This is a genomic window from Chryseobacterium sp. AG844 (genome assembly GCF_003182335.1).
Taxonomy (GTDB): Bacteria; Bacteroidota; Bacteroidia; order Flavobacteriales; family Weeksellaceae; genus Chryseobacterium; species Chryseobacterium cupriresistens.
In genome coordinates this window covers 1-57671 of record NZ_QGTV01000017.1, presented here as the reverse complement: position 1 = coordinate 57671, position 57671 = coordinate 1, and the positions used below count along the sequence as shown (strand labels likewise).

At 35.5% G+C, this 57671-nt stretch carries 50 protein-coding genes and 5 tRNA genes (1 of these 55 running past the window's edge); 38 read left to right on the top strand and 17 right to left on the bottom strand.

The features are described from left to right. The 26 genes from DEU40_RS16015 to DEU40_RS15885 all read left to right on the top strand — a co-directional run. Positions 1-244 carry the final stretch of a decaprenyl-phosphate phosphoribosyltransferase gene (locus tag DEU40_RS16015; RefSeq protein ID WP_110010774.1) on the top strand. It extends 644 nt beyond the left edge of the window, so only the last 244 of its 888 coding nucleotides appear in the window; its start codon lies off the left edge, out of view; it ends in the stop codon at positions 242-244. Further along, positions 241-1560, top strand: coding sequence for an FAD-binding oxidoreductase (locus tag DEU40_RS16010; RefSeq protein ID WP_110010773.1), 1320 nt, complete (start codon positions 241-243; stop codon positions 1558-1560). The genes DEU40_RS16015 and DEU40_RS16010 overlap by 4 nt, the downstream gene beginning before the upstream one ends. Next, positions 1560-2285, top strand: coding sequence for an SDR family NAD(P)-dependent oxidoreductase (locus DEU40_RS16005; protein WP_110010772.1), 726 nt, complete (start codon positions 1560-1562; stop codon positions 2283-2285). The genes DEU40_RS16010 and DEU40_RS16005 overlap by 1 nt, the downstream gene beginning before the upstream one ends. 3 nt (positions 2286-2288) lie before the next feature. Continuing rightward, a complete protein-coding gene (locus DEU40_RS16000; protein ID WP_110010771.1) occupies positions 2289-2876 on the top strand; it encodes an HAD family hydrolase in 588 nt (195 codons plus the stop codon). 24 nt (positions 2877-2900) lie between these two features. Beyond that, positions 2901-3368, top strand: coding sequence for a hypothetical protein (locus DEU40_RS15995; RefSeq protein ID WP_110010770.1), 468 nt, complete (start codon positions 2901-2903; stop codon positions 3366-3368). A gap of 2 nt (positions 3369-3370) precedes the next feature. Beyond that, complete coding sequence (locus DEU40_RS15990) at positions 3371-4546, top strand: cysteine desulfurase family protein (protein ID WP_110010769.1); 1176 nt, start codon at positions 3371-3373, stop codon at positions 4544-4546. 81 nt (positions 4547-4627) lie between these two features. After that, on the top strand, positions 4628-4945 hold the full coding sequence (trxA, locus tag DEU40_RS15985; RefSeq protein ID WP_027374941.1) for a thioredoxin: 318 nt from the start codon (positions 4628-4630) through the stop codon (positions 4943-4945). 126 nt (positions 4946-5071) lie between these two features. Next, a tRNA-Asp gene (locus DEU40_RS15980) sits at positions 5072-5145 on the top strand. 32 nt (positions 5146-5177) lie between these two features. Next, positions 5178-5251: transfer RNA gene (locus DEU40_RS15975), tRNA-Asp, on the top strand. 32 nt (positions 5252-5283) lie between these two features. Further along, a tRNA-Asp gene (locus tag DEU40_RS15970) sits at positions 5284-5357 on the top strand. 32 nt (positions 5358-5389) lie between these two features. Next, positions 5390-5463, top strand: a tRNA-Asp gene (locus tag DEU40_RS15965). A 948-nt stretch (positions 5464-6411) separates the two neighbouring features. Beyond that, positions 6412-7122, top strand: a complete 711-nt coding sequence (locus DEU40_RS15955) for a polysaccharide biosynthesis/export family protein (RefSeq protein ID WP_228406537.1) — start codon at positions 6412-6414, stop codon at positions 7120-7122. A gap of 2 nt (positions 7123-7124) precedes the next feature. Beyond that, a complete protein-coding gene (locus tag DEU40_RS15950; RefSeq protein WP_110010766.1) occupies positions 7125-9467 on the top strand; it encodes a GumC family protein in 2343 nt (780 codons plus the stop codon). A 54-nt stretch (positions 9468-9521) separates the two neighbouring features. Next, complete coding sequence (locus DEU40_RS15945; protein ID WP_110010765.1) at positions 9522-10817, top strand: nucleotide sugar dehydrogenase; 1296 nt, start codon at positions 9522-9524, stop codon at positions 10815-10817. Between the two features lie 11 nt (positions 10818-10828). Beyond that, positions 10829-11995, top strand: coding sequence for a nucleotide sugar dehydrogenase (locus DEU40_RS15940; RefSeq protein WP_110010764.1), 1167 nt, complete (start codon positions 10829-10831; stop codon positions 11993-11995). A 27-nt stretch (positions 11996-12022) separates the two neighbouring features. Further along, complete coding sequence (wecB, locus tag DEU40_RS15935) at positions 12023-13147, top strand: non-hydrolyzing UDP-N-acetylglucosamine 2-epimerase (RefSeq protein WP_110010763.1); 1125 nt, start codon at positions 12023-12025, stop codon at positions 13145-13147. 9 nt (positions 13148-13156) lie between these two features. Further along, on the top strand, positions 13157-14626 hold the full coding sequence (locus DEU40_RS15930; RefSeq protein ID WP_110010762.1) for an oligosaccharide flippase family protein: 1470 nt from the start codon (positions 13157-13159) through the stop codon (positions 14624-14626). Continuing rightward, entirely contained in the window at positions 14623-15177 is a 555-nt protein-coding gene (locus DEU40_RS22810) for an acyltransferase (protein WP_110010761.1), read from the top strand. The genes DEU40_RS15930 and DEU40_RS22810 overlap by 4 nt, the downstream gene beginning before the upstream one ends. Continuing rightward, entirely contained in the window at positions 15167-16303 is a 1137-nt protein-coding gene (locus DEU40_RS15920) for a polysaccharide pyruvyl transferase family protein (protein WP_110010760.1), read from the top strand. The genes DEU40_RS22810 and DEU40_RS15920 overlap by 11 nt, the downstream gene beginning before the upstream one ends. A 6-nt stretch (positions 16304-16309) precedes the next feature. After that, on the top strand, positions 16310-17449 hold the full coding sequence (locus DEU40_RS15915; RefSeq protein WP_110010759.1) for a glycosyltransferase family 4 protein: 1140 nt from the start codon (positions 16310-16312) through the stop codon (positions 17447-17449). Next, complete coding sequence (locus DEU40_RS15910) at positions 17439-18662, top strand: O-antigen ligase family protein (protein ID WP_110010758.1); 1224 nt, start codon at positions 17439-17441, stop codon at positions 18660-18662. Before DEU40_RS15915 ends, DEU40_RS15910 begins: the two co-directional genes overlap by 11 nt. Then, positions 18616-19425 carry a hypothetical protein gene (locus DEU40_RS15905; protein WP_110010757.1) on the top strand — a complete coding sequence of 270 codons (810 nt, stop codon included), beginning with the start codon at positions 18616-18618 and terminating at the stop codon, positions 19423-19425. Before DEU40_RS15910 ends, DEU40_RS15905 begins: the two co-directional genes overlap by 47 nt. Further along, complete coding sequence (locus tag DEU40_RS15900; protein ID WP_110010756.1) at positions 19422-20555, top strand: glycosyltransferase; 1134 nt, start codon at positions 19422-19424, stop codon at positions 20553-20555. Before DEU40_RS15905 ends, DEU40_RS15900 begins: the two co-directional genes overlap by 4 nt. Further along, positions 20555-21748: a glycosyltransferase family 4 protein gene (locus tag DEU40_RS15895; RefSeq protein WP_110010755.1), complete on the top strand. Its 1194-nt coding sequence runs from the start codon at positions 20555-20557 to the stop codon at positions 21746-21748. The genes DEU40_RS15900 and DEU40_RS15895 overlap by 1 nt, the downstream gene beginning before the upstream one ends. Positions 21749-22038: 290 nt before the next feature. Beyond that, positions 22039-22112: transfer RNA gene (locus tag DEU40_RS15890), tRNA-Asp, on the top strand. Positions 22113-22576: 464 nt separating this feature from the next. Next, positions 22577-23605 carry a L,D-transpeptidase gene (locus tag DEU40_RS15885; RefSeq protein ID WP_110010827.1) on the top strand — a complete coding sequence of 343 codons (1029 nt, stop codon included), beginning with the start codon at positions 22577-22579 and terminating at the stop codon, positions 23603-23605. Here the strand turns inward: DEU40_RS15885 and DEU40_RS15880 are convergent. The 3 genes from DEU40_RS15880 to DEU40_RS15870 form a co-directional block, all read right to left on the bottom strand. Continuing rightward, the gene (locus tag DEU40_RS15880; protein WP_110010754.1) at positions 23598-24125 is read right to left on the bottom strand and encodes a hypothetical protein; all 528 of its coding nucleotides are present in this window, start codon (positions 24123-24125) and stop codon (positions 23598-23600) included. The genes DEU40_RS15885 and DEU40_RS15880 overlap by 8 nt on opposite strands. Before the next feature lie 3 nt (positions 24126-24128). Next, positions 24129-25448 carry a PDZ domain-containing protein gene (locus tag DEU40_RS15875; RefSeq protein WP_110010753.1) on the bottom strand — a complete coding sequence of 440 codons (1320 nt, stop codon included), beginning with the start codon at positions 25446-25448 and terminating at the stop codon, positions 24129-24131. A gap of 120 nt (positions 25449-25568) precedes the next feature. Further along, a complete protein-coding gene (locus DEU40_RS15870) occupies positions 25569-26207 on the bottom strand; it encodes an alpha/beta hydrolase (RefSeq protein WP_110010752.1) in 639 nt (212 codons plus the stop codon). A gap of 243 nt (positions 26208-26450) precedes the next feature. On the opposite strand from DEU40_RS15870, the gene DEU40_RS15865 reads away from it, so the two are divergent. Next, on the top strand, positions 26451-26882 hold the full coding sequence (locus DEU40_RS15865; protein ID WP_228406536.1) for a hypothetical protein: 432 nt from the start codon (positions 26451-26453) through the stop codon (positions 26880-26882). Between the two features lie 48 nt (positions 26883-26930). Here the strand turns inward: DEU40_RS15865 and DEU40_RS15860 are convergent, their stop codons facing one another. Both DEU40_RS15860 and DEU40_RS15855 read right to left on the bottom strand, forming a co-directional pair. Continuing rightward, the gene (locus DEU40_RS15860; RefSeq protein WP_110010750.1) at positions 26931-27569 is read right to left on the bottom strand and encodes a response regulator transcription factor; all 639 of its coding nucleotides are present in this window, start codon (positions 27567-27569) and stop codon (positions 26931-26933) included. Then, positions 27559-29532, bottom strand: a complete 1974-nt coding sequence (locus DEU40_RS15855; protein ID WP_110010749.1) for a sensor histidine kinase — start codon at positions 29530-29532, stop codon at positions 27559-27561. Before DEU40_RS15855 ends, DEU40_RS15860 begins: the two co-directional genes overlap by 11 nt. Before the next feature lie 214 nt (positions 29533-29746). Between DEU40_RS15855 and DEU40_RS15850 the strand changes: the two genes are divergently transcribed. Beyond that, positions 29747-30151: a hypothetical protein gene (locus DEU40_RS15850; protein ID WP_228406535.1), complete on the top strand. Its 405-nt coding sequence runs from the start codon at positions 29747-29749 to the stop codon at positions 30149-30151. Between the two features lie 72 nt (positions 30152-30223). On the opposite strand, the gene tyrS is transcribed toward DEU40_RS15850, so the two are convergent. Continuing rightward, positions 30224-31519, bottom strand: a complete 1296-nt coding sequence (gene tyrS, locus DEU40_RS15845; RefSeq protein ID WP_110010747.1) for a tyrosine--tRNA ligase — start codon at positions 31517-31519, stop codon at positions 30224-30226. A gap of 127 nt (positions 31520-31646) precedes the next feature. Between tyrS and DEU40_RS15840 the strand changes: the two genes are divergently transcribed. Beyond that, a complete protein-coding gene (locus DEU40_RS15840; RefSeq protein ID WP_110010746.1) occupies positions 31647-32207 on the top strand; it encodes an RNA polymerase sigma factor in 561 nt (186 codons plus the stop codon). Between the two features lie 160 nt (positions 32208-32367). Here DEU40_RS15840 and DEU40_RS15835 read toward each other — a convergent pair whose 3' ends face one another. Continuing rightward, positions 32368-33000, bottom strand: a complete 633-nt coding sequence (locus DEU40_RS15835; protein WP_110010745.1) for a hypothetical protein — start codon at positions 32998-33000, stop codon at positions 32368-32370. Positions 33001-33116: 116 nt separating this feature from the next. Here DEU40_RS15835 and lipA point away from each other — a divergent pair, with 116 nt between their 5' ends. Continuing rightward, a complete protein-coding gene (gene lipA, locus DEU40_RS15830; RefSeq protein WP_110010744.1) occupies positions 33117-33983 on the top strand; it encodes a lipoyl synthase in 867 nt (288 codons plus the stop codon). Positions 33984-34198: 215 nt separating this feature from the next. On the opposite strand, the gene DEU40_RS15825 is transcribed toward lipA, so the two are convergent. After that, positions 34199-35092: an AraC family transcriptional regulator gene (locus DEU40_RS15825; protein WP_110010743.1), complete on the bottom strand. Its 894-nt coding sequence runs from the start codon at positions 35090-35092 to the stop codon at positions 34199-34201. 183 nt (positions 35093-35275) lie between these two features. On the opposite strand from DEU40_RS15825, the gene DEU40_RS15820 reads away from it, so the two are divergent. Continuing rightward, positions 35276-36475: an MFS transporter gene (locus DEU40_RS15820; protein ID WP_110010826.1), complete on the top strand. Its 1200-nt coding sequence runs from the start codon at positions 35276-35278 to the stop codon at positions 36473-36475. Positions 36476-36546: 71 nt separating this feature from the next. Here the strand turns inward: DEU40_RS15820 and DEU40_RS15815 are convergent, their stop codons facing one another. Beyond that, positions 36547-36927, bottom strand: coding sequence for an STAS/SEC14 domain-containing protein (locus DEU40_RS15815; RefSeq protein ID WP_110010742.1), 381 nt, complete (start codon positions 36925-36927; stop codon positions 36547-36549). Positions 36928-37041: 114 nt separating this feature from the next. Here DEU40_RS15815 and DEU40_RS15810 point away from each other — a divergent pair, with 114 nt between their 5' ends. Next, positions 37042-38247 (top strand): NAD(P)/FAD-dependent oxidoreductase, encoded by a 1206-nt coding sequence (locus DEU40_RS15810; RefSeq protein ID WP_110010741.1) that lies wholly within the window; start codon positions 37042-37044, stop codon positions 38245-38247. A gap of 141 nt (positions 38248-38388) precedes the next feature. Here DEU40_RS15810 and DEU40_RS15805 read toward each other — a convergent pair whose 3' ends face one another. Both DEU40_RS15805 and DEU40_RS15800 read right to left on the bottom strand, forming a co-directional pair. Further along, positions 38389-39579, bottom strand: a complete 1191-nt coding sequence (locus DEU40_RS15805; protein ID WP_110010740.1) for a VWA domain-containing protein — start codon at positions 39577-39579, stop codon at positions 38389-38391. A gap of 342 nt (positions 39580-39921) precedes the next feature. After that, a complete protein-coding gene (locus DEU40_RS15800) occupies positions 39922-40596 on the bottom strand; it encodes an SIMPL domain-containing protein (protein ID WP_110010739.1) in 675 nt (224 codons plus the stop codon). Between the two features lie 138 nt (positions 40597-40734). Here DEU40_RS15800 and DEU40_RS15795 point away from each other — a divergent pair, with 138 nt between their 5' ends. After that, positions 40735-42528 carry a histidine kinase gene (locus DEU40_RS15795; protein WP_110010738.1) on the top strand — a complete coding sequence of 598 codons (1794 nt, stop codon included), beginning with the start codon at positions 40735-40737 and terminating at the stop codon, positions 42526-42528. A 70-nt stretch (positions 42529-42598) separates the two neighbouring features. Here the strand turns inward: DEU40_RS15795 and DEU40_RS15790 are convergent, their stop codons facing one another. From DEU40_RS15790 to DEU40_RS15770, 5 genes are all read right to left on the bottom strand, one after another. Next, on the bottom strand, positions 42599-43423 hold the full coding sequence (locus DEU40_RS15790; protein WP_110010737.1) for a GLPGLI family protein: 825 nt from the start codon (positions 43421-43423) through the stop codon (positions 42599-42601). A 10-nt stretch (positions 43424-43433) separates the two neighbouring features. Further along, positions 43434-43787, bottom strand: a complete 354-nt coding sequence (locus DEU40_RS15785) for a WG repeat-containing protein (RefSeq protein WP_110010736.1) — start codon at positions 43785-43787, stop codon at positions 43434-43436. Positions 43788-43797: 10 nt separating this feature from the next. After that, a complete protein-coding gene (locus DEU40_RS15780; RefSeq protein ID WP_110010735.1) occupies positions 43798-45984 on the bottom strand; it encodes a peptidase domain-containing ABC transporter in 2187 nt (728 codons plus the stop codon). Next, on the bottom strand, positions 45974-47281 hold the full coding sequence (locus DEU40_RS15775; protein WP_110010734.1) for a radical SAM/SPASM domain-containing protein: 1308 nt from the start codon (positions 47279-47281) through the stop codon (positions 45974-45976). Before DEU40_RS15775 ends, DEU40_RS15780 begins: the two co-directional genes overlap by 11 nt. Before the next feature lie 249 nt (positions 47282-47530). Continuing rightward, positions 47531-47785, bottom strand: a complete 255-nt coding sequence (locus DEU40_RS15770) for a hypothetical protein (RefSeq protein ID WP_110010733.1) — start codon at positions 47783-47785, stop codon at positions 47531-47533. A gap of 669 nt (positions 47786-48454) precedes the next feature. Between DEU40_RS15770 and DEU40_RS15760 the strand changes: the two genes are divergently transcribed. Next, positions 48455-49189, top strand: coding sequence for a LytR/AlgR family response regulator transcription factor (locus DEU40_RS15760; RefSeq protein ID WP_110010731.1), 735 nt, complete (start codon positions 48455-48457; stop codon positions 49187-49189). A gap of 72 nt (positions 49190-49261) precedes the next feature. Next, positions 49262-49804, top strand: coding sequence for a lipocalin family protein (locus DEU40_RS15755; protein ID WP_110010730.1), 543 nt, complete (start codon positions 49262-49264; stop codon positions 49802-49804). Between the two features lie 79 nt (positions 49805-49883). Here the strand turns inward: DEU40_RS15755 and DEU40_RS15750 are convergent, their stop codons facing one another. Beyond that, positions 49884-50357, bottom strand: a complete 474-nt coding sequence (locus DEU40_RS15750) for a hypothetical protein (protein ID WP_110010729.1) — start codon at positions 50355-50357, stop codon at positions 49884-49886. A 114-nt stretch (positions 50358-50471) separates the two neighbouring features. Here DEU40_RS15750 and DEU40_RS15745 point away from each other — a divergent pair, with 114 nt between their 5' ends. From DEU40_RS15745 to DEU40_RS15735, 3 genes are all read left to right on the top strand, one after another. Beyond that, positions 50472-51722 (top strand): CinA family nicotinamide mononucleotide deamidase-related protein, encoded by a 1251-nt coding sequence (locus tag DEU40_RS15745; protein ID WP_110010728.1) that lies wholly within the window; start codon positions 50472-50474, stop codon positions 51720-51722. An 87-nt stretch (positions 51723-51809) separates the two neighbouring features. Further along, positions 51810-55208: a polysaccharide deacetylase family protein gene (locus DEU40_RS15740; protein WP_110010727.1), complete on the top strand. Its 3399-nt coding sequence runs from the start codon at positions 51810-51812 to the stop codon at positions 55206-55208. 179 nt (positions 55209-55387) lie between these two features. Continuing rightward, positions 55388-57445, top strand: coding sequence for a M13 family metallopeptidase (locus tag DEU40_RS15735; RefSeq protein ID WP_110010726.1), 2058 nt, complete (start codon positions 55388-55390; stop codon positions 57443-57445). Positions 57446-57671: the final 226 nt, after the last annotated feature.

Below are 57671 nucleotides of genomic sequence, written 5' to 3'. Positions count from 1 at the left end.
TACACTGGCTATTGTCTGCTACCTGATGTTTACGCTCTCTCCGGAAGTTCAGGAAAGATTTCATGAAAGAGTTTTTTATACAGTGATTTTCGTTGTATTTGCATTGTTAAGATATCTTCAGCAGACCCTTGTTTACAACAGAACGGAATCTCCAACAAAAATCGTGTACAGAGACCGTTATATACAGGCTACTTTATTGCTTTGGGTCGTTGCATTTTTAATTCAAATTTATTTTAAGAAATGAAGCCGAATTTCATACAGAAAGTTACCAACTGGGGAAATTTCCCAATAGTAGAGAAGGAAATGAGATCTGAGGACAGTTTCAGAAAAATAAAAGAATTTGTACTCAATCACAACGAAGTCATAGCGAGAGGAAATGGGAGATGTTATGGAGATGCTTCATTGGGAGAAGCTATATTTTCAACAAAAAAATTAAATAAGTTCATCAATTTTGACCGTCTGAACGGGATCATAGAATGTGAATCCGGAGTGCTGCTTTCAGATGTACTGGAAATAGCGGTTCCGCAGGGATATTTTCTATACGTTACTCCCGGGACAAAATTTGTATCGGTAGGAGGTGCTATAGCATCCGATGTTCATGGAAAAAATCATCATGCAGAAGGATGTTTTTCAGAATATGTGCTTGAATTCAAGCTCATGAATGAGAAAGGGGAGATCATTACCTGTTCCAGGGAGGAAAATACAGAAAAGTTCTGGGCTACCATTGGTGGAATGGGACTTACCGGTATTATTCTCACAGCAAAATTTAAACTTAAAAATATAGAGTCCGCATACATTCGTCAGGAAAGTATCAAAGCAGACAATCTGGATGAGATCTTTAAGCTGTTCGATGAAAGTGAAAACTGGACCTACACGGTGGCCTGGATTGATTGTCTTCAGAAAGGAAAAAATATCGGAAGAAGTATTCTCATGAGAGGAGAACATGCTTTTCAGCATGAACTTCCCCAGAGTTTTTCCAAAACACCATTGAGATTGAAGAAGAAATTTTCTCCTACAGTTCCTTTTTATTTTCCGGGATTTGTACTGAATGCCCTTACCGTAAAAATTTTCAATTGGTTATACTATAAAAAGCAGTCTAAAAAAGAAGTGAAAAACTTTATCGATTATGAAACGTTTTTCTATCCTTTGGATGCGATCACAGATTGGAATAAGATCTATGGGAAGTCCGGTTTTATACAGTATCAGATGGTCATTCCTAAAGAAACTGGAAAAGAAGGAATGAAAAGAATCCTTGAAACGATCGCCAAAAGCGGAAACGGATCATTCTTAGCAGTTTTAAAACTTTTTGGAAAAAATAATCCTCAGGCTTACAACTCATTCCCTGTGGAAGGGTATACATTGGCGCTGGATTTTAAAGTCAATTCAAAACTGAAAAAACTGGTAGATCAGTTGGATGCTATTGTTCAGGAGTTTGGAGGAAGAATTTATCTTACCAAAGACAGCATGAGCAGATCATCGCTTACCAACTACCTGAAAAATATTCAAAATCCTAAATTTGTGTCTTTACAGCACAAAAGAATCATAAATAACAATTCGTAATGATAGTTCTGGGAAGTACATCTGAAGTAGCACAGGCTTTTGTGGAAAAAGCACTTCAGGAAGGAGAAAAGTTTGAAAAAATCTATCTTTTTACCTCAAATAAAGAAACTACAGAGCGTTTTGCAAGACATCTTGATGTAAAGTTTCTGCAGCAGGCGGAAGTCATTGAATTGGATCTGACAAAAGAAATTGATTACAATAGATTTGATAATATCAATTCAAATGTATTATTTTGTGCCGTAGGATATTTGGGTGAAGGAACAGAAGAAGGATTATATGATAATAGAAATACAGAGCGTATCATTGATATCAATTATTCAAAACTGGTGCCTGTCATGAATTATTTTGCTCAAAAATTTGAAAGCAGAAGATCCGGAACGATTATCGGTCTTTCATCAGTGGCAGGAGACCGGGGAAGACAGAGTAACTTTATCTATGGAAGTGCAAAAGCAGCTTTTACGGCTTATCTGAGTGGTTTGAGAAATTATCTTTTTGATAAAAAAGTGCACGTTCTTACGATAAAACCAGGGTTTATGGCAACCAAAATGACAGAAGGCCTGCCTTTAAATCCGAAACTGACAGCAACGCCAAAACAGGCAGCTTCCTGTATTTATAAAGCCTTCAAAAAACAGAGAAATGTGGCATATGTTTTGCCGGTTTGGAGTATTATTATGATGATTATCAGTAATATTCCTGAGTTTATATTCAAGAAATTAAAGCTTTAAAAAATGAAAAAATTGTATTGTTTTGATTTTGACGGAACCCTGACATATAAGGATACCATGTTTATGTATCTTAAATTTTACGATTCAACAAAATACCGTATACAATTTTTGAGACACGTACCTCTTTTTATCCTGTTGAAGCTAAAACTGGCTGAAACGGAAAAAGTGAAAAAAAGCTTTATCGGTTCTATTTTAAGAGGACAGACCCAGGAGAAAATTGAACAGAAGTCTAAACAGTTTTTTGAACAGCACTACCCTAAAATAGTAAGGGAGAATGCATTGGATTTTATAAAAAATATCGATAGGAATAGTACACAGAGTTTATTGGTAACCGCTTCATTGGATATCTGGGTAAAACCATTCGCTGAAGAACTGAAAATGGAGCTTGTTTCTACGCGAGCAGAGTTTAAAAACGGTATTTTCACCGGAAACTTTGTAGGAAAAAATTGTAACGGAAAGGAAAAATTGATAAGAATCAAAGAGGAAATTAACGATTCCAAGTACGATAAAATTATTGCATTTGGTGATACTTCCGGAGATCGGCCAATGTTGAAATGGGCAAATGAGGGACATTACCAATTTTTTCACTAATTTTGGGAGATAAAATTGTAAAAAATGAAAAGCCTGATCATTGCATGTGCAGTACTCTTTATGGGCTGTGCCAGCACTTCATCTCAGAAGTCTTCTGTTATGCAGCAAAGTACGGAGCTCCTCGTTTCTGAAAATCAGGGAGGAACCGATGCTCCCGGCTTTAAGATCATTAAAGACGAAAAGGATTTTCGTAATATTATCAGCGGAAGTTTTGGTATTTCAGAACTGGGAAAAGAATCTTATATTAAATATCCACAATTTCCGAAAAATAAAAAAGTTGTTGTATACAATTTGGGAACCTTCAGATCTGGAAGTCACAAAATTGAAGAAATTAAAAATATATCTGTGAAAAATAAGATTCTGTATGTAGAAGTTCCTGCCGGAGAGCCTTCCGGTGGAATGGAAATTCAGGTAATTTCAAACCCGTGGTTTATTTTTACTGTTCCCGCAGATTATCAGTTTAACTCCGTAGAATTAAAATATTCAAAATAACAATGGATAAAGTATATTTAGATAATGCCGCAACCACTCCGCTTGCAGAAGAAGTTATAGATGCAATGGTGGGCACAATGAAGATGAATTTCGGAAACCCCTCTTCAACGCACAGCTTTGGCCAGGAAGCAAAAATCCTTATTGAAAATGTAAGACGACAGGTTGCAGACTATCTTCATGTAACTCCTGCTGAAATCATTTTCACTTCCTGTGGTACCGAATCAAATAATATGATCATCAAATCCTCGGTAGAACACCTTGGGGTAGAAAGAATCATCAGTTCTCCTCTGGAACATAAATGCGTTTCTGAAAGTATTCTGGATATGAAAAACAGAAAAGGAGTAGAGGTAAACTACATCCGTCCGAATGAAAAAGGAGATATTGATCTTGCTAAATTAGAAGAACTTTTAAAAGCTTCAGATAAAAAAACACTGGTAAGCTTAATGCATGCCAACAACGAAATCGGAAATGTCATTAACCTTAAACAGGTTGCCCAGCTTTGCAAACAGTATCAGGCACTTTTCCACTCAGATACCGTGCAGACAATGGCTCATATGAACCTTGACTTCTCTGATATCCCTGTGGACTTTGCATCGTGTAGTGCCCACAAGTTTCATGGTCCGAAAGGAGCTGGATTTGCATTTATCAGAAAAGCAACAGGTTTAAAAGGAATTATTACCGGAGGACCTCAGGAAAGAAGTCTTAGAGCCGGAACTGAAAATGTTTGTGGTATCGTAGGATTAGGAAAAGCTTTAGAACTTTCCCTGAATCATATGGAAGAATATACCCAACATATGCAGAATATCAAGGATTATGCAATTGAAAGACTTTCTGCTGAAATTGAAGGAATTAAATTCAACGGAAGAAGTGCAGAAAAGGAAAATAGCCTTTATACAGTTTTAAGCGCATTACTGCCTTATAAAAATCCATTGATAGGACTTCAGCTGGATATGAAAGGAATTGCAATTTCTCAGGGAAGTGCATGCTCATCAGGAGCATCAAAGCCTTCAATGGTGATGATGATGGTGCTTTCTGAGGATGAAATGGATCACTGCACCCCATTACGTATCTCTTTCAGCCATATGACGACTAAAGCGGAGATTGACACACTGGTGAACGCATTAAAGGAAATCTCAAGCGATTACACTATAGAAAAAACTAATGTTGAGCATAGATAGTCTTGTGCTTTAAATATCGTAATTTTGAATATCCAAAAGGATTAAAAGAAAATAATATTAATTAAAATAAAAGAAACAAAAATGGCTTTAGAAATTACAGACAGCTCATTTCAGGATACGGTTTTAAAATCAGATAAACCGGTATTAGTAGACTTCTGGGCAGTATGGTGCGGACCTTGCAGAACTTTAGGACCAATCATCGAAGAAGTTGCATCAGATTTTGAAGGTAAAGCAGTAGTAGGGAAAGTAGATGTAGACAACAACCAGGAGATTTCTATGCAGTACGGTATCAGAAATATTCCTACAGTTCTTATTTTTAAGAATGGAGAAGTAGTAGACAAATTAGTAGGTGTAGCTCCAAAAGAGGTAATCGCTGAAAAATTAAGCGCTCACTTATAAAAAAAATAAGTTTGATAATGAACGCCTTCCAGTATTGGGAGGCATTTTTTTTAAAATAATTTGCAGGTAACAAAAAAAGTTGTAATTTTGCAACCACGAAAAAGAAACGACGTTCTTTAAAATAATGATCCGGTAGTTCAGCTGGTTAGAATGCCGCCCTGTCACGGCGGAGGTCGCGGGTTCGAGTCCCGTCCGGATCGCAGAAGTTTTCTCAATTTACTTTAAAAAAATTGATCCGGTAGTTCAGCTGGTTAGAATGCCGCCCTGTCACGGCGGAGGTCGCGGGTTCGAGTCCCGTCCGGATCGCGGAAGTTTTCTCAATTTCTTTTTAAAAAATTGATCCGGTAGTTCAGCTGGTTAGAATGCCGCCCTGTCACGGCGGAGGTCGCGGGTTCGAGTCCCGTCCGGATCGCGGAAGTTTTCTCAATTTCTTTTTAAAAAATTGATCCGGTAGTTCAGCTGGTTAGAATGCCGCCCTGTCACGGCGGAGGTCGCGGGTTCGAGTCCCGTCCGGATCGCAAAAAAGTCTTCTATTTCTAGAAGACTTTTTTATTTTCCATTTGTAAGCGGAATGATATAAGGAGAGTCGGTTTATATAAGTAGATCGCCTGAATAAGATGTAAGTTTTCTGCAATATTCGATATAAATTTTATGTTTTAAACAAAAATTAATATTAAAAATATTAATAATAATTGTTACCTTCGTTCAATAAAAACCACTAGCTGATGAATTAATGAGAATGAAATTTAGATTTATTGTATATGGGAAATATTTTTAAGATCAGAGGCTTAATGTATATGTCTGAATGGTTGGTTTTTCCTGTTTATATTTTAGCTGTTTTTTTTCTTGCTTTGGTTTTATATTTTCACCCGATTAGTCCGAACTTACCAATTACTTTTAATGGATATCAGGATAAAAAAATATTTTCGCTGATAGAGATTACTATTCTGTTTTTATTTTTCCTTGTTTTTCTAATATTCAAAATGGCCGCCACATTTCTTAATAATGAATGTGTCAGAAAAATTCCTCATGACATAAACATGATGATGTCAGGATTGAATTGAGGAAATTGAGTTGATGAATTGTAAAAAGAAAATGTCGTCAAAAATTTACAAACAATATAGAATATCTGAAAATGAAGCATATAATTAAAATTAAAGAATTAAATAAATAAAAAAGTTCATATTGAAATAATAATTTCATCATTTTGTTTTTAAACGGAATGAAAATTGCTAGAGAAAGAAGTGATTTTTAACATGAGAATTTAAAGCACGCTTTAAAATATTTAAATAGTATAGTCGTTTTATTACAATATGTATTTAAATATAGTTGAAATTAGTTCGATAAACCTAAATAATAACACAAGTAGATAAGAATAATAACATATGAATAAAACTATTATTGCATATATAGTACTGTTATCGGTTACTTTATTATCATGCAGACCGAAGCAGAATATGGTATATATGTCAAAGCATAATATGGAAGAAGAGGTTGCAAAAGCTAAGTTTCAGGGCTTACATATTCAGGAAGGAGATGCTCTCATGATTCTTGTATCTGCACTTGACGAAATAGCAGTGAAGCCTTTTAACCTTAATACTGCAAATAAGGTAGGGGGTGACGCTAGCAGGGGAATTAACCAATATGTAGAACCAAGTCAATACCTTGTCAATGAAGAAGGCTATATCTCTTTTCCGGTTTTAGGAAATGTGTATGTTAAAGGAATGACACAGGTACAGCTAAAACAGGAGCTTGAATCACGTCTTAAGAGATATCTGACAGATCCATTGGTGACCATTACCCTTAAAAATTTCAATGTAAGTGTTTTAGGAGAGGTGAAGGAACCGGGGCAGAAAGAAAGTGTTTCTCAAAAAATCAATATTTTTCAGGCACTTGGGCTTGCAGGTGATATGACGGATTTCGGAGACCGTACCAATGTTAAGCTTATCCGTGCCGATGATAGCGGGACAGATCAGATTGTTAATATCGATCTTACAAGATCTGATATTGTCAGTTCACCCTATTATTATATGAAGCAGAATGACATATTATATGTACAGCCGGACAAAAACAAACAGGTTCAGGCTAACTCGAATCCGAACAGAGCCCTTACATTCCAGATTATTGGTGCTTTACTGACAGCTGGTACACTTATTATTGCTTTAACTCGTAAATAAATATGCAGCAGATAGAATTTCAGGAAAGTGAAGAATCTTTGAATTTAAGAAAGATCATTGGGAAATATTTAGTCAAATGGCCTTGGTTTATAGCATCTGTCCTATTATTTGTTATTGTGGCCTTTATATATCTGAGATACGCTGTACCTCAGTATCAATCAACTACTACATTAAAATTTGATAAAAAACAGTCTGATTTAACAGGTGCATTAATTGATCTCGATAACTTAGGACTTGGTTTAGGAAATGCAGATGAACTAAAGAGCGAAGTAGCTGTAGTAAACTCAAGACCCATCCTGATGAAGGTTGTTGAAAATCTAAATCTTAATATACAATATTATAATTCGGGTGAGATAAGGGATTCCGAATTGTTTACCAAGGTACCCATTGTTGCAGAAATTATTTCTTATAAAAATGTCAAGAAATTTGTTTCTTCCGAATATGAAGTAAAAGAAGTAAATGGAAATGAATTTGTTCTGGAGGATAAGGAAAACAAAAAAGTAAAGGGAACTTTTGGTAAAAACCTGATACTAGATTTTGGAACTGTAGTTCTTCAAAAAGTTCCGGGCCTTACCTTTAAAAATAAGTATAAAATTGTTTTCTGGAATCCAATAGAGAAGGTAAAATCTTTAGAAAAGAAAATCCAGGTTGATCTTCCGGACCAGAAAGCGATGCTTATGGACATCAGCATCGTGGGAACTGTTCCCGAAAAATCAGAAGCTATTCTTAATGAAGTAACCAAACAGTATAATCTGGATGGACTAAGAGATAAAAACTTACAGGCTCAGAATACACAGGAGTTTATCGATAAACGATTAGAAGTTATTTCACGGGATCTTTCCGGAGTTGAGAATCAGAAAGAAGACTTCCAGAACCGTAACCAAATCGTCGACTTAGAGGCTCAGGCTCAATTGGCGCTTCAAAATACAAACGAGAACACAAAGCAGCTTCTTCAGCAGCAAACACAGCTGGATCTTCTTAATTCCCTTCAAAATGAAGCTTCAAAAGGAGATAATCAGCTTATGCCTTCAAATTTAGGATTAAATCCTTCTTTGGAACAGGCAATTTCACAATATAATACGCTGGTTATTACCAGAAATAAAACTTTGAAGCAGGCAACCAATGAAAACCCTGCAGTGATAGAAATGAATAAAGAAATTTCTTCACTAAAAGAAATCGTAAGAGATAACATCCGTCAGCAGAAAGCAACAATCCAGGCATCTATTGCGCAGATAAACAGTCAGATTTCCACCAGTACTGGAATGATTGAAAAAGTTCCGGGACAGTCGAAAATCTACAGAGGTATCGAGCGTCAACAGAACCTTAAAGAACAGCTTTTCCTTTTCCTTTTACAAAAAAGGGAAGAAAATGCAATCAATCTATCTGTTAATGTTCCGAAAGCTAAAATTGTAAACCCTGCTTATACTGATGATGCTCCTGTTTCACCTAAGAAAAATATCATTCTTTTAGCTGCAGTTCTATTAGGATTGATGTTGCCGTTTGGAGTGTTCTATCTTTTCTTTATGTGGGATGATAAAATCTACAACCGTTCTGATATTTCAGAAAATTCAGCACTTGGGGTACTGGCAGATATTCCTTCTCTTAAAGATAATCAGAATCACCTTGTACAGAAAAACGATTTCTCAGAGTTGGCTGAAGCATTTAGAATATTGGTTTCCAATCTTAAATTTCTACTCCCTAAGAAAGATTCTGCGAAAGTCATACTGGTAACTTCTTCTGTGAAAGGAGAAGGAAAAACACTGGTTTCTGTGAATCTTGCTCTGACATTGGGAAGCAAAAACGGAAGATCATTACTCATTGGTTCGGATGTCAGAAATCCGCAGATCCAGAGATATGATGATGAACGTGTTAAGAATGCCGGTCTTACAGAATATTTATATGATGAAACGACAGATGTAGAAGATATTATCCATACTTCAGATACCAATCCTGAATGTGATGTGATTTATGCGGGGTCTATCCCTCCAAATCCTCAGGAACTTCTTTCCAACGGTCGTTATCAGAAGCTTATCAGTGAAATGTCGTCCCGTTACGAATATATTGTGATCGATTCTGCTCCGCTGATGCTTGTTTCAGATACATTGAGTATTTCTGATACAGCCGACGCTTCATTATACGTGGTAAGATCGGGAGTATCAAGAAAAATATTAATAGATTTTGCCAATAAACTGGTTAAAGAATCAAAAATATCAAACGTTTCTTTCGTAATCAATGATGTTTCTAAAAATGTTGGTGGTTATGGCTACGGATACAACTATGGCTACGGTTACGGATATACAGCTGATAAGAAGAAAAACTGGTGGCAGAAGCTTTTTAATAAATAAATCAAATTATCTTCAAAATAAACATTAAAATAAAGTAAGAACATCACATTTAATATGAATATACATAATAAAATTGGGGTAATCGGATTGGGATATGTAGGATTACCACTGGCCCGTTTATTTGCAACAAAATATGCCGTAGTAGGTTTTGATATCAACCAGGCCAGAATTGCAGAACTGAATAGCGGAAAAGATTCCACTTTGGAAGTAGAAGATGAGGTACTGCAGCCGGTTTTAGTGAAAGATAATCCGTTTTCAAACTCATCAAAAGGATTGCTTTGCTCATCTGATCTGGAAGATATTAAAGAGGCTAACATCTATATCGTAACTGTTCCTACACCGGTAGACAGACATAATCGTCCGGACCTGACACCTTTATATAAAGCATCTGAAACAGTAGGAAAAGTATTGAAAAAAGGGGATATTGTTATTTATGAATCTACTGTTTATCCCGGTGTTACAGAAGAAGAATGTATCCCTGTGCTGGAAAAAGTTTCGGGATTAAAGTTTAACGAGGACTTCTTTGCAGGATATTCTCCTGAAAGAATCAACCCGGGAGATAAAGAACGTACCGTAGAGAAAATTTTAAAGGTAACTTCAGGTTCTACACCGGAAATTGGTAAAAAAGTTGACGAATTATATAAATCTGTAATTGCAGCAGGTACCCATTTGGCACCTACCATCAAAGTAGCTGAAGCATCAAAAGTTATTGAAAATTCACAACGTGATATCAATATTGCTTTTGTGAATGAGCTTGCCAAAATATTTAATCTCCTGGATATTGATACACATGCAGTTCTGGAGGCAGCAGGAACGAAATGGAATTTCCTGAAATTCAAGCCCGGATTGGTAGGAGGACACTGTATCGGGGTAGATCCTTTCTATCTTGCCCAAAAAGCGCAGGACGTGGGATATTATTCTGAGCTTATCCTTACAGCAAGAAGACTGAATGATTCCATGGGGCAGTTTGTAGCTTCCGAGGTGGTAAAAACAATGATTAAGAAAAGAATCAACATTACGGATGCCAAAGTACTGAATCTTGGAATCACTTTTAAAGAAAACTGTCCGGATGTAAGAAATACGAAAGCTGCAGATGTTATCAATGCTCTGGAAGACTATTCTGTAGAAGTCACAACGTATGATCCGTGGGCAAATCCAGAAGAAGTAATGCATGAATATGGTATACAATCTACCAATTCTCTTGAAGATGTGAAGGGGCAGTTTGATGCAATTGTTCTTACAGTTTCTCATGATGAATTCCTGAATATTGATCTTTCCCGCTATCTGAAGGAAGGAGGAGTTTTATATGATGTTAAAGGAATTTTAGAGAAATACGATAATCGTTTATAAAAAAATAGAGAATGAAAATAGCAGTCGTAGGAACAGGGTATGTAGGTTTGTCTAATGCCGTCTTATTGGCCCAACATAATGAAGTTGTAGCTTTAGATATTGTTCAGGAGAGAGTAGAATTGCTTAATTCTAAAAAATCTCCTATTGAAGATGGAGAAATCAGTACGTTTCTAAGTACTAAACCCCTTAATTTCAAAGCCACTTTAGATAAGAAGGAAGCTTACGATAAGGCTGAATATATTATTGTCGCCACTCCAACAGATTATGACCCCACTACCAATTATTTCGACACAAGCAGTGTTGAGAATGTAATTAAGGAAATTACAGAGTATAATTCTGAGGCTGTAATTATTATTAAATCTACAGTTCCGGTGGGATATACTGTAGAGTTAAAAAGCAGAATGCATTTAGATAATGTAATGTTTTCTCCGGAATTTTTGAGAGAAGGCAAAGCTTTATATGATAATTTATATCCTTCGAGAATTATTGTCGGGGAGCAGAGCGAGCGGGCAAGGATTTTTGCAGAATTACTGAAAGAAGGTGCGGTAAAAAAGGATATTCCGGTTTTGTTTACTAATCCTACCGAAGCAGAAGCCATTAAATTGTTTTCAAATACCTATCTGGCATTGAGGGTAGCTTATTTTAACGAATTAGACAGCTACGCACAGATTCATGAACTGGATACCCGCCAGATTGTAGAAGGTGTTGGACTGGACCCAAGAATTGGTTCACATTATAATAATCCGTCTTTTGGATACGGAGGATACTGCCTGCCTAAAGATACCAAACAGCTTTTGGCAAATTATAACGCTGTTCCTAATAATATTATCCAGGCAATTGTAGATGCCAACAGGACCCGTAAGGACTTTATAGCAGATTCTGTACTTGCCAGAAAACCAAAAAAGGTAGGTGTTTACCGTCTGATCATGAAAGCAGGCTCCGACAATTTCAGAGCATCTGCCATACAGGGAGTAATGAAAAGGATTAAAGCTAAGGGAGTAGAAGTGGAAGTGTTTGAGCCGGCCCTTAATGAAGAGTCTTTTTTCGGTTCCAGAGTAGTAAAAGATTTAGAACTTTTCAAGAAAGAATGCGATGTCATTATTTCTAACCGCAATGCACCGGAGCTTGCTGATGTACAGGAAAAAGTGTACACAAGGGATCTATTTGGTAATGATTAAAAGTATAACTGCATTATAATTAATTTAATGATTAAGACAAAACATCTAATTATATTTGGAACTCGTCCAGAAGCTATAAAGATGGCTCCCTTAGTAAAGGAATTTTTAAAAAGTGACGATTTTGAAGCAAAGGTCTGTGTGACTGCTCAGCATAGAGAAATGTTGGATCAAGTACTTGATTTTTTTGAAATAAAGCCTGATTATGATTTGAACTTAATGAAGCCTAATCAAAATCTATACACTCTTACAGCTGATATTATTACAGGACTTCGTCCTATTCTAGAGGAATTTAAACCTGATTTTGTTTATGTTCATGGAGACACAACAACTACAATGGCAGCAAGTATCGCATCTTTTTATGCAGGAGCTAAAGTTTGCCATGTAGAAGCAGGATTAAGAACGCATAATAAAAGATCACCATTTCCAGAGGAAATAAATCGTCAGGTTGCAGGACGTATATCAGATTACCATTTTGCACCAACCGAACAATCGAAACAAAATTTGTTAAATGAGAATATAAAAAACGAAAATATTCTTGTAACCGGTAATACTGTTATCGATGCATTATTGGATAGTACTGAAAGAGTCAGCACACTATCCGATAATAATGAAATTGATTATTTGAAAAGTATTGTTGATTCCTCAAAGAGACTTATATTGGTAACTGGTCATCGACGCGAAAATCACGGAGAAGGATTTATAAATATTTGTGAAGCACTTAAAGAAATTGCCATTAACAATCCAGATGTACAGGTGATATATCCTGTTCATTTAAATCCAAATGTAAAAGAACCTGTTTATAAAATTTTATCAGGAATTGATAATATTCATCTAATATCTCCTCTAGCTTATCCTGCATTTGTTTGGCTTATGAATAAATCTTATATGATCATTACGGACTCAGGAGGGGTTCAAGAAGAAGCTCCAAGTTTGGGTAAGCCCGTTTTGGTAATGAGGGATACAACGGAGCGACCCGAAGCAGTAGATGCCGGAACAGTCATTTTGGTAGGAACAAATAAAAATAAAATTGTTTCAGAAACACAAAGTTTACTCGATAATGGTGAACGTTATCAATCAATGAGTGAGCTTCATAACCCGTATGGAGATGGGAAGGCGTGTAAAAGAATCGTAGACTTTATATCATCCAAATAATTTTGAAAGGTGAATATAAAATCATTATATAAGAAAGTCTTAGGGACGGGAAACCAACAAAAGATCATTAAAGGAGTATTCTGGTCCTTTTTGGGAACTCTTATATCTAAAGGATTTGTTTTTATAGCTCTTTTTTTAGTTGCAAGAATACTGACAGTAGACGAGTACGGAAAGCTGGGATTATTGCAATCATACATTAATACATTTACTACATTCAGCCTTGCAAGTTTTGGTGTAACTGCTACAAAATATCTTGCTTTATACGCTGAGAGTGATAAGAAAAAGGCCAGTGAGATTTATTCTTTAACAAGATTGTCTGTATTCTTTTTAGCAGTGGCGATACTTGTTCTTTCATTGGTATTTAATAAACAGGTAGGTGAGTATATTGTGGGAAATCAAAATATGTCTAAGGAGGTATTACTTTGTGCTTTTGCTATTTTTTTCTCATCCCTTAACGGATTGCAAACAGGTGCTCTTGCTGGTCTTGAAAACTTTAAAAGCATATCATTTGTCAATATGGTAAATGGGATCCTTTCATTACCGCTGATATTGTTTTCTGCATACAAATTTGGAATTTACGGTGTAGTTGTTTCTCTTGTCATAATTAATTTCTCTATTTGGCTCTGTTCAGCAATATTATTACAAAGAGAATTAAACCTTAAACAAATAAAGTTTACAATAAAAGGCCAGAAGAAGCATTTAGAAACAGTGTATAATTTCACTTTACCATCTTTTATAAGCAGTATGATGCTAAGCCCGGTGGTACTGATTTGTAATTCTATGTTGATAAAAAGTCATATAAATGGATATTATCAATTAGGAATTTATAATGCTACCTTTAATTTTTCTCAGGTTGGCACTCTGTTACTTGGAATAATTGGACAAGTGACTTATCCACTTACAATGAAGAATTTTGGTAAAAATAACAAAAGATTTGACTTCTTTAATATTAACCAATCATATGTGATAGGAGTTGTGCTTTTTCTGCCAATCTTAGTGTTGCCAGATTTGTTTTCCCAACTGTATGGAAGCAAATATCAGAATAGTGATATGCACTTAACACTACTATTTGTTTCTTTATCAACGATTATTATAGCGCAAAGACAGGGGATCGCCAGAAATTTTGCAGCAGGAAATTTTATGTGGTTCAGTGTTTTCTCTAATATGACCTGGGCTGTAACTACAATAATTGTATGCAATTTTTTAATAGATTATGGAGCAATAGGAAGAGCTGTAGGATTTTTAATAGGGTATTTTGTGAATACTGTTATTTTTATTCCTTTCTATTTGAAAAAAAAGCTAATCAGTAAAAAACTGATTCTTAGCAAGGAACATTTTGTTTTGATCATTATTATTTCATTAGGTTGTTTGTCTTTTATCTGTGTTGATAATATTGTTTTAAGAGCCTTAATCGCTGTTCTTTTATTAACAGCAAGTCTCTTTACTTTTTATAAATGGTATAAAGTATATATAAAATGATAGGTAAAATTTTATTTCACATAAAGAATTTTGTAGACGGAAAAATACATAATTATAAAATTCAACAGATACTAAGTAGTAGTAATATAAGTAAAAAATGTAAAATTTCTACGGGCTTTAAATTTACGAATATTAAAAATGTATATATAGAAGACTATGTATACATGGGGCGTGATTCATTTTTATCAAGTTTTGGAAAAATTATAATAAAAAGAGGTACTATCATAGGCCCCAGAGTAGTAATTTATACGGCAAATCATAATTATATTAATGATATTAAGGCAATACCTTATGACAAGGAATTACTTATAAAGGATGTTGTGATTGAACAAAACGTATGGATTGGTGATAGCGTGATTATTGTACCTGGAGTTACTATTGGAGAAGGTTCAGTCATTGCAGCAGGAAGTGTGGTTGTTAAAGATGTTCCGAAGTTTTCGATTATGGGAGGAAATCCTGCAAAAATAATAAAGGAGAGATCTAATATAAGCGATTATTTAAAGAATAAGGAATTAGATAATATTTATTTAAAACAAAAAAATGGAAACTAATATAGTTATAAGAGGTGGTTATGGTTTCGGCAATTTTGGTGATGATGCCTTAATGTATACTATCGTAAAGGAATTGAATGAAGTTTCCACTGATATTGTACTTCTTTGCCAGTCAGCTTCTTATATTAATAATATTTTACCTGGTGTTAAAGTTATGGATTATCATAAACTTAAAGAACCTGTAAATTCAAAATTATTAGTATATGGAGGGGGAACACAATTTTATCAATTTAAAAAAAATACTTTCAGCAAAGGGTTAAAAGATAAAATATTTAATCTCAGCCATATTAAAAACTATATTGACAAAAGAATAGTAAAGAAAAACTTTATTGAAAACAAATTCCAGATCAGCAATTATGCCTCACACATTGCATTGGTTGGTGTAGGTGTAGGACCTTTTGATATAGAAAATTCAACTATAGAGAAAAAAACGGGAGAGTTGTTTGCTAAAGCAGAATTTGTAGGTGTGAGAGATGAATTTGCTTTAAGAAAATCAAGAGAATGGGGTGTTAAAAAACCGATTCTTTCACCGGATATTTGTTATTCTTTTAAAAGTCATTTTTTAGATTCATATACAAATGAGGCTAAGGAAATAAAGAAGATCGGAGTTATTGTAAGAGACTGGAATTATGCAAATGGAGGAGGAGAATACTATGAGAAATTGCAGCATGCTACAGAAAAACTTAAGAAAGACGGATACGAGATAAAGTATATCCTTTTTGATGCCGAATCTGATTCATATTGGTATAGCAAAAAAGATAAATTGGATATGATCATCTGGAATCCTGAAAAGGATAAATTTGACTCTTTTTTGGAAGATATTTCAAAGTGCGATTTATTTATTACAGCTCGTTTTCACGGGGCTATCTTTGCTTCATTATTGAATACACCATTTATAACAATTGAAGTTGAACAGAAATTAAAGTTTATTTCAGAAACCTATTCTGAAAGTTCATACAGCTGGGGAAATCCCTTCGATCTGGAAGATTTGTATTCCAAGATTTCTTTACTCAATGAAAACTATGTACAACGAAAAACATATTTGACACAGAAGATGCTTGAATTTAAAACATTATCTGATCAAATGTTTTTAAAATTAAAAGAATATTATAATCAATTACAATAATATCAGATGAAAATACATATTTTTTATTTAGCGGTAATGGATCGTTTGGGTAAGCAGATTACGGTTGGAGGTATTCAGAATTATTTAATAGGTCTAGGTACAGCTTTAAAAAATGCAGGATACGAGGTAGTAATTTACCAGGGCGCAGACGAAAACTTTGTGTCAGAATATAAAGGAATAACTATTATAGGTAAGAAAAACAATCTGAAAGAATCATTAAAAAAACAAACGAAAGATGTTTTTAACCAGGTTAACGATAAAATTTCAGTTGATGATATAATTGTTTTTGGTACAGATAAGATCGCGTTTAAGTTAAAAGGATATTCAAAAACGATTTCTATTCAACATGGGATTTCATTTGATTATATTTCATATAATGCCTTTCCCGGATTTTTTAAAAAGAACATAGTAGGTATATTCTATAAACTCTTACAATGTTACAAAAATGCAAAAGACTTTCTTATTTGTAAAAACGTTGTATGTGTAGATTATAATTTTACAAACTGGATAAGAACAATTTTACCTCGAAATTATTCAGAAAATACGGTAGTAATACCTAATTATGCTACTATTTCTAAAGAAACCAGCATCAATCAGATTTCTGGTGATAAAATTAAAATTCTTTTTGCAAGAAGGTTCGAGATGATGAGAGGTGTGCATATTTTGATAGATATAGTAAAAAATATTACAGCAAAATATGATAATGTAGAATTTACAATTTGTGGAGAAGGACCGTTAAAAAATGAATTAATAAAAGAAATTGGTTCTTTCGCAAATGTCAACATTACTAAATATGGTATCGGAGAATCCGAGCAGTTCAATGTACAACATCATATTACTTTAGTGCCGACTTATGGAAGTGAAGGGACTTCATTCTCATTATTAGAAGGAATGGCTGCGGGGGCTGTACCTATCGTTTCAAATGTTGGGGGAATGACCAATATTATTCTGGACGATTATAATGGATATATTATGAATCCTGATAGCAAAGCTTTTATTGAAAAAATAAGTTTTTTGATTGAAAACCCTGATACTTTAAAAAGAATTTCAGAAAAAGCAAAAGAAACGGTAGAGTATTCTTTCAATGAACAAAAATGGAGAATAAATTGGATAAATTTTATTAATAAAGTGCATAATGCAAATTAAAAAAAAGTTTTATAATTTTTATGTAATCTTTTGTTTAGCTGGCTTTTTAATATCTAGCTTCCTACCTTCTATTTTGAAAATACAAGGGCAGGGTATTAATATAATCTATCGTGTACTTGTGCTGGCTTTTAGCCTTATCATTATCAGTAGCAATATTTTTTCTAAAAAATTTAATTTTAAAATTTTTAGCTTTTACACCCTATTCTTAATTTTTTGGGGAATCTATTCCCTATTCTTATTGAAAGATATTTATTTTGAGCCTATAAGACTTACTTCCAATAAAACTTACTCAGAATATGTACAGTTTGCATTTGGAGTTGTTTTAATACCTTGTTTCGCTTTTATGGTATTAGACTTTAAGAAATTAAACTTTAAGGGAATACTCAACATAATTTACTATACCATATACGCTTTACTCTTTGTATCATTATTATCAAGAAATAATAGTAATGTTACCGGAAGAGATGTTGGAGATCTTGAAATAGGTGTCCTTGTATATGGACAATATGGAACTATGTTAGCATTATTATCGATTTATAAACTAGCAAATGAGAAAAAGGGAATTTTTTCTATTCTTTATATAGCCGGTATAATTTTAGGGGCGCTGATTATCTTCGTATCAGCAAGTAGAAGTCCCTTTATAGCTTTGATTTTGTCGACAGTTTTTTATTTTGTTATTAAAAAAGGAACGAAAGGAGTTTTTTATTTGAGCATACCTGCTGTTTTTATTTCCGTTTTCTTTTTTCAGATTATGGAATTGTTTGGAAGTCTGTTTAAGAGTAATTTCTTAGACAGATTGGTTTCAACTTTTGAAAAGGATAATGAGCGTGAAAAATTATTTAAGGTCGCTCTAAGAGAATTTATTGACAATCCTATTTTTGGAAAGAACTTTTTAATACAAACAAAACCATACATAGGCTCTTATCCCCATAACCTTTTTGTCGAAGCTTTTATGGCAACAGGTTTTTTTATCGGAATGATACTTGTAGTACTATTTATTAGAACTCTTTTTATAAAAGGAAAGTATGTTATACAAAATGATCATTCAACAGGTTGGATTCCGATGATCTTTTGCCAGTTTTTTATTTTCAGTATGTTTTCAAATAATATTTATTCCAACAATTTGCTATGGTATTTATTGATTTTAACAATTATTACTTTCAGATATGAAAAATATTTTAATGCTCATCGTACTCCTGTGCTTAATGCCTAGTTGGTTTAATGGACAAGAATTTTATGTGTATACACAAAGTAAAAGGTATAATATACAATGTAAAAATTGTATAAAAAATTATTATTTTTTTGGCCAGCATTACATTGACGGTAATAAAAAAAATATCATTGACCTTAATACCTTAACTCAGGGTATTAATACGATCATACCTAATAAACAAAGTACCGATTTAATAGTACTGGATATTGAAAATAAAGTTTATCAGGATGTTAAACAGAAAAGCAGATTTGATGTCAATTACGCTTCAAACATAAAGAAACTGGTAGATATGGTAAATCTGGTAAAAAAAATGAGGCCTAATGCAAAAGTTGTATTGTATGGTGTTCCGTTTAACTTCAATTATGATTTTCAAAAGAAATTTAATGATTTTGAAAAATTAAAACCATTACTAAAAAGTGTAGATTACCTTGCTCCTTCATTATATCTGATGTATTCTAATTTTGAAAAAGGCGATAGTTATTTTAAAAACTATATCACAAATAATTTAGATCTGAACTTTCAAATGGCAGAAAAAGTTCAAAAACCTGTATTACCATTTGTTTGGTATAAAGTTCATCCTTATAATAAAATTTCTGGTGGTAGTGTAGTTAATGAAAATTTATATGATACTTATTTAAAACTGATAAAAGATTATAGCTACAAAGGAAGGAAAGTAAGCGGTATTATTTATTGGGAACCCTCGAAAGAAACAATTAATATTAATCAGAAGCTGAATAGTACATTAAAAATTTTAGATAAATGATACTCCACATTACAAACGATTACTCAGGATCCACAGTTTATAAAAATTTAGTGAGGGAGCTGGATAATAACGGGGTGGAGCAGATTGTATACAATCCATTTCGGGAGGCTTCCAGAATAGGAAAAAATAAAATAAATTTTAAAAATAACCGCTCTCAGATTATCTACAGCCATATTTTATCAAAATATGCAGATCGGGTTTTGTATAAGAGAAAAATTAAAAAAATTGTACGGGACATTGAAGCAAAAATAGATCTCAAGACTGTCAAATTTATTCATGCTCACACATGGTACAGCGATGGCGGAGCGGCCTATGAACTTCATAAAAAATATAATATTCCCTACATAGTAGCAGTGCGTAATACTGATCTTAATGTGTTTTTGAAATATTTTCTGCACGAAAGAGGCTACGGAAAAAAAATTCTTCAGAATGCGAATAAGATCATAACCATTTCGGCAGTCTATAAAAAAAGAATGCTTGAAGATTCAAGACTGTCTCATATCCTGGAGAATGTACAGCAAAAACTCACAGTGGTCCCAAATGGTGTAGATCCTTACTGGATCGAATCAAAGGTGATGAAAAGGAATGTTGTTAAGAATGAAAAAAGCATTCAGTTGCTTTATATAGGGAAATTTAATAAGGGAAAAAATGTCTTTAACCTTATTAATGCTGTTAAGAATTATAATCACAAGGTTCAGAATAAGATAAAATTAACACTGATTGGAGGAGGAGGAAATGACGAGAAAAGAATCCTTGATTCTATTAAAAACGACCCTTCCTTTGAGTTTGTAGGAAAAGTTGAGAGTCTGCCTGTTTTAAAATCCTACTATGAACGAAGTGATTTCTTTACAATGCCTTCCAAAGCAGAAACCTTTGGCCTGGTGTATATAGAAGCCCTTCTGCAGGGTTTACCGGTGATGTACACACAAAATGAAGGGATCGACGGTTTTTATGATGATTCTATTGGGGAAAAAGTGGAAGACATTTCTGTTTCTGCGATCGAACGGGCGCTTGAACGTTTAATCCAAAAACAAGATCATTATAGTTTTGATATGGAGCAATTGTTAGAAAATCATGACTGGAAGAGAATAGCTGAAGTATACCAACAATTATATACAGAAAAAAAATAATGAACATATTATACATCCACCAATATTTCGTAACTCCTCAGGAACCCGGAGGAACAAGATCGTATTGGCTAGCACAAGAACTTATTAAAAACGGGCATAAAGTTACTATGCTCACCTCATCATCGAAATTTTCAGAGGATATTAAAGTGGTAAACATTGATGGTATTGAAGTCGTTTATATAAAAGAAGACTATGACCAGAATATGAGTGTTTCCAGAAGATTAAAGGCTTTCCTGAAATTTATGTACAAATCATCTGTAGTAGGATGGAAACAGAAAGATATTGATTTGGTGATTGCTACATCTACTCCTCTTACAATAGGTATTCCGGCACTTATATTAAAGTGGTTTAAAAAGAAACCTTTTGTTTTTGAAGTAAGGGATCTCTGGCCTGAGGTGCCTATACAAATGGGAGCCATAAAAAACAGCTGGACAATTAAAACAACTCGTCTGCTGGAAAAAACGATTTATAAAAACGCTTCCCGCGTTATTGCCCTTTCTCCCGGTATGCAGGATGGAGTCGTAAAATATATTCCAAAAGAAAAAACATCAATGATTCCTAATATGGCTAAAATGGACGAATTCTGGCCTAGGGGGAAAAATGATCAATTGATGGTAAAACTCGGGTTAAAAAAAGATTCCTTCAAAATAGTTCATTTTGGATCTCTGGGATTGGCAAATGGAGCTCATTCAATTATTGAGTCTGCCAAATTATTAAAAGATAGAGAAGATATAGAATTTTTGTTTGTAGGAGGTGGTTCTACCGAACAGGATTTGGTAGATGAAGTTGAGAAAAACAACCTTAAAAATGTGAAATTTCTCGGAAAGTTCCCTATGACAGACGTATCTGAGATTGTCAATTTTTCAGATGTTTCTATGATTTCCTTTTTGGATATTCCGATTTTGTATACCAACTCTCCGAACAAACTTTTCGATTCGTTGTCTGCAGGAAAACCGATTATTGTAAACTCTGCCGGATGGACGAAGGATATAGCCGAAAAATACCATTGCGGATATTATGTAAACCCCAACCATCCGGAAGAACTTGTAGAAAAAGTACTCTATTTGAAAGACAACCCTGAGGTGGTCAAAAACATGGGACAAAATGCAAGAAAATTGGCTGAAACAGTTTATGACAAGTCTATTTTGTGTAAAAAGTTTGTTGAAGTTATCGAAGAAGTAGATAATGCTTAGGAGACATGTAAGTAGGTATTGGTACAATCATTTTTCTGCTATCATAATAACAAGGGAATAGTGAGTTTTAGATACCGGATGAATAGTTAAAAAAACAGTTGATTGTTTCCGTAAAGAGAAAACTTACCTGAATTTGAAAGATAATCTTTTAAAATACTTAGATACCTTATTTTTTGTATTTGACAATCTGCATATTAACAAAATCTTTCGTAGAAAAAGAACTCGTTTCTTTGGAAAAGTTAAAAAAAGCTATATATTTGCACCAGTTAAAAGCAAATGCTACTTTAATTGATCCGGTAGTTCAGCTGGTTAGAATGCCGCCCTGTCACGGCGGAGGTCGCGGGTTCGAGTCCCGTCCGGATCGCAGAAAAAGTCTTCTAGAAATAGAAGACTTTTTTATTTCCCCCCCCCTTCCATTTACTATTCAATTTCATTCCTGTAAAAGTGATAATTTATCATTGACAGAATTCTCGTCTGGAAATTCGGGAATAGAAAAGTAAATAAAGTTCAGTTTTACATACTGTTGCTGATTGCTTTTTTATGTATTGTGAGATTTATACTGAATTTTTTAATGTAAACTGATCTTGGTGTAAAACTATTTTCAAAAAGAACTGGAAAGGAGAATAATGTTTATGTGAGACTCCCGGAATCCCTGTCTGGAACGCTAACCTTATAAAAATGAACTAACTATAACTCCTCATTTGCAATCCTTAAACCTCCGTTTTTTTACGGTATTTTTAAGAATATCTTTTATGATTCAAATTTAGGTCTGATATTTGTACTGGGTAGCCAAACTAAATGGCCGATTTATTTATGAAAAACATATCTGTGAAAAAATCCTTTCTTTATGTCTGTTTATGCGCTTTTTTCTTGATTTCCTGTAAAAAGGAAATAGAAAAGATAAGTGATACTTTTAAAGATACTGTTGCTTCTTCGGAAGCTTCGGAGGTGGAAAAGGATTCCATAAAGAAAGATTCTGTTCCTGTAGTGAAAAAAGAATCTGTTCCGCCTGTGATGCAGGAAAATGGTTTCTATAATGCCTTTGTTCTTCCTAAGGATAAAAAAATGCGTGATTCTGTGTATGCAGAATTCAGCAAGAAATACAGTGTAGAGGAGAGAACTGCTATTTTAGCTTTAAACAGGCTGGATTCTAAAAGTAAATGGAATGCCGATACTTTGGTTGTTCCTGCAAAAATAGATACAACATTGATGGCATATTCACCGTTTCCAATGCAGCTGGATGTATTAAGCGGAGTGAAAAAGTTTGTCATATTCTCATATCCTATACAGGCTTTTGCCGTATATTCCAATGGAAGTCTTGTAAAATGGGGCCCGACAAGTATGGGGAAAAAAGCAGCCCAGACCACAAGAGGGCTTACTTTTGCCAACTGGAAAAAGAAACTTGCCATTTCTACGGTAAGTACTGAATGGAAACTTCCTTATAACTTTAATATTCACAATATCGGAGGAATTGGATGGCATGAATATACCCTTCCGGGATATCCTGCTTCTCACTCATGTCTCCGATTGCTGAGGAAAGATGCCCAATGGCTGTATTCTTATGCAGATACCTGGATTCTGAATCCCGGCGGTGCTACAACAAAAGCCAAAGGTACAGCGGTAATGGTATTCGGAGATTACAAATGGGGAGGAAGAAAACCATGGAGAAATCTTTTGGACGATCCTAATGCCAACAATATTTCCGTTGAAGAATTGACGAAGCTTTTAGAGCCGGACGTTCCAAAAATGCTTAAAGAACAAAGCAACAGAGAAAAAGTGGTGGATTCTATCAAAGCAGCAAAAGCAGCATCTGCACCTGTTCAGAATGAAAAGCCTGCAGAACCTTTATCTAATTGATTTTCTTTTCAAATTGCAAAGTAGATTCTTCAGCAAATTTTCTAAGTTTGATCATTTCCTCCTTACCTTTATGCTGCCCGAATCTTGCAGCAATATACGTAAGAAGAATAAACAATAACATGACAAAAGAAGCGCTCAGTGCCCAGGGGTATTCGGCGCTTTTTATCTGTTTCTCCACGTAATACATCGTGAAGAATGTCATCCACATAATAGAAAATGAAAAGTACAGAAACATAAAAAACGTCCACACTGCAGAGCTTGGGCCAAATACTCCGCGTATTGCTGTATGCTCATCTTCCATTTCTACCCTTAAGGCAAGGCAGGGTTTCCAGTAATTATCATATTCTGTTTTTACCCAGATGGTAGCAACCTCCTTATTAATATTTCCTGAAAATTCATCTTTATGCTCTTCCATATATTTTTTAAGATTTTCAGCATACTCTTCTTTGGTAAGATGAGTAAACATTTTAAATCTGGGTCTGGTTCTTATTCTGTCTAAGGTGCTTTCTTCAGTATTCATATTTTATTCTTGATAAGGAATTGGGTCTTCAAGCATGAAGCGGAATGTAAGTTCTTCGTTTTTCCTTTGAATGATCATGGTAATATTTCTGCCCTCGCTGGACTTCATAAGTTCCATGATCTTTTCAAGAGTCATGTCCGCAGTCCGTTCTCCGTTAATGCTCAGAACTTTGTCATCTTTTTTAAGGCCTGCTTCATAGGCTGGAGAGTCTTTTCTTACTCCTGCAATGGAGAATATAGGTTTCAGACTGAATTTATACCGAAAAGCTTCTTTGTAAACTTCATTTACTACTTTAGCTGATTTTTGAGTTTCAATATTTATCTTGTCCTGATGCCATTCCAATCCGTCTTGTCTGAAATCCAGTCCGCTCATATTAAAATGGAAAGGATCGTCAAAGTTTCTGTTCTTCTTAAGATATAACTTTTGATTGGGATAATCAAAAACTACAGTAAATCTACGCATAATTTCACTTCCTATGGAACCTTTTCTGTTTTCTACCAAATTAACATGCTGGATAGAAAATTCATCCGGCATAGCAGTAAGTGGCTTTTCAAATTTAAAATTTCCGAGATAAAAATTATGAATCCGGCTTCTTTTGCCATAGATATCTCCGTTGAAACCGCGGCCAAGGAAATCATCAATATTGGGTCTGTTGTAAACGAAATTTTTAATAAGAGTAGGGAAGAGCCAGATCGCATCACTGTTTCCAAGGTCAATCAGTAATTTTGAATCTTTCTTTTCATTGGTCATTTCTACATCGGCATGCAAATAAGGCTTATTCTTTTCAATGGTAATGGGAAACTCTTCAAACCGTCTGATTTTCTTTTCCAAAAGGGCAGTATTTTCATAAACGGTTATTTTCTTTGATGTATAATCTATATAAATAGGATGGTCTTTAAAAAAATGATAGCCGATCACTCCATTTACAGGAATTCCTACATGAGGCGAAATATTAAATTCTTCATCAATAATAATGTAAAGAGACATAGAGGTATTGACAATAGCATCTCCTATTTTGCCAATATTGCGTTCCGATTTCAGGCCGTCAATACTTAAACTTCCTCCAAGACCTGAAAACTTTACTTTTTCTATATTGCTTAGCTTTACTTCCTTATTTTCCAGACTAAAAAGTATGGTTTCCGAAACTCCAGTATCCAGCAGGAAGGTAAGATCAGCACCATTAACATTGATAGGGATAAAGATAAGATTGTTGATAAACTGAAAAGGAATAACCGCTTTTTTAGTATTAATTAGTTCAAAAGTGTTCTGGGCACTTACAAAAATGCTAAGTAATAATCCCAGTAAAAAGAATCTAAATTTCATTTACTGAATTTACTGAATTTATCTATATGATAATAAAAAAACATTCCAAAAGCTGGAATGTTTATATAAACTACAATAATGTAGGTTTTTTTGTTGAATTTATTTCAAAACGGTCTTTGTTTATTTTGAAAAAAAGTCCATCAAATCCATATAATTTTTCTGATTGACGCCATGTCCGCTCATATACTCTCTGAACGTAAAGTAACAGCTGAGATCATAAAGCAGATCTGCGGCTTTTCTTCCCCACTCAAGCGGGATCACAGCATCATCCGTACCATGAGAAATGAAAAAACGAAGTCCTTCCAGTTTCTTTTTATCTTTTACAATACCGTCCAGAATTTTTTCTTCAGGATAGCTGCTCATGCAGGCAACACGATTGAAAAGCTCAGGATGTTTTAAAGCCAGAGCGTAGCACAGTATTCCTCCCTGGCTGAAGCCGCAAAGGTGAGCTTTGCTTTCCGTAAGTCCATAGTGGTTAATAATCTTCAACATGCTTTCCAGAACTGCATGTAAAGATTCATTGGCCTGAGGGACATCGATAAAATTTTCGGGATCATTAAAATTGATATCATACCATGAGTATCCTTCAAACTGAGTATCACGGGGAGCCCTGAAACTTACAATGATCCAGTCATTGGGAAGCGTTTCTCTAAAACTGAAAAGATCCTGCTCATTGCTGCCATAGCCATGAAGCATAAAAAGAATGGGAGTTTGGGAAGTAATATGTTCCGGCTCTCTTACTAAGTAATCTAAATTCATACAGCAAAGATAATTAAATACCTGCAGAATCTTAACTTTATTATTCATACAATGAACTTCTGCTGCACGATGATGTATGTGTAACGATTAATTATCTGCGGTGTATTTTTGAATTTTTCGTGATTTTTTTATTTTTATTGATTTGATATTATTTGGAAATCTTTATTGGAAAATTTTCATAAAAGTTATTTTTATATTAATAAAAAACTTATATTTGAAACATTAAAAAATCTATTTGGAGAAATGAAGCAATTTTACAATTCAAAAAGTTTACTTAGACTTTCTTTTTTATTCGTTTTATTATTTTCTGTAATCACCGTTGTTAATTCTTGTAAAAAAGATGACGATGAAGAGTTTCAGGATCATGTGGTTCAATTCGAAGTGAAGACAACTTCCGGAGGAGAGATAATAAGTGTTGTAACACAGGTAGGTACCACTCAGAACACCATATACAATACTCCGCAGTCTCCGGTAACTTCGCCCTGGACAAGTGGAGAGTTCTTTGTAAATTCCAGCCAGGCACAACTGAATCTTGATGCCAACGCATCAATGCCGGATGATAACTCTGAATTAACAATCAATCTTTACATCGATGGAGAAGTAGTAAGAACTGTTAAGAAAAAAGGTAAAGGTGTATTAGTTGCTTCTATTGATTACAGCTTCTTAGAACCGTAAATTATTTTAAACATTATATAAAAGAAACCGCTTTCAAAGCGGTTTTTTTTATTCTTCAATCATGCCTTGCTGTACAGCCAGACTGATCAATTCTGTTGAGTTCTTTGCATGAAATTTCTGCAGCAGATTCTTGCGGTGGGTGTCTACGGTAAGAGGACTTAAAAAAAGTTCTTCAGCAATTACATTACTTGTTTTCCCCTGTGCTACCATCTGTAGAATTTGTTTCTCCCTTTTAGTGAGCCTCGGAACAGGAAGGATATTCTGAGAAGGAAGGCTGATTATCTGCTTGGTTTCATTGCAGAAAACAATATCTCCGGAAAGCGCCCCTCTTATAGATATCACAAGATCATCAATGGACGTATTTTTAAGAAGATAGCCGCTTGCTCCGTTTTGTATAGACTGCATAATAATACTTCTTTCCGAACGGTTGCTGAACATAATGACAGAGGTATTGGGTGATATTTTTTTTATTTCTCTGCAGAGATCTGTACCGTTGGAATCAGGGAGCGAAATGTCCAGAAGAACAATATCTGCCATTTCCGACCGGATAAAACCCAGTGTCTCCTCACCGGATGCAAAACTTCCTGCTACATGAAAGAAAGGCTGGCTTTTCAGCATCATTCTTAATCCTTCAATGACAATAGGATGATCATCTACAATGACAATATTTATTTTTTCATTCTCCATGGATATTGAGTTCTATATTAATTGCTGTTCCCTGGTGGTCAGAATTGATTTCCATTTTTCCTTTCAGGTAATTGACTCTGTTTTTCAGATTACGAAGTCCCATACTTTTGGTAGTGTTTTCTATATTTTTATCAAATCCTTTTCCGTTATCTTCAATCGTGATCAGAAAATTTTTGCCGGATTGTGAACATTGAAGCAGAATACTGCTGGCTTCGGCATGTTTTACAGCATTGGCCAGTAATTCCTGTACAATCCTGTAAATATTAAGCTGGATATTTAAAGGTAATGATTTGTCAATATCAATAGCCTGAAAATCAATTTCAAGATTTTTTCTGTTGTAAAATTCACACAAATCATGTATGGCCGTTTCCAAACCGAAATTAAGCAATGATTCAGGCATTAAATTTCTGGCCACATGGCGGAGTTCACTTACAGAGTTGTCCAGCTGTCCGAGAATTTTATAAAACTCCTGATCTTTTTCAGGGTTTAAATGACTGGAAGACCAGGTAGAAAAATTGATTTTCACACCCGCAAGCATTCCTCCAAGGCCATCATGAAGATCTCTTGCAATACGTTCTCTTTCCCTTTCTTCACCATCAAGAATAGCTTTGGTTAATGATAATTCTTCTTTTTGCTTTATTTCATTGAGCTTCTGCTCGTTTATTTTTTTGTTTTTTCTGAAAATAATAAACAGGAAGATCAGAAGGCTTAAGGCCAGCAATAAAACCAGACCCATTCCCCATAAATAAGAATTTTTCTTGTTGACTTCCAGATCTTTTTGATTCTTTTCAGCATTTAAGGTTGCTATTTTTCTTTCTTTTTCAGCGGTATTGAATTTAGTTTCGAGTTTGTTGATTTCAAGCTTTACATTTTCTGTATTCAAACTATCGTTGAGTTTGGAATATCTTTGTTCCCACAGGAGCGCTTCTTTAGTATCTCCCAATTCTTCATTAAGCAGGGAAAGCTGCTTATAAAAAGTTTTTCTGTTATTAAGATCAATAGCCAGGGATTTTTCCGTTAAAACATCTTCCAGGGTAGTCTTAGCTTCCTTATATCTTTTAAGTTTCTTTAAAATGTCAAACTTGTTGAAATAAAACATTTGTGCCAGGAGATTCTGATTGTACTTTCTGGTATAAAAAATTCCTTTTTCTATTACAGGAAGAGCTTCCTCATTTTTCTGCCGGGTAATATACAGCAGGGTTTTGCTGTAATAATAAAAAGCATTGGATGAAGATTCAGGATATGCCCTGATAAGCTTTTCGGCTTTATTCAAATACTTTTCAGCCTGGTCTCCATTGGCCTGATAACAGAAATTGTTGGCAGAATTGAGATAGGTAAAAAATAGCTCAGCAGAATTCGGATATTGTTTTTCAAGAATTTCCAGGGCTTTGGTATTATAACCTTCAGCTTTTTTAAACTGGGCATTATAAGTAAGAATCACTGCAAGCTGAGTATACAGGAACCCCAGGTTTCTGCTGTTCTTATATTTTTCAACCAACGGGATACTCTTTTCAAGCATGATTTTAACCAAAGGAATATAACCCTCTTTATCCTTTTGCGAAACTCCGTAGCTGTACCAGGCAAGAGCCTGAAGAAAATCGGATTCTTCATTTTTGAATTTTGATAAAGACTGAATAGCCTGCTGATAAGAAACAGCAGCTTTCTTTTTATTCCTGTCCAGATTATACTGTCCTTCGTAATAATAATATTTGGCTGAAAAAAAAGGATGGCTTTGCGCCAGTAATTTTCCGTTGGAAAGATATTTCCTGCTCAAAACAGAATCATTGTTCCTGTAATAATTGGATAATAGGAAAAAGGCCGTTGCTTTTGAAGTATCAGGATGATTTCCCTTTGTAATACTTTGTAAGCTGTCTATATAAGATTTCTCATTAAGCGGAATGATTTGCTGGGATTGTAATGCCAAAGACAAAAACAGGCTTAACAGGACAAGTAATCTCTTCATTATGGATCAATTCTGTAAAATATTTTTTTAAACGCTCAATTTAATTAAAAATTTTAGCATAAAAAATACCTGAATTTAGGTAGAAAAAATTACTGGTTTTTCAGGATTGATAGACGTAGGTGATGCTCATAGCTTTGCAGATATCAAATCATGGATCATAGAATATTCAATATAGTAACTAAAATTTAAACAAAAGATTATGAAAAAAATGAGTATGAATAAGCTGTTAAGAGGGGCATTCGTTGCAGTACTAGCAGCAATGCTTATTGGATTTACAGTGTCATGCAGTAACGATGATGACGACAACAATGTGAATGGAGCAGGGAAAAGTCATAAAGTGGTCTTTAAAGCAATCGCTTCTTCAGGCAGTAATATTGAAGTAGCGGTGTACGGAATTGATGGTAACCCTACCACTGCAACAAGTCTTAGCGGAACAACATGGAGCAGCCCTGAGGTAACATCAGAACCGGGAGCATACAATGCCACCGTTGGAGTAAACGCTGTCGGACCGGATGCTTCTGCAACTTTGAAAGTTCAGATCTGGGTAGATGGAGAACTGAAGAAAGAAGGAACTTCCAGCGGACAGTATTTGTCGGCTACTACAAGCTATACATTTTAATATTAAATTTATTTAGGAAATGAAACCAGCGCTGAGATTCATCCCAGCGCCGGTTTTTTTATGTATTTTCTACTAGTTTGCTCTTACAATAAAGTAGCTTTTCTTACCTTTTTGAAGCAATAAAAATTTACCATCAATAAGATCTGTTTCATTGGCTGTAAAAGTATCATTTACTTTTTGCTTGTTGACAGAAATTGAATTTCCTTTAATCTCTCTTTGTGCCTCACTTTTAGATTTCAAGAACCCTGATTTTTCAGAAAGAAGATCAACAATATTCACTCCCAGAACATCAGCTTTTGCAATTTCTCTTTGAGGAACACCATCAAAAACTTCCAGGAAAGTTTCCTCATCGAGGCTTACAAGATCTTCAGCAGTAGAACGTCCGAAAAGAATTTCAGAAGCTTTCAATGCTTTTTCATACTCTTCTCTTCCATGTACCCAAACGGTAACTTCTTCCGCAAGTTTCTTCTGTAGCTTTCTTTCGTGTGGCGCTGTTTTGTGCTCTTCAATTAAAGCTTCAATTTCTTCTTTTCCTAAGAAAGTATAGAATTTGATAAATCTTTCAGCATCCTCATCCGTAGCATTCAGCCAGAACTGGTAGAACTTGTAAGGAGAAGTTTTCTTTTTATCCAGCCAGTAATTTTCCCCGCTTTCAGACTTTCCGAATTTGGAACCGTCTGCTTTTGTAATTAAAGGAACTGTTAAAGCAAAAGCTTCACCCTGAGCTTTTCTACGGATCAATTCTGTTCCTGTAGTGATGTTTCCCCACTGGTCAGAACCTCCCATTTGAAGCTTCACATTATTGTTTTGGTATAAGTGAAGGAAATCATATCCCTGGATTAACTGGTATGTGAATTCTGTAAAGCTCATTCCGTCTGCACCGGATTCTCCTGAGAATCTTTTCTTTACGGAATCTTTTGCCATCATATAGTTGACCGTGATATTCTTTCCGACATTTTTAGCAAAATCAAGGAAAGAAATATTCTTCATCCAGTCGTAGTTGTTTACCAGCTCAGCTTTGTTAGGCTCATTTCCTTCAAAATTAAGGAACTTTGAAAGCTGTTTCTTTAAACAGTCTACATAATGTAAAAGAGTTTCCTCATCCAGAAGATTTCTTTCAGCAGATTTCCCGGATGGATCTCCGATCATTCCAGTAGCACCTCCTACCAGAGCGATAGGCTTGTGGCCATGCAGCTGGAAGTGAGCCAGGATTTTTATCTGGATAAGACTTCCGATATGTAAAGAATCGGCGGTAGGATCAAAACCAATATATGCAGTAGTTACCTCTTTATTCAGTTGTTCATCGGTTCCTGGCATCATATCGGCAAACAGACCACGCCATTTCAGTTCTTCTATAAAGGAATTCATTGATTTTTAACTTTAAAATTTTAAGATGCAAAGATAATAAATTCCGAAGTATTAAGGGAAAGCCTTTTTACCATTTTAGCTTTCCTATACTTTGTTTTTCAGCCCAAATAATCTATATTTGTTATTAATGAACGACGAACAGCTATTCCTGCTCATCCAGAAGGCCAAGGATAAAGACCAGAAGGCCCAGACTAAACTCATCAATGTTTTTTGGGTGGATGTTTTCTCCTTTGTTATGAAGAAAGTGAGAGATGAAAATGATGCCGATGAAATTACTGTCAATGTTTTTTCAAAAGTATTGTCAAAACTGGATATGTTCGATCCTCATTTTCAGTTTAAAACCTGGGTACTGACCATTGCCCAGAATACCGTTATTGATTTCTGGAGAAAGAAAAACCGCGACAACGAAGACGCTGTTGAAAATCTTGATGAGGTCAAAAACCAATACGCAAAATCACCGGAAGAACTGCTTATCTCCGAAGAAGAACAGAAGAAAATCATCAAAACCATAGAATCCCTGGATGCCAATTATCAGGACATTATCAGATTGAGATTTTTTGAAGAAAAAAGTATCAAAGAAATTGCTGATGAATTGGGAATTTCAGTCGCCAATACCAAAGTAAGGGTCATGCGGGCCAAAAAAGTCCTGGCAGAACTCCTGAAAAATAATGAGTTTGATGATCATTAAATTCAATAATATTATTCAATAGAAACAGACTTGTCATTCTGAACGAAATGAAATGGAGTGAAGAATCTCATAAATTTGTTCATCAATAAGATTCTTCCTTCGCCAGAACAACAAGATTCACAATTGGCTTCAGCCAAAACTTAAATATTACGACTTTTATTTAAAAATAAACTTCCTCTTTTGTTTTGGGAAGAACTATTTTTTGCTGCTTTTCCTGGTTTCTGTTCTGCAGATTGATCTTTAGTCCTTTTTTAATATAAGTTTCCTTTAAGGATTTACCATATTCAGCTGTATTTTCTACTTCTTTGGAATAGTTCAGCTGTCCTGTTGAAAGGTTAAAATCTATATCTTTCCAGTAATCTCCAGGTCTTCCCGAAGTTGAGGAGGTTCCTATCAGTTCAAAATGTCCGTTCTGAAATCTGTATTTGTCTGTAACATCCCATTTCCAGCTGCTTCCGCCGTTTTGAGAAATAATCAGAATTCCTTTTTCTATTTTCGTTTCTCTGTAAGGGTCACCCATCATACCTCCGCCGTTGCTTTCCATAACAGCATTTCTGGATTTTTCAAGGATTGTCCATGTACCGCCAACCTTTTTCAGAACCTGAATTTCACGGATATTTCCCATATCAGTGGTGTCCTTTGTGTTGTAGATAATTACTTTTTCAGGAATTTTATCACCATCAAGATCTCCGTCTACAGTTTCAATAACCGTGGAACCTGCAGGCTGAAATTGTTTTTGGGCAAGAGAAAACGTTCCGCATATCGCGAATAAAAGGAAGAATATTTTTTTCATAAGAATATTTTGAGCATATAAATATACAAATGATATTTTGAATGATCAGTTTCATCAATATATCCGGTTGATGGTTTCCATTAAAAAATCCTTAACTTTGAACTTCAATTTTAGAAATGGAAAATTCAGTTCAAGACACTACCGTTCAAAAACCAAAATGGATCCGCGTAAAACTTCCTACCGGAAAGAATTACAGAGAGCTGAGAACTTTGGTTGATAAATATAAATTAAACACCATTTGCCAAAGCGGAAGCTGCCCGAACATGGGAGAATGTTGGGGTGAAGGTACAGCTACTTTCATGATTTTAGGAAATATCTGTACGAGAAGCTGTGGATTCTGTGGTGTAAAAACAGGAAAACCCCTTGATGTAAACTGGGATGAGCCTGAAAAAGTAGCAAGATCCATCAAGTTAATGAAGATCAAACATGCCGTGCTTACTTCTGTAGACCGCGATGATCTGAAAGATATGGGATCTATTCTTTGGGGAGAAACAGTGAATGCCGTAAGAAGAATTTCTCCGGGAACCACAATGGAAACATTGATTCCTGACTTTCAGGGTATCACAAAACACCTTGACAGATTAGTAGAAGTTGCTCCTGAAGTAATCTCTCACAACATGGAAACCGTAAAACGTCTGACCAGAGAAGTAAGAATCCAGGCAAAATATGAAAGAAGTCTTGATGTATTAAGATATCTGAAAGAAGCCGGACAAAGAAGAACCAAAACAGGAGTAATGCTTGGACTGGGAGAAACTAAAGATGAGGTTTTCCAGACCATTGAAGATATCAGAAATGCCAATGTAGATGTCATCACCCTTGGACAATATCTGCAGCCGACTAAAAAACACCTTCCGGTAAAGAAATTTATCACACCTGAAGAATTTGATGAGTTTGGGGATTTTGCAAGAAGCTTAGGTTTCAGACATGTTGAAAGTTCTCCTCTTGTAAGAAGTTCTTACCATGCAGAAAAACATATTCACTAAAATACAGACCGTTCAGCAATGAGCGGTTTTTTGTTTTTTTAGGTAACAGGTAGCAGGTAGCAGATTACAGGTGATAGGCTGCAGGTTTTAGTAGTTACTAATGAAGGCGGCAATCGTTACAATAACGACTGTCATCATTCCCATCCTTTGGAGGGGTGGCAAAAATTCAAAGAATTTTTGCCGGGGTGGTTCCTACAATACTCAACAAAGCCTACTTAACAAGTCGTATCCTTCTTAATCACTCCAATCTTCCCATTAATTTCAATAGGTCTGAAATGTTTTTTCTTAAACTCCGAAGGCGTTTCTCCCGTATGCTGCTTAAACAGTTTATTAAAATATGAAAGACTTTCAAAACCTACCTGAAAACAAACTTCTGTCACAGACTGATCTTTCAGCAGGAATATTTTAGCCTGATTGATCCTGTAATTGTTAACAAAATCAGTAAACGTCATATTCGTCTGCTTTTTAAAATACCGGCAGAAAGCAGGAGTACTCAAGCTGACAACCTGGGCCACTTCATTGACATTGGGCTTCCGGTCATAATTTTCGTGGATATAGTCGTAGATGGTTCCCATTCTGATCTTATCATTTAAAAACCATTTGATCCGGGTATCTTCCTTATTCAGTTCTTTCACTTCGGCGGTATGGGCCAGGATTTGCAGAATTTCAATCAGCCCAACTAAGGATTCAAAAGAGTTTTTATCTTTAATAGCCTGTAGTTTTTCAACAACTGTAATTTTGGTTTCTCCGGAAAATGAAAGTCCGAGATAGGACCGTTCCAAAAGGTTCTTAATATTCTCAAATTCCGGAACAGGAAGAATAATGTCCTGAAGGAAGCTTTCCCGCATCTGCAATACAAGCTGCCTGCATTCGGTCTGAATACCATAGTCAAAATTAAGATGAGGAACGTTGGAACCAATCAGTAAAAGATCACTGTCTGTAAAGCCGGAAATGTTTTTTCCAACGTGGCGGATTCCGTTCACAGCTTCTACATATACCAGCTCAATTTCCGGATGATAATGCCAGAAAAAACAGTTTTTCAGAGAAGGAGAAAATAGCTTGAAGGATTTCCCTTTTTCAAACTCAATAATTTCTTTCTGGATCTTCATTTTGTTCTTATTTGATTGTTTCTGAATTTAAAATTAATTAAAAAGGTTAATATGGAGCAAATTTTTATCATTCAAGTAGGAGTGAAATTCAAACTTTCTTGCGATTTTTGCACTTTCAAAATAAAGATACTCAGGTGATCCTTTAACTTGAACGAAATTAATTCAGAAAAAGATTTAGAGACAATGAAGATTGATAAAAGAATAATACCACTGGCAATTGGTGGTTTAGGGATAGGAACTACGGAATTTACCGTCATGGGACTGCTGCCGGATATTGCCAAAACATTACAGATTACGATTCCGCAAGCCGGACATTTGATTTCAGCATATGCCATGGGCGTGGTTATCGGAGCTCCAATCCTGATTGGATATTCTGTAAAATTCCCTCCGAAAAAAGTCCTGATGGCTTTTATGATCCTTTTTACATTATTTAATGCGCTTTCGGCTATTGCACCGGGATATAACAGTATGCTGGTTATCCGTTTTATGTCCGGACTTCCGCATGGAGCCTTCTTCGGTGTAGGAACAGTAGTGGCTTCAAGAATGGCAGGAAAGGGAAAAGAAGCATTTTATATATCAATGATGTTTACAGGGCTTACGGTTGCCAATCTCGCAATGGTGCCTCTGGTCACCTATATCGGGCATACCTTCCATTGGAGACTGTACTTTGCGATTGTAGCAGTGATTGGTCTTTTTGCTATTTTATTTTTAAAAATGTGGCTTCCCAATCTGGAATCCAACCAGAATACCCATTTCATGGAAGAACTGAAATTCCTTAAAAATAAACAGTCGTGGCTGGTATTGGCTATTACAGCCATTGGATTTGGAGGACTCTTCACATGGCTGAGCTATATTACTCCTTTAATGACTGTTGTTGCCGGGATCAAAAGCAGCCAGATGGCTTATGTAATGGTACTTGCCGGGGCCGGAATGGTAGTTGGAAACCTGGTGGGAGGTATTGTTTCAGATAAGCTGGGACCTGAAAAAACCTGTGTATTGCTGATTTTCCTGATGATGATTTCTCTCGGAGGTGTTTTCTTACTTGCTGAATATAAAAATATTGCTTTGGTACTGACGTTCATGTGCGGTGCGCTATCCATGTCTATCGCATCACCCATCAATATTATGATGATAAAAGCTGCCCCGAAAAGTGAAATGATGGCCGCAGCTTTTATGCAGGCCGGTTTCAATATTGCCAATGCAATGGGAGCTTTCCTTGGAGGAATTCCTTTGGAATATGGGTATTCATTCAACTATCCATCGTTGGTGGGAGTAGGGATGACCTTTATCGGACTGGTTATAAGTGTAAGATATATGTATCTGTATGGTTCAAAAACTGAGAAAGAAGAAATAGCTGCAGAATGTGTATCATGTGATAAATAAAAAAGAAGTCACAGTTAAAAATAACATCGCCTGTTTCTTACTGAAACAGGCGATTCTTTATCAAATAAATGTTATGCCTCTACCTCATCTCCGTTTTTACACCAGTAGAGGGCATTGTATAAATTTTCTTTGGGGAAAGATTTGAACTCTCCCGGCATCAGAACACTGAAAACACTGGTGAAATTCCGTATCCCTTCTTTATCCGTAACAATGGCTGAGCGGTTCCAGTTGGTAAGATTTTTCAGTCCCAACAATAAATCTTCAAGCCATGCACCCATGGTAAAATTATCCAGATCGGTATCCAAATACAATAAATAATTCAGCTCACCGAACTGCTCTACCTTCTCTTTTACACGCGGAATTACCAGTTTTTCAAAATCCTCTTTCGTTACTTCACCCGTCGCATTGAATGCCGCAACATTCTCCGGGGCTTCTGGAATAATTGTTATCATAATAAATATTTTATGGTGGTTCAGTTTAAAAGAATAACAATAATTACACCATAATTTAGTAGAAAATTGTTAAAAAAGGTATAAATGTTGTTAGTTTCAGTGTAAAATATTAATATGAATCTCAAATCAAATGAACCTTTCTGGCTTCTAAAAAACGGATTGTTAGCATCTTATCCATCGTTAAAATCAAATGAAGAATGTGATGTTCTCGTTGTAGGAGGTGGGATTACAGGAAGCCTGATTGCTCATCAGATGATAAAAGACGGGTACAAAACCATCCTGATTGATAAACGCGAACTTTGCAACGGAAGTACCTCCGCCACCACTTCAATGTTACAGTACGAAATAGATGTTCCTCTGTATGAGCTGATAGATCAGATAGGAAAAAAAGGTGCGGTCTTAAGCTATAAAGCCTGTAGTGATGCTATTGATACCCTGGAAAAAATCACAAAAACCATCAGATCCAAAGCAGGTTTCAAACGCAAAAAATCATTGTATTATGTCTCGAAAAAGAAAGATCTGGAATGGCTGACAAAAGAATATGAGGCGAGAAAGGCTGCCGGATTTGAAGTAAAGTGGCTGTCTTCAGATCGTGTTCTGAAACAGTTCGGATTTGAAAATACGTATGGCGGAATCTTATCAAAACAAGGTGCAAGCATTGATGCTTTTCAATTCGCTCATGAGCTTTTCATGCATAATGTAAAGAAAGGATTGAAGGTATTTGATAAAACTGAAATGGTAAAAGTGGAGGAGCATAAAGGATTTAATCTGGTTACCACAGACAGCGGATATCAGATCAAAGCAAAAAAAATGATCTACTGTATAGGTTATGAAAGTAAAAACCTGATCAAAGAAAACTTTGTCAACCTGAAAAGTACCTACGCGGCCGTTTCTGAAATTGATAAAGACAAGTTCAAAAACATCAGCAGCACATTAGTATGGAATACCGATACTCCTTATCTCTATATGCGGACTACCGATGACGGAAGACTTCTCATTGGAGGAGGAGACAAAGACTTTTATGATGCCGAAAAACGTGATGCTATATTGTATAAAAAAGAAAAAGAAATTCTTAAAAATTTAAAGAAAATAAAACCCGATTATCATTTCTATACAGACTTTGTCTGGGCTGGAACTTTTGGGGAAACAAAAGACGGCTTACCCTATATCAGCGAGCATAAAAAATTTAAAAATTCTTACTTTGTGTTGGGGTTCGGAGGAAACGGAATTACTTTTTCGGTAGCAGGAATGGAAATGGCTTCTTTGTTTATGAAAGGCAAAAAGCATCCTTTATCAAGGTATTTTAAATTTGGAAGGTAAATTTTCATGCTTTGTTTTACATGACAAATACTCCAATTGTTATGCTCAATTCCCTTCCTGTGGAGTGGTGTCAAAAATTCAAAGAATTTTTGACAGGGTGGTTTAAAAAAGCAGGCAGTCACAAAAAGACTGCCTGTTCAACTATAAGCTATACCCGTTCTTTTTAGCAAGTTCAACAATAGAACTCTCAATGGCTTTTCCTAAATCATCAGAATCATCATTTCCTCTTTTTTTCATTTCGGAATCAATATAAGTCTGGCGTTTTTTGGAGAGTTCTTCTATTTCCTTTTGAATTGTATCGCGAGCTGCTGATTTGGCAGCAATCGCTTTTTGAATTTCTTCCTTACTTTTTCCTTTCAACTCTGCAGGAAGTTCGCTTTCTTTTACTGTCGCAATAAATCCGGCATCTTTTTCAGCTTTATCTACCAGATCCCAGTGATCATTTTTGTAAGCGTTCTTTTTGGATTTGGCAACTGTTCTTTCCACCAGGTTGGATGCCGATTGGGCTTCTGCATTTTTATCCTGTGTGATCTGTTTAAGCCTGTATTCTGAGCCATGATTTCCGTAGTAGATATAAGTATCATTTAACCTGGCATTGCATTCGGAAATTCTTTTGTCGTAAGGGGTTTCAATATACATCACTTTTCTGTCGCTGTCTATATTGAAATATTTTCCTCCTCCAAGGGATGCTCCGTTTTGCCAGAATGTCTGGATTCCCTCTTCGCGGCTTCCACAGAAAATGGTGTTGGTGTAAATATTTTTAGCTTTTGCTTTTGAAACAACCTCTTTATAATTTATTTTTCCCTGATCAAATGCTTCGTTACCGGCAATATAAATCAGTTTCATACTTTTTTCATTCCCATCCCAATTGAGGTTGGCAGAGGCATCACGGATCACTGCACCGCAATATTCACTGCCTCCATTTGTTCTTAAGGCAAATAATTTTTCAGAAACAAGATCCAGATCCTGAGTGAGAGGAGTTACCTGGCGGATGTAATTTTCATCACGGATTCCGTCGTTGCCATATTCATAAAGGGCAATTTCGATATCGGGAGCCTTTCCGTTGTACTTAAGAGTGGTAACTGTATTCACAATATTCCACAGTCTGGATTTTGCCTGATCAATCAATCCGTCCATACTATTGGAAGTATCAAGAAGAAGAGCAACCTGAATTTTATTGTCTTTTACCGTTGAGGTTACCGGAATCAATGCCATTTTTTGTACCGGTAAATGATTGTCAGTATTACTATTTGCAGAGCGGTTTTCCTGAATGTTTCCGGAGCTTAACAAAGCTGTACCGGCTGCAAGTGCTAAGATTTTTAACATTGTCATATTGTTGTTTTTTATTGGTTATTTGTTGTAATCGGAAATTTTTAAATCCTATTATTTTAAATTCCTGAAGTAAAATTATCTTTATTTAAGGCTGGAAATCGGGAAACTTGGTGAACGGAAGGTTTCACTTGGTGGATGATAAAAACGGAAGGATCTGATTATATGTGATCGTAAGAATCTAATGTGTCATTTCAATACTGTCAGGCTGAGCGGAGTCGAAGCCTTTACCATTCGAAAAACTTTAATAGATCGGCAGGTATTTTTCTTCGGTCAAAAACGCAATAACCCAATAGTAAAAAACAAAAAAACTGCCCAAAAGGCAGCTTTCTTACATCCGTTATTTTAAAGGATTTCGTATTTTGTTTTAATGCTGTATTTCAGCTTGATGTTTTCAATGTTATCAAAAGAAAAATCTACCGGAGCATCAGCCATTTCCAACTGGATATTGCTTGCTCTTCCTTTGTAGGCTGCCGGCATAATCATATCGCTGGTGTAATCTTCTATCTCTACAATTTCAAGGGCATTTCCTGTCTTTTTACCCATACTTTCCAGTAAGTAGTCTGCTTTCTCTTTGGCTGCTTTCAAAGCGTTGATCTTCACTGCTTTTCTGAAATCTGCAATTTTGGTATTCTTTACCTCCGCAATATTCAGGCTGCTTACCCACTTTTGATTCAGGTCTTCAAAGATTTTGTTGAGGTTTGATTTTGTACCGGCTTTAAAGTGATAATTTTTGGAAAACTTAGCGGTTTTAGAGTAAATATTCTGATACATGGATTTGAATTTGATATCCTCGTTCTTTACCCCTGCATTTTTCAAAATATCAAATAATTTCTTTTCATTATCTGCCAGATCGTTTTTATTATCAGCTTTTATCCCGATACTGAAGATAATTTCATCCGGTTCTACTTCCATTTCTGCCACTCCTGTTACTTCAATTGCATTTTTCTTTACTTCCTGAGCGTTTATAAAACTACCAAGAGTTAAAATTCCGATTAATAAAAAATGTTTCAATTTCATAATTTCCTGTTTTTAAATTTTTAATTCTGATGTAAAATTACACAGATCAGTAACCGAAATCCGGGAGACTTGGTGAAATGGAACTTTCACTTGGTGAATAGTTTTTGAGCAGACTATATATATGTATATCTTTGTTTTATGAAAATGCTTAAATTCTTTACTCTATTCTTACTGGTGCTTTCGGGAAATACAATCTTTTCCCAAACCACTACTAACAACAGTGCTGCTGTGGAAGAAGTGCAGGTAGAAACAAAGAAGCTGAAAAGAGCAATGGACACCAAAAACGAACCTGCCCAGGCAGATTCTTATTATAACATCGGTGAAACATTTTTCAATAGCGGAAACTTTCCCAAAAGTGAAGAGTACTATACAAAAGCGAAAAAACTGTATGAAAAACTCAATGATAAGCCCAATATCGAGAAAGCAACCCGAAGATTAGCCCAGTCACAGGAGAAGCAGAATAAAATAACTCCTGCCATCAGTAATTACAGCATGGCAGCACAGGTAAGTTACAGCGAAAAAAGTAAAGCTGTGAATTCTAATGATGCGGCAAGACTTTCTTCTCCTACCCCCGAACTGAAAGCAGAAGCGATTCAGAATAATATCAATCTGACTAAAAAGGAAAATGATCAGGGAGACCTTGCAGAAAGCTACAGCCAGTTGGCAGATGTTAACCTGAAACAGAAAGATGTTTCCAGTGCTGAAGAAAACCTGAATACAGCCTACAAAATTTCTAAAAAAGAAGCTCCTCAACAGGCTCTTGCCATCAATCAGAAGCTGGCAGACCTGTATGTTGAAAACAAAAACTTCGAAAAAGCTATTGAAGCCAAGAAGAAAGTTTTGAAAGAAGACTTTGTAAAAGAAAACTCGCAGGAAAAAGTCAATCAGATTCAGGAACTGGCAGATATCTATATTAAAAAAAATGATCCTGAGGAAGCCGTAGATCTTTTAAAAAATGCCTACGGAATTGCATTGGACAAAGGTCATACACTGGAAGCACAGAAAAGTGTAAAAAAGCTGGACAGCCTTTATGCGATCTCAGGAAATATTGATGCCTCCGTTCAGTTATACAGAGACTTTTTGGGAAAACTTCCCAATCTCGTTTCCAAAGACAGAAGTCTGGTTGATAATAAAATTCTGGAAGATACAGAACAGAGAATTTCACAGCTGGAAAAAGAAAAAGAGTTGAAAGATGAACTGATCAGAAAGAAAAACGTCTTTAATTACAGTCTGATCGGAGCGTTGATTGTACTTACCGGACTCATTATTTTCATTTTCAGAATGCTGAAAAAAGTTCAGACTAAAAATAAAAAAATAGCTCTTCAGTCGCTGCGAAGAGAGATGAATCCCCATTTTATTTTTAACAGTTTAAATAGTGTCAACCATTTTATAGCCACCAATAATGAGCTTGAAGCGAATCAGTATCTTACAAAATTTTCGAAGCTGATGCGCGGTGTAATGGAAAATTCTACCGAAGATTTTATTCCTTTTCAGCAGGAGCTTGACCTTTTGCAAAATTATCTGGCGCTTGAAAAGACCCGTTTTGCAGATAAATTCGATTACGAAATTGAAGTAGATGAAAATCTGAATATGCAAAACCTTCAGGTTCCGGGAATGCTGATACAGCCGTTTCTGGAAAATGCTGTCTGGCACGGACTCCGTTACAGAACCGAAAAAGGATTTTTAACATTAAGCTTTGAAAAAAGTGAATCGCATCTTAAAATCCTTATTGAAGACAACGGAATAGGGATTGAAGAAAGTAAAAAGCAAAAAACAGAACATCAGAAAACAAGAGAGGGCAGGGGAATGAAAAATACACTGGAAAGAATTCAGCTCCTGAACGATCTGTATAAAAAAGACATTCAATGTTCTGTAAAAGATAAAGAGAACGGTAAAGGAGTTCTAGTCATTATGGCTATGAATCTGATATAAAATTTCAATAACGGAATGTATCAATAATTGAGGTTTTAAAAATAATCTTTAATTGTTATAGCTATTGAGTTTATCTGTTATAAGGGAAAGATTTATCTAATTCTATTGGGTTATAATATTGAAGAATGTATTCCTGCTCTTCTTTTATAAGCTTTGTTAGTTCTTCAGGTTTATATTTTACCCCATTATATTCGAAAGAGGAGATTCTATTATTGCTAAACTCTTGTTTGATATCATTTAAAGGATTATTGAAATATTCCAGTGCCTTTTTTATCACCGTTTTTTCATCAGTAGGAATGGGTCTGTCTCCATATCTTACTTCTAAAACATTAGAGGTATCATAGGTTGATTTCAGGTTAATATTTTTAACAAGTTTGAATATGAAATTATCTTGGGTATCCTTAATTTCCACAATAAGTCCCGGAAGTCCCTGGAACTTGTAAGGCCCCTGATTGAATGGAATATCCTTGGCAAACCATGCTACCCATTCCCGTCCTCCAAATTTTGCAGTAGCTTTTTGGACATTCAAACCATTTTCCTTTTTTGTTTGTTTTTCAAGATTCCATTGAATATGATCATCTGTAGTGTAGGAATAGATATTATCTCCTACCAGTACATAGTTGAGGTTTTTCTCAGAATTCTTTTTTCTGCTGACAGGTATTTGGGTAGTCCATGTCTTATCCTGGGAGTGATATAGTTGATTTAAAGAATCTTTTTCCAAAAACTTATAATCATAATACTTTACATGATCAGGATTAATGTCAAGTACCATGAATTGTTTTTTGTAATTATTTTCCTTAGCATCCGGCTTATAATTCAGTTCATAAATATACCTGTGAGTTTGCGAATGAATAAAGATTGCACTTAAAATGAATATGAGTTGGGCGATTTTCATGTTCCAATATTTACTTGACGTATTTTTTATATAATGAAGAAAAATAGTTTTTAATGTAGTTTAGTTCATATTGAGGAGGAATAATCTCAGTTCCAGAACTATTTATAAATCCGTATGATCCTGATATATTTTTTACCAAAGCGAGGTCTTCAGAATACTCTCCGAAGTTATTAATTTTTGAATAGATTGGCTGAATAATAATTTTCCCTCCTTTATCCATGATTCCATAGGTTCCGGAAACGGTTTTTGCAAGTCTCCAGTTTTTGTTTATTTTACTGATATCGTCTCTTTTGGATAACTTTACTTGTGAAAAAGAAAGGTTAAATAAAGTGAAGCATAGAAGCGTAATAATTTTAAATTTCATAATACTTTGTTTAAGTTGTTAATTGTAATTGGTAGGATATTAATTTTGAATATTCAGACTCCTTGAAGAGAAGTTCTTCATGGGTTCCTATTTCTGCAATCTCGCCATTTTTCAATACAATGATCTGATCCGCATTTTTAATCGTACTAAGCCTGTGTGCAATGATTACAGAGGTTCTGTTTTTAAGATAAGTATTCAGATTAGAAATGATTTTATTTTCATTAATAGAATCCAGTGAGGAAGTTGCTTCATCAAAAAATATAAAATCGGGATCTTTATAAATGGCTCTGGCGATAAGTAGCCGTTGTTTTTCACCTCCGCTCAGTGAGATTCCTATCTCACCTATTTTAGTATAGTATTTCATAGGCAGGCTTTCTACTTTTTCATAAAGCTCTGCAATCTTAAGGGCAAGATTTAACCTGTTTATATCTGGGTTTTCGGTAGACATGGTTATATTTTCAAGAATTGTTCCACTGAAAATATATCCTTCCTGAAGAATAGCACCGCATATTTGTCGCCAGTCCTTGATATTAACATCTTTAATGTTATTGTTTTCAATAAAAATATCTCCGCTGGTAGGGTAGTAGAACCCCAACAATAATTTCAGTAAAGTTGATTTTCCGCTTCCGCTTTCTCCTACAATAGCAGTAGTTGTATTTTTTTTAATGGTAAGGTTAATATTCTTAAGAACTTCAAGCTCTGAGTTGATATCATATTTGAAATTGACTTTCTTCAAGGTGATGTGATCTACAGAACCAATACTATGATAGCTTACATTTTCCTTGATCTCGTTTTCTTTATTGTAAATATCGGTAAGCCTGTCATGAGCCAGTTTGGTATTTTGAAAATTTTGAGTGTAATCCGTTAATTGCTGCAATGGAGCAGAAAGCTGTCCCAATATATAACTGACCATCATCATCAGACCTAAAGTAATCTGAGATTCTATAACAAGATATGATGTATAGCCTATAAGACTGATATCTCTTATTTTCGATATGAATAAGTGACCGTCGTTCATATAAAAATTGATATAGGCCAGCTTGGTTTTTAAGGTTTTCAGCTTATTTTCAGAATTTATCCAGTTGGAAAGTCTTGATCTTTCCGCACTGTTTATCTTTATATCGGTAATTCCCATAATCAGCTCATAGATTGTATTTCTGTTTGCTGACTCCAGGGCAAATAATGAATAATCGATCTGTTTTTTCTTTTTAAAAAACAAAAGGATATAAACAAAGGAAATGATACTGAACAATACAAAAACTAAAAATATCTTATAATTCTGATATATCAGAAGCAGCGAAAAGACAATGATATTCAGTACGCTGGTAACTACCCCTATCAAACTATAAGTGATGAAATAATTTATTTTATGCTGGTCGCTTAGTCCTTCAATAAGATCAGATTTAAATTTTGAATCATGATAGCTTATAGGAAGTTTCAGAATTTTTAGAAAATATAATTTATTGAAGTCAATATTTAGTTCAAGACTTATTTTGGTATTGATGACTTCGGAAAGACTTTGAGAAAGCAAAAAACTGACTGCAAAAACAAACTGCAGCAAAAGTAATTTTATGACAATATGCATATCTTTTGACAGAATACCTTTGTCTATATTTTCTTTCAGCAGAAGAGGCATTGCCCAGTTGGCAGCTAGCGTAACAAGAGTAAGAAAAACAGATAAATAGAATTTTTTCCTGTTTTTTTTTAAAATCCTTTTAACATTGGCAATAATTGGATTTTTTTGTTTTTCCTTTTTGTTGTTGATGAGTTCTATATTTTCAAAGTCTTCTGAAGGTTCAAATACTATTGCAATTCCTTCTGATCCATTTAACCATTTTTCACTGAAGTCTTCCAAAGAGAGACTTACTCTTCCAAATCCCGGATCTATAATATCAATTACTCTTTTTCTGATATTTTCAAGAATAATGAAGTGCCCGTGTTTTAGATACAAAATTGAAGGAAGGGGCATCTCATAAATGTCCTCCAAGGTAATGTTTACAGTAGCGCAGTTGAATCCGTTATTTTTAAGGAAAAGGCGGAGGTCTTTGATAGAAATTCCAAGTTTTGAAACCTTAAGGTTTTTTTTAATTTCTCTTAAAGTATATTTTTTTCCATAGAATGCACAAATCATTTGAAGACATGCGGGTCCGCAGTCATTAGCTTCAAGTTGATGTGTGAATTTTATTTTATGCTTCATGGAAGAATAGCTTTTCCAGACGGTTCATGATTACTTCGTCTTTTTTCTCATTATCATAGCCCATTTGGCACTTATCCAGTCCTTTTGCTTCCAAATTAATCTGGTGGCATCCACCTCCACATAATGGAAGGATTCTGCAGTTTTGGCAAGCTTTAGATTGAATTTTTAACTCCTCCCAAGTAAGAATTTTTTCATTCCATTCAATTTCTCCTTCATCATTCAGTTCACCATACTTATTTTCTTTCGTAAAATCTCTTGCAGTACATTTGTAAACATCACCGTTATAATTGATAACCGCTTCGTTCTTTTTATCGGCATAGCAAGGATTGGTAAGGCCTTCTAAAAGTTCTGTTTCTTCTCCTTTAGGAATAAGATTGTGTTTTTGATAAAGTTCCATTACTTCTTTTACCTTATCATCAATATTATTTACTTCGATGTCCTGCCATACCTGATGGAAACTGATGCTCAGATAGCTTCTGTCTTCTTCATTCAGATCGATAAGATCATTGACAATTTCCTTTGTTGAGTCAATATTTTCAGCGGTATAATTAATTCTTATAAGAACACTTATTTTTTCTCTGAGTAATCTTTTTATAGAATCAATAATTTTATCATAAGAACCTTCTTCTTTTTGAGCAACTCTTACTTTGTTATGCTCTTCTCTTCCTCCGTCTAAGGTAATCTGGAAAAATTTATTGTCATTTTCATAAGTCAGATGATTAACCATTCTGTCATTAAGAAGATAGGCATTGGTCGTGAAAGAAATAGTAAAGTTGATATGAGAATAATCTTCATATTTGGTTCGGTAATGGTTGATGATAGGTTCGGTAACCTTGCTGTAATACATCAAAGGTTCTCCACCGAAAAAGGAAAGGTCAAATGAATTGAGGTTTTTGTTTTTTTCCAAAGTCTTATCAATAAACTTGATAATCTTACCCACTCCTTCATTACTCATCTTGGAACCCACAATATGAGATTCATAGCAATACCAGCATTTGAAATTACAGTTCATTGTTGGGTTAATAATAAGGCGGTAGGTTTTATCAGAATTATCTACCTCTTTACTTCTCTGAATCACTTCCTGAAGTTCATCGCGATCATAATCAACAATGGCATTGATATCTAGTAAATTTTGGTAAATGGATGGATGATTTTTCTCCAAATCAAGGCTGGGGAGTTTAAAGTAGCCTTCTAAATCTCTTTTGATGACAATACATTTATCCTCTTTTGAGTTATATACTGCTGAAATAGTATCACTTAAAGGAATGATGGAATTATATTTACTGAATTTATACATAATTTCTCTTTATATTATTATTGTACTTGGTTTTGGATTTAATGTGATGCATTTTGAGCCATTGATGCTATTATCACATTGCTAAGAAATATTGGTACACCTGATACTGCTATCAGAATCACAGTGACTTCTGCCGCTTTATTTACCATGAATAAACCAGCTTTAAAAACTCCTGTCTTTGGTGTATTTTTAATAAACTCTAAGAAACCTGAAGAGTTTCTTGAGCTGGTATATTAGTTTTTTTGATTCTTATAAAATTCCGGTTGATGGGGTCAGCACTGTACATTTTCTACCATTGCTGGAATTGTCACAATTTCCGTTGGAACAGCGGGACTCATTAATAGATCCCTGACAGGCAGAACTGCCATTGACGCATTGGCTGCCGTTGACCACTATAAAATCTCCGGCCATTAAATCTTCATTGACTTTGGATAAATAAAGAGATTCACTGTCACTAGAAATCATCTTTTCTTCAATTATTTTTAAAAATTTAGATTTTTCCATGTTAAATTAGTTTTGAGTGTTTAAAAAAGTAAGAATTACTATAATTTTTTTAGTTATTAAGTTTTGCTATAATATACCTGTTGAAGGGGTTAATACGGTACACTTTCTTCCGTTGATAGAATTGTCACAGTTTCCGTTAGAACATCTGGAATCATTAATAGATCCGTTACATGCGGTACTTCCGTTGACGCATCTGCTGTCGTTTACACCAATGAAGCCTCCTTGGCTTTGCTCAGAAAAATTAGTTAGAATTAGTGATTCTTGACTATTATCTGTTAAATTACGCTCTAATCTTTCGATAAAGTTTGAGAATTTTGTATTTTTCATAGTAATTGGTTTTAAATATTGTGATTATAGTAATTCTTATTGCTAAAATAGGAAAAAAAGTATTATTCACTTTCAGGAGTCTTAATTTGTATTGATTTTAAATAAACGATCACCTTGTTGAGAATTATCAAAAATAAATAACAATATAACTTGAAGCTCAAAGTCTTATATTACCTACCGGGAGATGCTCATCTTATCTGAAAATGATGTTACCATTTTAAAAATTATTGTCTTTATCGTTAAGTACTTTGAAAAACGCTGTTAAATTTAACATTGTAAGGTTAATGAAATATTCCTAATTTGCAAGAGCAACCTATTACCTGCCACCTAAAATCTGTTCAAATGAAAATAAAAGCTGTCATTGTTGACGATGAACTTATAGCAAGAGAAGTTTTACGAAGCTATCTTACCAAATACTGTCCGCAGGTGGAAATTCTGGGTGAAGCTGAAAATATCAAAGAAGCAGTTCCGTTAATTGCTGAAAAGCAGCCTCAACTGGTCTTCCTGGATGTAGAAATGCCTTTCGGAAATGCTTTTGACGTGCTGGAAGCAACCAAAGATTTCTCATACGAAACTATTTTTATTACCGCATTTTCACAATATTCATTACAGGCTTTAAATAAATCAGCAAGCTATTATATTTTAAAACCTATCGATATTCAGGAACTGATTCTGGCAGTAAATAAAGTAGCGGAAAGCCTTGAGAAAAAAGAAGAGCTCAACCGCAATAAAATCCTTCTTGAGAATCTGAAATTAAAACCTGAAAAACAGCAGTTGATTTTGCCAACTTTACAGGGGTTTGACGTTGTAAAAACAGAAGATATTGTAAGACTTCAGGCGGATGGAAATTTTACTCAGGTATATCTTACCGATGGTTCAAAGAAGATGGTGTGCCGTTTTCTGAAGCATTTTGATGATCTTCTGGAAAACCCGTTTGTCAGGGTTCACAGGTCTCATATCATTAATACAGGTTTTGTAAAATCCTATCATAAAAGCGGAACCGTGATGCTGGCGGATGATACGGAAATAGAGGTTTCAGGAAGCTTTAAAGATAATTTCCTGAAAGTATTTTCATAGAATTTATGGGGCCTTAACAGACCAAAGGCATTATTTTTGACGTTCTATCATAACCACCAAAATATTCCTGTCATGAAAACCATTCATAAAATTATACTTCCCGTTTCATTGGGAGCACTGGGGCTTATTATTTTCAATTCCTGTTCTGTAAGAATTCCCAGGGGAGCATCTGCGGTAAAGAATTTTAATCTTAAAAAATATCTGGGCAAGTGGTATGAGATCGCCCGTTTCGATTACAGGTTCGAGAAAAACATGGACAATGTTACTGCAGAGTATACAGAGAATCCGGATGGTACCATTCAGGTAAGAAATAAAGGCTATGATTACACTAAAAAAGTATGGAATGAATCTATCGGGGAAGCAAAATTTGTAAAAGATCCTGCAGAAGCCCGTTTGAAAGTTTCATTTTTTAAGCCGATCTGGGCCGGTTACAACGTTATAGATATTGATGAAGACTATCAATATGCTCTTGTGGCAGGAAGCAGTTTAAAATATCTGTGGATCCTTTCCCGTACCACCAGCATTCCGGAAAGTATCCGTCAGCGTTTCCTCCAGAAAGCAAAAAAAATCGGCTATAATACCGATGAGCTGATCTGGGTAAGACATAATCAGTAAAGAATAATCCAAATCGCAAAATAGTGGAAGGGCAAAAATGCAGATAAGTATATTATGTACAATTTTGCCCTTTTATCTATTAGCTGTTAATATATTCTTTCCATTCTTCAAAACGGTGATCTATCACCTGTTTCATCAGATCATAATTTTCATAGGTATCCTCAATGTGATAGAAAGTTTCATATTCATAGTCATTTTCTTCTGCTTTAGCATCAAAAATATTCACGTAATCATCAGCGAATGAGCTGTATCTGTTTCCAAAATCGGTATCATCAGCATAATAATCCTTTGCAAAAAGATTTCCCAGTTCATTCAGGTCATATTCTGAGAATTTTCCGTCGCAGGAATCCATAATGAATTCAGCACCGGTTATTTCTCTTCGCTTTACTTTTTCTATTTCCTCTTCACCATCTTCCTTCAGTTCATCAGAGATCAGATCGTTATGGATACACCAGTTCAGGAACATTCCCGTGTGGGTAGCCCCGTTTTTCTGAGGAAGGCCTTCCGGAAAATCACCGCCATAATGCCATGAAGCATCATCATATTTAGACATAATTTGTATTGTAGTTTTAAATAATTTCTTCAAAAATAGAAAAAATCAATTTATATTGCCGCTGCCACAGAATTTTCCGTCATTTGCATAGAATTTTTTTCAACAAAAAAATATATGGAAAAAGCTGTTCTGATTACTATCGGTGATGAAATCCTTTCCGGAAATACGGTAGATACCAATTCTAATTTTATTGCTGCTGAACTTAAAAATATAGGAATAAAAGTCATTCAGATTCTTACGATCTCAGACGAAATTGAAACCATTAAAAATGCATTGAACACCGCCTTTGAAACCGGCGATTTAGTCATTACAACAGGAGGCCTCGGGCCAACCCGTGATGATAAAACCAAAAAGGCCCTGGCTGAATATTTTGATGATGAAATTGCTTTGGATGAGGTGACATTCAATCATTTGAAAGGCTATATGGAACGGCGTGGAAGAGCAGACATTCTCGAAAGAAACCGCGAACAGGCATTTGTCCCTACCAAATCCATCGTTTTTCAGAACCATTACGGAACGGCACCATGTATGATGATGGAACAGGACGGAAAATTGTGCTACAGCCTTCCGGGTGTTCCCTATGAGGTGAAACCGCTTATTAAAGATCAGATTATTCCTTATTTACAGCAAAGATTCAGTCTTCATTATATCCATACACGGATTGTTTCTGTGGTCGGAATTCCTGAAAGTATCCTGGCTGATAAAATTGAAGACTGGGAACTGGCACTTCCGGGAAATATTGCACTGTCTTATCTTCCGGTGGGAACCCGTGTAAAGCTTCGTCTGACTGCTTCCGGTGATAACGAAGAGCAGTTGAAGCAAATAACAGAAGAAGAAATCCAGAAATTGCTTCCTTTGGTAGAGGGTCATGTCATTGCAGTATCTGAGGATAAAATTGAAAATATTATGGCAGAAATGCTTACCGAAAGAAACATGACGATCTCCACAGCAGAGAGTTGTACCGGAGGTGAACTGGCAAAAATGATTACTTCAGTTTCCGGCAGCTCGAAATATTTCCTGGGTGGAGTGGTTGCCTATGCCACAGAGAAAAAGATTAAAATTTTAAATGTTTCTGAAAAGACCGTAGAACAGTTTACGGTTGTAAGTGAGCAGGTGGCCCAGGAAATGGCAAAAGGCTGTCAGGAATTGTTCGAGACTCATATTTCCCTTTCTACAACCGGTGTTGCGGGTCCGGGGAAAGGAGAAGACGGTAAGGATGTTGGAACAGTTTACTATACGATCAGAATCAATGATCAGGAAGTAACCTCAAAATTATACATGCCGCATCTGGAAAGGGTAGATTTTATGAATTTTGTCTCCCAAAAAGTGATTCAGGATGTGGTAAGCCTGCTTGTAAACAGCTAGATAGGGAATTATTTTTTAATTTTTTTTTAATTAATTTTTATACAGTTTTTCACGCTTTTTGACTGCCATTCAATAAATTTCAAAATCGTGGAAAATTCCAAACAGATTTTTCAGACCAGTAGCAAAAAACGCTGGAAAAGTGTGCAATGGGGAAGCCGTGTCTTTATTTTTATAGGAGTACTGCTTCTTCTTGCTTTAGGTCTGATGATGACTCTGGACAAAAGTCCTAAAATTCCTTTTAAAGAAGATTATAAAGCAGTAATTACAGCCAATAAGCCTTACCTTCAGGAGAATAAAATTTCTAAAGAATATAAAGGTTTCAGAAGCTTTATTTCTGAAAAAACAATTCACACCAATCTCGACAAAATTGAGAAAGCAAGAGCAGAAAGATATAAAAATCAGAACAGAAACTGGGCTCAGTTTCCGGGAGGGATCCGTTCTGCATTTTATGTAGCCTGGGATCCTCAGTCTCTGATGTCTCTGAAAAGAAATATCAGACACGTGAATCTTGTTTTCCCGGAATGGTTTTTCCTTGATCCTAAAACCGGAGATCTGAAAACCAATGTGGATCCGGAAGGCTACAAAGTGATCAAGAGAACAGGTGTGGCTGCCATGCCGATGCTGAGTAATAACTTCGACAAGGAATTCCGTTCAGAAGGGCTGGCAAAAGTTCTTAATGATCCTCAGAAAAGAACCCGTCTGATCCAAAAAATCACTCAGCAATGTAAAAAATATCACTTCAAAGGAATTAATATTGACTTTGAAGATATGAACCTGAATTCTGATGAAAATCTGATTGCTTTTATGAAAGAGCTTTCAGAGACTTTCAAAAAAAATCAGTTACTGGTTACCATGGATATCATGACGGACAATGATGATTACAACATTCCAGGACTGAATCCTTATGTAGATTATTTTGTGCTGATGGCCTATGATGAATACTCTGCCGGAAGCGATGCCGGTCCGGTGTCTTCTCAGAAATGGATTGAACAGCAGACAGGAAAAATTGTAAAACAAACCTCCCCGCAAAAAATAATTCTGGGCCTTGGAGCTTATGGCTATGACTGGAGCTCCAATCCGGATGACAATACTTCTGTTACTTACATGCAGGCAATTACGAAAGCCAGTGCCAGTAAAGCAGTTATAGATTTTAATGACAATACGTTTAATTTAAATTATTCTTACACGGATTCCAAAAATCTTACCCACACTGTATTTTTCAATGATGCAGCTTCTATCTTCAATACAATGCGTTTCTCCTCCGAATATCCTTTGGCAGGAACTGCACTCTGGAGACTGGGAAGTGAAGACAGCAGAGTATGGAACTTCTATGATAAAGATCTTACGTTTGCAGGGCTATCCAAACTGAACTTAAAAACATTGGAAAATGTAAAAGGGCAGACCATGGTGGATTACATTGGAGACGGGGAAGTGCTGGATGTCCTGAATACGCCTCATGACGGAAAAATTACATTGGAAGTTGATCCTAAAGAGAAAATTATCACAGACGAAAACTATGTTACCTATCCAAGTTCTTATGAAGTGAAGAAATATGGCAGTGCTCCTCAGAAAGAACTCGTGCTTACTTTTGATGATGGTCCGGATGAAACCTATACGCCACAGGTTTTGGATGTATTGTCCAGATATCATGTTCCGGCAGCTTTCTTTCTGGTAGGATTAAATGCAGAAAAGAACCTTCCGCTTGTTAAAAGAATTTATAGAGAAGGACATGAAATAGGAAATCACACCTTTACGCATGAAAATGTCGCAAAAGTAAGTCCGGAAAGAGCTTTGCTTGAAATGAAACTTACCCGTTTGCTCATAGAGTGTGTGACGGGACACAGTACAATCCTGTTCAGAGCACCATACAACGCTGACTCTGAACCTACCACTTCGGAAGAGATTATTCCGGTAGCTTTGGCCAGACAGCAGAATTATCTTGATATTGGAGAAAATATAGATCCTGAAGACTGGCAGCCGGGAATAAAAGCAGATGAAATTGTAAAACGGGTATTAGCCGGCGTCAAACAGGAGCGAGGGAACATCATTCTTCTTCACGATGCAGGAGGAGATACCAGAGAAGAAACGGTAAAAGCTTTAAAGATTCTGATTCCGACGCTTCAGAAACAGGGCTATCATTTTACGAACCTGACCAATATCTTACACAAAAGCAGAAGCGAACTGATGCCTGAAGTGCCTAAAACGAAGTCATATTACATCATGCAGCTGAACCTTGTTTTGGCTACCGTTATCTATGGAGTAAGTCATTTTCTCGTGGCATTATTTACTATTTTTATTGTATTAGGATTGATCAGGTTATTGCTGATGGCGTACTGGGCTTTTAAAGAAAGAAACAAAGAAAGAAAACTGGGTGAGTTTCCGGCTCTGAAATCTTATCCGAAAGTTTCCATTATTGTTCCTGCTTATAATGAAGAAGTGAATATTGTGTTTTCCCTGCAGAACTTATTGAAACAGACTTATCCCAACTTTGATATCATTATGGTAGATGACGGCAGTAAAGATTCTACTTATGAAAAAGCAAAAGCGGCATTTCCTGATCATCCGAAGCTGAAAATTTTCACCAAAAGAAACGGTGGAAAAGCAACTGCTTTAAATTTCGGAATAGCTCAGACCGATGCCGAATACGTAGTATGTATTGATGCCGATACCAAACTGCAGCAGGATGCCGTAAAATATCTTATTGCAAGATTTTTAAATTCAGATCCTGAAGAAAAGATTGCTGCAGTAGCAGGAAATGTAAAAGTCGGAAACAGAGTCAACTGGCTCACCAAATGGCAGGCTATAGAATATACAACAAGTCAGAATTTCGACAGACTGGCGTATGCTCACATTAATGCCATTACTGTAATTCCGGGTGCTATCGGGGCATTTAAAAGAGCAGTGGTTATTGGAACGGGAGGCTATTCATCCGATACTCTGGCAGAAGATTGTGATATTACGGTGAAAATATTAAAGGCCGGATATACTGTTGCGAACGAAAACAGAGCAATTGCCGTCACAGAAGCTCCGGAAACCGCCAATCAGTTTTTAAAACAGCGTTTCCGATGGACCTACGGAATCATGCAGATGTTCTGGAAACAGAGACATACTTTCCTTAACCCCAGATATAAAGGATTGGGACTTTGGGCAATGCCGAATATTTTATTATTCCAATATATCATACCATTTTTCTCGCCGATGTCAGATGTGATAATGTTCTTTGGAATTCTTTCCGGAAACGGAGACAAAATATTTACCTATTATCTGATCTTCCTTTTGGTAGATGCTTCCCTGGCTTTAGTGGCATTCATCATGCAGCGGGAAAAATTAGCCAATCTGCTGTATATCATTCCACAGAGATTCGGGTACAGATGGCTGATGTATATTGTATTATTTAAAAGTTTAAGAAAAGCACTGAAAGGCGAAATGCAGTCCTGGGGAGTTCTGAAAAGAACCGGAAATGTACAGGAGATAGCAACTTCATGATAACTAATAAAGGCTGGAAGCTGGAAGAATGAGGCTGGAAGTTCAGGATTTTCATCACTTCCGGTTTCCTGCTCCCAACTTCACACTTAGGAAGCTTTCATGTTATTTATTTAAATTTGTTTTTATAAAAAGTAACAAATTCAAAATAAATCATACATATTCTATAAATTGTTATCATAATGAAAAAAATAACGCTTTCTTTGTTTTTAATAGCAGGGATCTGTACTCAGACGACTATGAGCGCACAAGCAAAAGCTGCTAAAGTAGCAGTGAATAACACAGATAAAGGCCTAGACCTTAGCCTGATGGACACTTCTGTACGTCCTCAGGATGACTTTTACAACTATGTGAGTGGAACATGGATGAAAACAGCCAAAATTCCATCTGACAAACCAACCTGGGGAAGCTTCAACAAACTGGCGGAGGATACGGATAACAATTCCATGACCATCCTGAACTCTCTTCTGAAAGATAAATTTGCTGACGGAAGTGAAGGGAAAAAGATCCAGGATCTGTATGCTACATACATGAACATGGAGAAAAGAAATGCAGACGGAATCAAACCGATCCAGGAAAATCTGAATAAGATTGATGCTATTAAAAATATGGCTGATCTTCAGAACTACCTTACTTCTGTAACGAAAGAAGGTGAGAACATTCTTTACGGATGGGGAGTCGATGCAGATCTTAAAGATTCTAAAATGAATGCTGTTTATTTAGGAAATGCCACTTTAGGTTTAGGAAGAGACTACTATCAGAAAGTAAATGAAAAAAATACAGAAGCTATTGCTGAATATCAGAAATATGTAGCTTCAATGCTAAAAGAATTAGGATATAAAAATGCTGATGAGGCTGCAAAAGGTATTGTAAACTTTGAAAAAAGTGTCGCAAATACCTATCTGACAAATGAACAGAGCCGTGACAACACGCTTCAGTACAATCCTAAAACAATGGCTGAACTTTCAGCGTTGGTAAAAGGAGTAGACATCCCTGGTTACCTTAAAAAAGTAGGTGTAAATACGGATAAGGTCATTATCAGCGAATTGGGATTCTACAAGAATTTTGATAAATTGATCAATGCTCAGGACCTTCCTGTGATCAAAGATTATCTTAAATTCCACATGATCCACGGAAGTGCTTCTTACTTAAGCGAAAACTTAGGAAATATGAAGTTTGCTTTCTATGGCAAATACCTTAGAGGTCAGCAGGAACAGAGAGCTCTTAATAAGAGAGGATTTGAATTGATCAACGGTACTTTGGGAGAAGCTTTCGGAAAACTGTATGTTGAGAAATATTTCCCAGCTGAAGCAAAAGCTCAGATGGTAGAACTGATTGACTATTTAAAGAAGAGTTTCGCAGTTCATATCAATAACTTAGCATGGATGTCTTCTACCACTAAGGAAAAAGCAATGCAGAAACTGAACAAGTTCACTGTAAAAGTTGCTTATCCGGATAAATGGAAAGACTATTCAAAATTAAATATCGTTTCTGAAGCTAAAGGAGGAAACCTATATCAGAATCTTCAGAACATTACGGAATGGCAATACAACAAAGATTTAGCTAAAATTGGCAAGCCGGTGGATAAAACAGAATGGGGAATGACTCCGCAGACTGTAAATGCATATTACAACCCGGTAAATAACGAGATTGTATTCCCTGCTGCCATCCTTCAGCCGCCATTCTTTAACCCTAAAGCTGATGCTGCTGTAAACTTCGGAGGTATCGGTGCGGTTATCGGTCACGAAATGAGCCATGGATTTGATGATTCAGGTGCACAGTTCGATGCCGATGGTAACTTAGTAGACTGGTGGACTCCGGAAGATAAAGCGAACTTCGAAAAAGCAACAAAAGCCCTTGCTTCTCAGTATGACAAATATGAGCCTGTAAAAGGAACTTTTGTAAACGGTACTTTCACAAACGGTGAAAATATCGCTGACTTAGGAGGTGTAAACATCGCTTATGACGCTCTTCAGATGTATTTAAAAGACAAAGGAAACCCAGGGAAAATCAGCGGATTTACTCAGGATCAGAGATTCTTCCTAAGCTGGGCAACCGTTTGGAGAACATTATCAAGTGAGAAATATATGGTGAATCAGGTGAAAACTGATCCGCATTCTCCTGGATACTTCAGAAGCTTCGGTCCGCTAATCAACGTTGACGCTTTCTATAAAGCATTTGATGTGAAAAAAGGAGACAAATTATACAAAGCTCCGGAAGACAGAATCAAAATCTGGTAACAATAACAACCGCTCAGCAATGAGCGGTTTTGTTTTTTTAGGTAGCAGGTGATAGGTTGCAGATAATAGGTAATAGGCATTGTGAGAAGGAATCGAAGGGAACAATTTTTACAATAACGGCTTCCATCATTCCCCTCCTACGGACTATCGTGTGGACAGATCTTTAAAGATTTTGTAAGCTTTGGCTATATCTTTAAAACATTTGAGTCCAATCCACAGGGTTGTA

Coding starts and splice junctions, on each gene's coding strand:
- DEU40_RS15825 (WP_110010743.1), bottom strand. CDS start 35,092: ATGAAGATCCAGAAAGAAATTATTGAGTTTGAAAAAGGGAAATCCTTC.
- DEU40_RS15895 (WP_110010755.1), top strand. CDS start 20,555: ATGAACATATTATACATCCACCAATATTTCGTAACTCCTCAGGAACCC.
- DEU40_RS15870 (WP_110010752.1), bottom strand. CDS start 26,207: ATGAATTTAGATTACTTAGTAAGAGAGCCGGAACATATTACTTCCCAA.
- DEU40_RS15755 (WP_110010730.1), top strand. CDS start 49,262: ATGAAAACCATTCATAAAATTATACTTCCCGTTTCATTGGGAGCACTG.
- DEU40_RS15800 (WP_110010739.1), bottom strand. CDS start 40,596: ATGAAATTGAAACATTTTTTATTAATCGGAATTTTAACTCTTGGTAGT.
- DEU40_RS15835 (WP_110010745.1), bottom strand. CDS start 33,000: ATGAAAAAAATATTCTTCCTTTTATTCGCGATATGCGGAACGTTTTCT.
- trxA (WP_027374941.1), top strand. CDS start 4,628: ATGGCTTTAGAAATTACAGACAGCTCATTTCAGGATACGGTTTTAAAA.
- DEU40_RS15840 (WP_110010746.1), top strand. CDS start 31,647: ATGAACGACGAACAGCTATTCCTGCTCATCCAGAAGGCCAAGGATAAA.
- DEU40_RS15815 (WP_110010742.1), bottom strand. CDS start 36,927: ATGATAACAATTATTCCAGAAGCCCCGGAGAATGTTGCGGCATTCAAT.
- wecB (WP_110010763.1), top strand. CDS start 12,023: ATGATTAAGACAAAACATCTAATTATATTTGGAACTCGTCCAGAAGCT.
- DEU40_RS15805 (WP_110010740.1), bottom strand. CDS start 39,579: ATGACAATGTTAAAAATCTTAGCACTTGCAGCCGGTACAGCTTTGTTA.
- DEU40_RS16010 (WP_110010773.1), top strand. CDS start 241: ATGAAGCCGAATTTCATACAGAAAGTTACCAACTGGGGAAATTTCCCA.
- DEU40_RS15955 (WP_228406537.1), top strand. CDS start 6,412: ATGTCAAAGCATAATATGGAAGAAGAGGTTGCAAAAGCTAAGTTTCAG.
- DEU40_RS15735 (WP_110010726.1), top strand. CDS start 55,388: ATGAAAAAAATAACGCTTTCTTTGTTTTTAATAGCAGGGATCTGTACT.
- DEU40_RS15865 (WP_228406536.1), top strand. CDS start 26,451: ATGAAGCAATTTTACAATTCAAAAAGTTTACTTAGACTTTCTTTTTTA.
- DEU40_RS15780 (WP_110010735.1), bottom strand. CDS start 45,984: ATGAAGCATAAAATAAAATTCACACATCAACTTGAAGCTAATGACTGC.
- DEU40_RS15950 (WP_110010766.1), top strand. CDS start 7,125: ATGCAGCAGATAGAATTTCAGGAAAGTGAAGAATCTTTGAATTTAAGA.
- DEU40_RS15850 (WP_228406535.1), top strand. CDS start 29,747: ATGAATAAGCTGTTAAGAGGGGCATTCGTTGCAGTACTAGCAGCAATG.
- DEU40_RS15995 (WP_110010770.1), top strand. CDS start 2,901: ATGAAAAGCCTGATCATTGCATGTGCAGTACTCTTTATGGGCTGTGCC.
- DEU40_RS22810 (WP_110010761.1), top strand. CDS start 14,623: ATGATAGGTAAAATTTTATTTCACATAAAGAATTTTGTAGACGGAAAA.
- DEU40_RS15855 (WP_110010749.1), bottom strand. CDS start 29,532: ATGAAGAGATTACTTGTCCTGTTAAGCCTGTTTTTGTCTTTGGCATTA.
- DEU40_RS15745 (WP_110010728.1), top strand. CDS start 50,472: ATGGAAAAAGCTGTTCTGATTACTATCGGTGATGAAATCCTTTCCGGA.
- DEU40_RS15990 (WP_110010769.1), top strand. CDS start 3,371: ATGGATAAAGTATATTTAGATAATGCCGCAACCACTCCGCTTGCAGAA.
- DEU40_RS15920 (WP_110010760.1), top strand. CDS start 15,167: ATGGAAACTAATATAGTTATAAGAGGTGGTTATGGTTTCGGCAATTTT.
- DEU40_RS15910 (WP_110010758.1), top strand. CDS start 17,439: ATGCAAATTAAAAAAAAGTTTTATAATTTTTATGTAATCTTTTGTTTA.
- DEU40_RS15905 (WP_110010757.1), top strand. CDS start 18,616: ATGAAAAATATTTTAATGCTCATCGTACTCCTGTGCTTAATGCCTAGT.
- DEU40_RS15915 (WP_110010759.1), top strand. CDS start 16,310: ATGAAAATACATATTTTTTATTTAGCGGTAATGGATCGTTTGGGTAAG.
- DEU40_RS16005 (WP_110010772.1), top strand. CDS start 1,560: ATGATAGTTCTGGGAAGTACATCTGAAGTAGCACAGGCTTTTGTGGAA.
- DEU40_RS15860 (WP_110010750.1), bottom strand. CDS start 27,569: ATGGAGAATGAAAAAATAAATATTGTCATTGTAGATGATCATCCTATT.
- DEU40_RS15790 (WP_110010737.1), bottom strand. CDS start 43,423: ATGAAAATCGCCCAACTCATATTCATTTTAAGTGCAATCTTTATTCAT.
- DEU40_RS15900 (WP_110010756.1), top strand. CDS start 19,422: ATGATACTCCACATTACAAACGATTACTCAGGATCCACAGTTTATAAA.
- DEU40_RS15770 (WP_110010733.1), bottom strand. CDS start 47,785: ATGGAAAAATCTAAATTTTTAAAAATAATTGAAGAAAAGATGATTTCT.
- DEU40_RS15810 (WP_110010741.1), top strand. CDS start 37,042: ATGAATCTCAAATCAAATGAACCTTTCTGGCTTCTAAAAAACGGATTG.
- DEU40_RS15750 (WP_110010729.1), bottom strand. CDS start 50,357: ATGTCTAAATATGATGATGCTTCATGGCATTATGGCGGTGATTTTCCG.
- tyrS (WP_110010747.1), bottom strand. CDS start 31,519: ATGAATTCCTTTATAGAAGAACTGAAATGGCGTGGTCTGTTTGCCGAT.
- DEU40_RS15785 (WP_110010736.1), bottom strand. CDS start 43,787: ATGAAATTTAAAATTATTACGCTTCTATGCTTCACTTTATTTAACCTT.
- lipA (WP_110010744.1), top strand. CDS start 33,117: ATGGAAAATTCAGTTCAAGACACTACCGTTCAAAAACCAAAATGGATC.
- DEU40_RS15775 (WP_110010734.1), bottom strand. CDS start 47,281: ATGTATAAATTCAGTAAATATAATTCCATCATTCCTTTAAGTGATACT.
- DEU40_RS15945 (WP_110010765.1), top strand. CDS start 9,522: ATGAATATACATAATAAAATTGGGGTAATCGGATTGGGATATGTAGGA.
- DEU40_RS16000 (WP_110010771.1), top strand. CDS start 2,289: ATGAAAAAATTGTATTGTTTTGATTTTGACGGAACCCTGACATATAAG.
- DEU40_RS15760 (WP_110010731.1), top strand. CDS start 48,455: ATGAAAATAAAAGCTGTCATTGTTGACGATGAACTTATAGCAAGAGAA.
- DEU40_RS15795 (WP_110010738.1), top strand. CDS start 40,735: ATGAAAATGCTTAAATTCTTTACTCTATTCTTACTGGTGCTTTCGGGA.
- DEU40_RS15820 (WP_110010826.1), top strand. CDS start 35,276: ATGAAGATTGATAAAAGAATAATACCACTGGCAATTGGTGGTTTAGGG.
- DEU40_RS15940 (WP_110010764.1), top strand. CDS start 10,829: ATGAAAATAGCAGTCGTAGGAACAGGGTATGTAGGTTTGTCTAATGCC.
- DEU40_RS15875 (WP_110010753.1), bottom strand. CDS start 25,448: ATGAAATTTAGATTCTTTTTACTGGGATTATTACTTAGCATTTTTGTA.
- DEU40_RS15880 (WP_110010754.1), bottom strand. CDS start 24,125: ATGAATACTGAAGAAAGCACCTTAGACAGAATAAGAACCAGACCCAGA.